Annotated in this window: 44 protein-coding genes and 1 pseudogene (1 of these 45 running past the window's edge); 15 read left to right on the top strand and 30 right to left on the bottom strand. The window is 35.5% G+C overall.

What is annotated here, in order from left to right:
• Positions 1–394 precede the first annotated feature (394 nt).
• Positions 395–751, top strand: coding sequence for a YgzB family protein (locus AC1Q8L_RS25855; protein ID WP_000025055.1), 357 nt, complete (start codon positions 395–397; stop codon positions 749–751).
• Positions 752–857: 106 nt separating this feature from the next.
• Here the strand turns inward: AC1Q8L_RS25855 and AC1Q8L_RS25850 are convergent, their stop codons facing one another.
• From AC1Q8L_RS25850 to AC1Q8L_RS25820, 7 genes are all read right to left on the bottom strand, one after another.
• Entirely contained in the window at positions 858–1,277 is a 420-nt protein-coding gene (locus AC1Q8L_RS25850; RefSeq protein WP_000759744.1) for a GNAT family N-acetyltransferase, read from the bottom strand.
• 170 nt (positions 1,278–1,447) lie between these two features.
• On the bottom strand, positions 1,448–1,876 hold the full coding sequence (perR, locus tag AC1Q8L_RS25845; RefSeq protein ID WP_000237829.1) for a peroxide-responsive transcriptional repressor PerR: 429 nt from the start codon (positions 1,874–1,876) through the stop codon (positions 1,448–1,450).
• Between the two features lie 299 nt (positions 1,877–2,175).
• A complete protein-coding gene (gene bcp, locus AC1Q8L_RS25840; protein WP_000633711.1) occupies positions 2,176–2,631 on the bottom strand; it encodes a thioredoxin-dependent thiol peroxidase in 456 nt (151 codons plus the stop codon).
• Positions 2,632–2,675: 44 nt separating this feature from the next.
• Positions 2,676–3,080, bottom strand: coding sequence for a potassium channel family protein (locus AC1Q8L_RS25835; protein WP_000964343.1), 405 nt, complete (start codon positions 3,078–3,080; stop codon positions 2,676–2,678).
• A gap of 72 nt (positions 3,081–3,152) precedes the next feature.
• A complete protein-coding gene (locus AC1Q8L_RS25830) occupies positions 3,153–3,938 on the bottom strand; it encodes an ABC transporter permease (protein WP_000965774.1) in 786 nt (261 codons plus the stop codon).
• 4 nt (positions 3,939–3,942) lie between these two features.
• Positions 3,943–4,734 carry an ABC transporter permease gene (locus AC1Q8L_RS25825; RefSeq protein WP_000521519.1) on the bottom strand — a complete coding sequence of 264 codons (792 nt, stop codon included), beginning with the start codon at positions 4,732–4,734 and terminating at the stop codon, positions 3,943–3,945.
• The gene (locus tag AC1Q8L_RS25820) at positions 4,727–5,740 is read right to left on the bottom strand and encodes an ABC transporter ATP-binding protein (protein ID WP_000843653.1); all 1,014 of its coding nucleotides are present in this window, start codon (positions 5,738–5,740) and stop codon (positions 4,727–4,729) included. The genes AC1Q8L_RS25825 and AC1Q8L_RS25820 overlap by 8 nt, the downstream gene beginning before the upstream one ends.
• 127 nt (positions 5,741–5,867) lie before the next feature.
• On the opposite strand from AC1Q8L_RS25820, the gene hemL reads away from it, so the two are divergent.
• From hemL to AC1Q8L_RS25805, 3 genes are all read left to right on the top strand, one after another.
• The gene (hemL, locus tag AC1Q8L_RS25815) at positions 5,868–7,166 is read left to right on the top strand and encodes a glutamate-1-semialdehyde-2,1-aminomutase (RefSeq protein WP_000673247.1); all 1,299 of its coding nucleotides are present in this window, start codon (positions 5,868–5,870) and stop codon (positions 7,164–7,166) included.
• A 198-nt stretch (positions 7,167–7,364) separates the two neighbouring features.
• Entirely contained in the window at positions 7,365–11,801 is a 4,437-nt protein-coding gene (locus AC1Q8L_RS25810) for a glutamate synthase-related protein (protein WP_000935318.1), read from the top strand.
• 356 nt (positions 11,802–12,157) lie between these two features.
• Positions 12,158–13,246, top strand: coding sequence for an aromatic acid exporter family protein (locus tag AC1Q8L_RS25805; RefSeq protein ID WP_000765787.1), 1,089 nt, complete (start codon positions 12,158–12,160; stop codon positions 13,244–13,246).
• A gap of 14 nt (positions 13,247–13,260) precedes the next feature.
• Here AC1Q8L_RS25805 and AC1Q8L_RS25800 read toward each other — a convergent pair whose 3' ends face one another.
• The 4 genes from AC1Q8L_RS25800 to AC1Q8L_RS25785 all read right to left on the bottom strand — a co-directional run bounded on the left by AC1Q8L_RS25800 (position 13,261) and on the right by AC1Q8L_RS25785 (position 16,601).
• On the bottom strand, positions 13,261–15,021 hold the full coding sequence (locus tag AC1Q8L_RS25800; protein ID WP_001161604.1) for an ABC transporter ATP-binding protein: 1,761 nt from the start codon (positions 15,019–15,021) through the stop codon (positions 13,261–13,263).
• Positions 15,022–15,075: 54 nt separating this feature from the next.
• Positions 15,076–15,606: a nucleoside tri-diphosphate phosphatase gene (ntdP, locus tag AC1Q8L_RS25795; RefSeq protein ID WP_000506627.1), complete on the bottom strand. Its 531-nt coding sequence runs from the start codon at positions 15,604–15,606 to the stop codon at positions 15,076–15,078.
• 264 nt (positions 15,607–15,870) lie between these two features.
• Positions 15,871–16,131, bottom strand: coding sequence for a YgaB family protein (locus AC1Q8L_RS25790; RefSeq protein ID WP_000997586.1), 261 nt, complete (start codon positions 16,129–16,131; stop codon positions 15,871–15,873).
• Between the two features lie 188 nt (positions 16,132–16,319).
• Entirely contained in the window at positions 16,320–16,601 is a 282-nt protein-coding gene (locus AC1Q8L_RS25785) for a gamma-type small acid-soluble spore protein (RefSeq protein WP_000039034.1), read from the bottom strand.
• 125 nt (positions 16,602–16,726) lie between these two features.
• Between AC1Q8L_RS25785 and yfhS the strand changes: the two genes are divergently transcribed.
• On the top strand, positions 16,727–16,951 hold the full coding sequence (yfhS, locus tag AC1Q8L_RS25780) for a mother cell protein YfhS (RefSeq protein ID WP_000275439.1): 225 nt from the start codon (positions 16,727–16,729) through the stop codon (positions 16,949–16,951).
• A gap of 34 nt (positions 16,952–16,985) precedes the next feature.
• On the opposite strand, the gene mutY is transcribed toward yfhS, so the two are convergent.
• Positions 16,986–18,083: an A/G-specific adenine glycosylase gene (gene mutY, locus AC1Q8L_RS25775; protein ID WP_000171381.1), complete on the bottom strand. Its 1,098-nt coding sequence runs from the start codon at positions 18,081–18,083 to the stop codon at positions 16,986–16,988.
• Between the two features lie 149 nt (positions 18,084–18,232).
• Between mutY and AC1Q8L_RS25770 the strand changes: the two genes are divergently transcribed.
• Positions 18,233–19,213 carry a metal-dependent hydrolase gene (locus tag AC1Q8L_RS25770; protein WP_000379115.1) on the top strand — a complete coding sequence of 327 codons (981 nt, stop codon included), beginning with the start codon at positions 18,233–18,235 and terminating at the stop codon, positions 19,211–19,213.
• Positions 19,214–19,237: 24 nt separating this feature from the next.
• On the opposite strand, the gene AC1Q8L_RS25765 is transcribed toward AC1Q8L_RS25770, so the two are convergent.
• A complete protein-coding gene (locus tag AC1Q8L_RS25765) occupies positions 19,238–19,504 on the bottom strand; it encodes a YfhJ family protein (RefSeq protein WP_000998159.1) in 267 nt (88 codons plus the stop codon).
• A 122-nt stretch (positions 19,505–19,626) separates the two neighbouring features.
• Here AC1Q8L_RS25765 and AC1Q8L_RS25760 point away from each other — a divergent pair, with 122 nt between their 5' ends.
• A complete protein-coding gene (locus AC1Q8L_RS25760; protein ID WP_000517891.1) occupies positions 19,627–19,785 on the top strand; it encodes a small, acid-soluble spore protein K in 159 nt (52 codons plus the stop codon).
• Positions 19,786–19,822: 37 nt separating this feature from the next.
• Positions 19,823–19,975, top strand: coding sequence for a YpzG family protein (locus tag AC1Q8L_RS25755; RefSeq protein ID WP_000122093.1), 153 nt, complete (start codon positions 19,823–19,825; stop codon positions 19,973–19,975).
• A gap of 64 nt (positions 19,976–20,039) precedes the next feature.
• Here AC1Q8L_RS25755 and AC1Q8L_RS25750 read toward each other — a convergent pair whose 3' ends face one another.
• Both AC1Q8L_RS25750 and recX read right to left on the bottom strand, forming a co-directional pair.
• On the bottom strand, positions 20,040–20,357 hold the full coding sequence (locus AC1Q8L_RS25750; RefSeq protein WP_001057023.1) for a YfhH family protein: 318 nt from the start codon (positions 20,355–20,357) through the stop codon (positions 20,040–20,042).
• A gap of 10 nt (positions 20,358–20,367) precedes the next feature.
• On the bottom strand, positions 20,368–21,180 hold the full coding sequence (recX, locus tag AC1Q8L_RS25745) for a recombination regulator RecX (RefSeq protein WP_000268513.1): 813 nt from the start codon (positions 21,178–21,180) through the stop codon (positions 20,368–20,370).
• Between the two features lie 81 nt (positions 21,181–21,261).
• Here recX and AC1Q8L_RS25740 point away from each other — a divergent pair, with 81 nt between their 5' ends.
• From AC1Q8L_RS25740 to AC1Q8L_RS25725, 4 genes are all read left to right on the top strand, one after another.
• Positions 21,262–22,167, top strand: coding sequence for a TIGR01777 family oxidoreductase (locus tag AC1Q8L_RS25740; protein WP_098311792.1), 906 nt, complete (start codon positions 21,262–21,264; stop codon positions 22,165–22,167).
• 139 nt (positions 22,168–22,306) lie between these two features.
• Positions 22,307–23,437 (top strand): amidohydrolase, encoded by a 1,131-nt coding sequence (locus tag AC1Q8L_RS25735; protein WP_000698297.1) that lies wholly within the window; start codon positions 22,307–22,309, stop codon positions 23,435–23,437.
• A gap of 241 nt (positions 23,438–23,678) precedes the next feature.
• On the top strand, positions 23,679–24,236 hold the full coding sequence (locus AC1Q8L_RS25730) for a GNAT family N-acetyltransferase (RefSeq protein ID WP_000914737.1): 558 nt from the start codon (positions 23,679–23,681) through the stop codon (positions 24,234–24,236).
• 109 nt (positions 24,237–24,345) lie between these two features.
• Positions 24,346–24,465 carry a YfhE family protein gene (locus tag AC1Q8L_RS25725; RefSeq protein ID WP_000358489.1) on the top strand — a complete coding sequence of 40 codons (120 nt, stop codon included), beginning with the start codon at positions 24,346–24,348 and terminating at the stop codon, positions 24,463–24,465.
• 374 nt (positions 24,466–24,839) lie between these two features.
• Here the strand turns inward: AC1Q8L_RS25725 and AC1Q8L_RS25720 are convergent, their stop codons facing one another.
• From AC1Q8L_RS25720 to AC1Q8L_RS25660, 13 genes and pseudogenes are all read right to left on the bottom strand, one after another.
• On the bottom strand, positions 24,840–26,006 hold the full coding sequence (locus AC1Q8L_RS25720) for a diglucosyl diacylglycerol synthase (protein ID WP_000594694.1): 1,167 nt from the start codon (positions 26,004–26,006) through the stop codon (positions 24,840–24,842).
• A 413-nt stretch (positions 26,007–26,419) separates the two neighbouring features.
• Positions 26,420–27,151, bottom strand: coding sequence for a pyruvate formate-lyase-activating protein (pflA, locus tag AC1Q8L_RS25715; RefSeq protein WP_000238463.1), 732 nt, complete (start codon positions 27,149–27,151; stop codon positions 26,420–26,422).
• Between the two features lie 69 nt (positions 27,152–27,220).
• On the bottom strand, positions 27,221–29,470 hold the full coding sequence (pflB, locus tag AC1Q8L_RS25710; RefSeq protein WP_000195468.1) for a formate C-acetyltransferase: 2,250 nt from the start codon (positions 29,468–29,470) through the stop codon (positions 27,221–27,223).
• Between the two features lie 152 nt (positions 29,471–29,622).
• The gene (locus AC1Q8L_RS25705) at positions 29,623–29,844 is read right to left on the bottom strand and encodes a hypothetical protein (RefSeq protein WP_002094217.1); all 222 of its coding nucleotides are present in this window, start codon (positions 29,842–29,844) and stop codon (positions 29,623–29,625) included.
• Entirely contained in the window at positions 29,813–31,357 is a 1,545-nt protein-coding gene (locus AC1Q8L_RS25700; protein WP_001130009.1) for a glycosyltransferase family 2 protein, read from the bottom strand. The genes AC1Q8L_RS25705 and AC1Q8L_RS25700 overlap by 32 nt, the downstream gene beginning before the upstream one ends.
• Complete coding sequence (locus AC1Q8L_RS25695) at positions 31,350–32,315, bottom strand: UDP-N-acetyl-alpha-D-glucosaminuronate decarboxylase (RefSeq protein ID WP_098311791.1); 966 nt, start codon at positions 32,313–32,315, stop codon at positions 31,350–31,352. The genes AC1Q8L_RS25700 and AC1Q8L_RS25695 overlap by 8 nt, the downstream gene beginning before the upstream one ends.
• Positions 32,312–33,556, bottom strand: a complete 1,245-nt coding sequence (locus AC1Q8L_RS25690) for a nucleotide sugar dehydrogenase (protein WP_000994262.1) — start codon at positions 33,554–33,556, stop codon at positions 32,312–32,314. The genes AC1Q8L_RS25695 and AC1Q8L_RS25690 overlap by 4 nt, the downstream gene beginning before the upstream one ends.
• Positions 33,546–35,093 carry a glycosyltransferase family 2 protein gene (locus AC1Q8L_RS25685; protein WP_025118422.1) on the bottom strand — a complete coding sequence of 516 codons (1,548 nt, stop codon included), beginning with the start codon at positions 35,091–35,093 and terminating at the stop codon, positions 33,546–33,548. Before AC1Q8L_RS25685 ends, AC1Q8L_RS25690 begins: the two co-directional genes overlap by 11 nt.
• Before the next feature lie 13 nt (positions 35,094–35,106).
• Positions 35,107–35,301, bottom strand: coding sequence for an LSm family protein (locus tag AC1Q8L_RS25680; RefSeq protein WP_000899476.1), 195 nt, complete (start codon positions 35,299–35,301; stop codon positions 35,107–35,109).
• A gap of 16 nt (positions 35,302–35,317) precedes the next feature.
• The gene (locus AC1Q8L_RS25675) at positions 35,318–35,719 is read right to left on the bottom strand and encodes an LSm family protein (protein ID WP_000335542.1); all 402 of its coding nucleotides are present in this window, start codon (positions 35,717–35,719) and stop codon (positions 35,318–35,320) included.
• 154 nt (positions 35,720–35,873) lie between these two features.
• Positions 35,874–37,121 carry a serine hydrolase domain-containing protein gene (locus AC1Q8L_RS25670; protein ID WP_000371817.1) on the bottom strand — a complete coding sequence of 416 codons (1,248 nt, stop codon included), beginning with the start codon at positions 37,119–37,121 and terminating at the stop codon, positions 35,874–35,876.
• Between the two features lie 252 nt (positions 37,122–37,373).
• A complete protein-coding gene (gene nagE / locus AC1Q8L_RS25665) occupies positions 37,374–38,876 on the bottom strand; it encodes an N-acetylglucosamine-specific PTS transporter subunit IIBC (RefSeq protein ID WP_000938908.1) in 1,503 nt (500 codons plus the stop codon).
• Between the two features lie 141 nt (positions 38,877–39,017).
• Positions 39,018–39,130 (bottom strand): annotated as a pseudogene (locus AC1Q8L_RS25660) (transcriptional regulator).
• A 69-nt stretch (positions 39,131–39,199) separates the two neighbouring features.
• Here AC1Q8L_RS25660 and glsA point away from each other — a divergent pair.
• Together glsA and AC1Q8L_RS25650 are read left to right on the top strand one after the other, a co-directional pair.
• Entirely contained in the window at positions 39,200–40,129 is a 930-nt protein-coding gene (glsA, locus tag AC1Q8L_RS25655; RefSeq protein WP_001149850.1) for a glutaminase A, read from the top strand.
• A 174-nt stretch (positions 40,130–40,303) separates the two neighbouring features.
• On the top strand, positions 40,304–40,645 hold the full coding sequence (locus AC1Q8L_RS25650; RefSeq protein WP_000766603.1) for a DUF3969 family protein: 342 nt from the start codon (positions 40,304–40,306) through the stop codon (positions 40,643–40,645).
• Positions 40,646–40,763: 118 nt separating this feature from the next.
• Here the strand turns inward: AC1Q8L_RS25650 and ytaF are convergent, their stop codons facing one another.
• A complete protein-coding gene (gene ytaF / locus AC1Q8L_RS25645) occupies positions 40,764–41,375 on the bottom strand; it encodes a sporulation membrane protein YtaF (RefSeq protein ID WP_000100747.1) in 612 nt (203 codons plus the stop codon).
• Between the two features lie 130 nt (positions 41,376–41,505).
• On the opposite strand from ytaF, the gene AC1Q8L_RS25640 reads away from it, so the two are divergent.
• A complete protein-coding gene (locus AC1Q8L_RS25640) occupies positions 41,506–42,159 on the top strand; it encodes a DUF1232 domain-containing protein (RefSeq protein ID WP_001262773.1) in 654 nt (217 codons plus the stop codon).
• A 99-nt stretch (positions 42,160–42,258) separates the two neighbouring features.
• On the opposite strand, the gene AC1Q8L_RS25635 is transcribed toward AC1Q8L_RS25640, so the two are convergent.
• A protein-coding gene (locus tag AC1Q8L_RS25635; RefSeq protein WP_098311790.1) for an acetylornithine deacetylase crosses the window boundary here: on the bottom strand, positions 42,259–42,869 show its 3' end. The gene runs 664 nt beyond the window's last position; the window shows 611 of its 1,275 coding nt (coding positions 665–1,275); the start codon falls outside the window, past its right edge; its stop codon occupies positions 42,259–42,261.

The following is a 42,869-nucleotide window of genomic DNA, read 5'->3' as shown; positions in this document are numbered from 1 at the left end:
AAAGTTAGTTTGTCTAGCATCTAAAAATAAAAATTGACGTTTCACGTTGTTTGTTTCGTTCAGTTTTCAAAGAACTAATTGGTCGCTCATTTGCGACTTCCTTATGTTAACATCTTCATTTTTCAATGTCAACTAAGTTTTTCAATTTCTTTTTTGTCGTTTTCTGCGTTTCCGCATCAGCGACGGTTATTAATATATCATGCAGTATATACAGGGTCAATACTTTTTACAAAAAAATTTCACATCCCGTTAAAAACTTAAAATTCATTATAGCACCCATTCATTCTTCATGGCTCCTCTCCTATCCATTTCATATCTTATCTCTTTATCAATTTACACGAGAGTGAAAATTCTAAATTTTATGTTATATTATTATTATAGGAGTGTGGTGAGAATGAGCATTAAGTATTCAAACAAAATCAATAAAATCCGGACCTTTGCATTAAGTTTAGTATTTATCGGCCTCTTCATTGCATACTTAGGTGTCTTTTTCCGCGAAAACATTATTATCATGACAACTTTTATGATGGTTGGCTTTTTAGCTGTTATCGCTAGCACTGTCGTTTACTTTTGGATTGGTATGTTATCTACTAAGACTATCCAAATTATTTGTCCAAGCTGTGATAAGCCAACAAAAATACTCGGCCGTGTCGATGCATGTATGCACTGCAATCAACCTTTAACACTAGATCGAGATCTAGAAGGAAAAGAATTTGATGAAAAGTATAATAAGAAGAGTTATAAATCATAAGTATCAAGGGAAATACGAGTTTGCAACACTACAAACGTTTCAACTCATTAAAAAGTTGATTTCTTAAGAAATCAACTTTTTAATTGTTTTATTAAATTTATTACACCTATTTTTTCGAAATAACAGTAAACATCCCTGTCATGTTAGGCGAATAATCTTTAAAATCATATTTTTCGTAGAATGACGTTTTCCCTTGCGACGCAAACAAACCAATGAATGCTTTATCTGGAGCATTCTGATTTAAGTATTCTACTAAAGTATTCATTATTTTCTTTCCAATACCATTCTTTTGATACTCTGGATGAACCACTATATCTTGAATATAGAAATAGATAGCCCCATCACCAACAATTCTGCCCATGCCGATGATTTGATTATTATCCTTGACTGTTATACAGTAAATCGAATTTTGAAGTGATATTTCCACCACCTCAAAGTTCATATAATTAGTCCATCCCACAGAATCACATAAATATTTATATTCTTCCAATGTTGGAATGTCACTTTTAATCTCATATTTCTTCAAAATGTCCCCTCCAAGAATTCATTTCCACCAATACAAAGTAAATTCGACAAACTTTTATCTAACCCTTCTTACTAACTTAGCACTGTAAATCCCGATTAACCTCACGCTAATCCTTATATAATAAAGAAAGAGGCTGACGTATAGCCGTCAGCCTCTTTCTTTATTATATATTACGCCTTATGACACTCTGGACAAACGCCATAAATTTCTAAGCGATGACTATTGATAACGAAGCCTGTCGTTTTCGCAGCTTCCTCTTCCAGCTTTTCCAAGCCTCCATAAGGAAAATCAACAATCTTACCACATTTTTCGCAAATCACATGATAATGTTGACTTGTAACATAATCAAATCTACTTGAAGCGTCTCCATAAGTTAATTCCTTTACAAGTCCAACCTCTTTAAACACACGTAAGTTATTATAGACAGTTGCAACACTCATATTTGGAAACTTACCTTCTAATGCTTTATAAATATCATCCGCTGTTGGGTGCGTCATTGATTCCACAAGGTACTCTAAAATAGCATGACGCTGTGGAGTAATGCGTACACCCGTATTTTTCAGCATTTCTAGCGCTTCTTTTAATTCTTCTTTGACCACCGTCATGCACCCCGATTCTATACGGATTATTATTTTATAATTCTTATAAAGAGTGTACTCCTTTTCTTATAAATCGTCAATATTTCTACTATAAGTATGTGGTTTATTTTTATATTCAGGACTTGTTTTTATGTATCTTTCCCTTTTTCTTCATATATTACATAGAAAAAAGTGCGACATAATCGCACTTGGAATACTATCATCTGAGGAGGTATGCCCTACACTTCCACTTTATGTAAGGCAGTAAAATATGTATAGACACTTGCCTTGTTTCTGCATATTTTATCTCCAACGTAGATTTATTTTATATAAGAAAGAACATCCTCAATATGTCCTTTCACTTTCACTTTACGCCACTCTTTTACAAGTTCACCGTCTTTATTAATAAGGAATGTAGAACGCTCGATTCCCATATACTCTTTCCCAAAGTTCTTTTTTAACTTCCAAACATCGTATAACTCTGCTACTTTATGATCTTCATCTACTAAAAGTGTAAATGGCAATTCATGTTTCTCAATGAATTTCAAATGTCTATTCGCTGAATCAGGACTTACTCCAAGAATAACCGTATCCTTCTCTTGAAATACTCCATACGCATCACGAAAATCACATGCTTCAGTTGTACATCCTGGCGTCATATCTTTCGGGTAAAAATAGAGAACTACATTTTTACCGCGAAAATCAGCTAGGCTAACTTCTTCTCCGTTACTTCCCTCTAATGTGAATTCTGGTGCCATTTCTCCTACTGTAATCATTGTTATCACTCCTACTCTTTTCCTTTACTATAACAAATGCTTCCTTATTTTTCATTGTCTATTACAGACCTCATCACAAAAGCAAAAGGGAGTGTATATCCAATTAGCGCTTCTGCAATTGCAATCCATCGCCCAATTCCAATCGGAGATATGTCACCATATCCAACAGACAATAAAGTAACTGCGCTAAAATATAAACAAACTTCAACGAGTTGAAAAGAATGAGCGTTCAAACTTTCTCCGTCCTCTTTCAAAACTGCGAAACCCATTTCCTCTAATACAACGTAACTTAATCCAAACGCGATCAGTACTGTTGTATAGATCAAAAATAATGTGGCCAAATTATACAGCGAAAAAAAACGCGTTGAATCTGAATAGGAACTCCATAATAATTGGACACTTTTCAAAATAGCGATTGCTGCAATTAATAGAATAAATCCCCATAACATGTCCTCCACCTCATTTTATATGTATGAGGTGGAGGACTGATTTATCCCTTAGAAACGAACAAGCTTCTATAATTAATTACCCGCGCCACGGTATCTTTTTACTCCTTGGTTCCAGAGGTTGATTGCAATCGTAAAACAGATAACACCAACAAGTGGCGTCGCGAATGCATAACTATTCCATTCTGTTTTTCTTAAAAAGTACGCTGCTGGATATACTCCAACAAACGCGAACGGTAAAACAAACGTTAAAATGAAACGAATTACACGATTATAAATATTAACAGGATAGCGCCCGTAATTACCTATGTTATACATAAGGGGCATAATTGAACTTTTCGCATCCGACCAAAAACCAAGGCTCGCAAGCGTAACAAATATCCCTCCATATACAAGTGCTCCTCCTCCTACCATCAATATAAATAAGAAGAAATCATACCAGTAAAAAGATAATTGTAACTCCACAGCTGCATATCCCATTACAACAATCCCTGTAATGGCTCCAATTAAAGATTCAAGTTCCATTCTCTCTAATATAATTTGAAATAGGCTATGGATCGGTCGCGTTAATACACGATCCATCTCCCCTTTAATAATGTATCGATCATTAAAATCCCATATATTAAAGAAAGCTGAAAAGATGGCAAATGGTACTAAAAAGAAACCATAAATAAAGATTACCTCTTCTCGACTCCATCCCTTCAATGCTTGTGTATGCCCAAATACAACGAGAATAAATATTAAATTAACTGCTTGAAGCGATAAATCAGAAAGTAAACCAACGATAAAATCGCCTCGATACTCCAATTTCGTTTTTATATATTGACTTGCATATTGTAAAAATAAGTTTATATATAGCATCTCATCATCCCCCTTGTACAATTAGACGTTTTCTCGCCGTTCTCCACATGAGTACAATTGGAATAATAAGTACAATTGCCCAAATCACTTGAAATACTAAAGCCTCATACAACTTACTCCCCTGTATACCTTCAGAAAAAATCATACTTGGAATATAACTAATAGCCTGAAACGGTAAAAACATCATTGCTTTTTGGGCCCATAACGGATAAAAACTAATTGGTAATAATAGACCTGAAAATAAATCAATAACAACGCGTTTTGCATACATAATTCCACTATTATTAAATAGGAAAAACGTAAGCATTCCCGTCATTAAATTAATTTGTGTATTAATAATAAAACTAAATATTAAAGATAAGAAGAAATATAACCACGTTTGAAAATTCGTTGTAATTTGCAATGAAAATAATAGCGTAACGATCACCATGCCCGGGATGGAAAAGAATGCAAAACGGAATATCCCCTCGCCAAGACCTTGCATAACTTTCATACCTAAATAGTTGTAAGGACGAATTAATTCTACAGCCACACGACCTTCTTGAATTTCCATCGCAATTTCTCTATCTATATTATTAAAATAAAACGCACGTGCCATCCACGCGATTGCGATATACGTAGTCATTTGCGAAATAGATAAACTTTCAATATTCTCTTTTCCGCTATAAATTGCTTGCCACAAAAAATAATATGCGCCGATATTAATTGTATAAATTAAAATCCCGCTATAATAGTTTGTGCGATACGCAAGCATCATTAAAAAGCGAATTCGAATCATTTCAATATACTTACCCATGCGTAATACCTTCTTCATAAATGTTACGAATAATTTCCTCTGTAGACACTTCGTTAATTTTTAAATCTTTAATTTGAAATGCTTGTACTACTTTAGAAATAAGCATTGAAATAACAACTTCTTCATTCGGAATTTTTGCAACCCATGCGTTTTCCTCTTTCGCTTTCGACCAAACGACATGATTATCTGGCATAACCATTGATAAAGCCTGATAGGAAACTGGTGCAACAAACTGAAAGTGTATTTCCTTCTCTGCTCCCCACTGCGTACGAAGATTTTTTAAAGAACCGTCATACATAATATTTCCTTCATCCAGCATGATAACACGCTCACATAAAGCTTCAATATCCGTAATATCATGAGTAGTTAATAAAATTGTTGTTTTATAACGTTCGTTCATTTCTTTTAAAAATTCACGTATTTTCAATTTCACAAGTACATCTAACCCAATTGTTGGCTCATCTAAAAATAATAACGGTGGATTATGAATTAAGGCTGCTGCTAATTCACAACGCATTCTTTGACCAAGAGATAATTTTCGAACTGGTTTATCTAATAAAGGCCCTATATCTAACGTTTCAATTACGTGCTCCATATGCTCCTTATACTGAGCGTCTGATACACCATACACTTTCTTTAATAAACGAAACGATTCTTGTACTGCAATATCCCACCAAAGTTGCGAGCGCTGTCCAAAGACAACACCAATTGTTCTTACAAATTCTTCTCTTTGTTTATGTGGATTCATTCCATTTACTGTGATTTGCCCTGATGTCGGAGTTAAAATCCCCGTAAGCATTTTAATTGTTGTTGATTTACCAGCACCGTTCTCACCGATATAACCAACCATTTCACCTTGCTTTACAGTAAAAGATACATCATTTACTGCTGGTACTATTTTATAATTACGATTTAATAAATCGCGAAATGCACCCTTTAAGCCCGGACGACTTGAATAGGCTGTAAACTCTTTACGTAACCCTTGTACCTCAATTACCGATTTCATAATCGGACCCCCCTCCTAAATGTCACAACGAATAGTTTACCCAACTGCCTTCGCTATCACAAACAATACGTCTTTTCGAAAAACATGTTAGAATAATACATAGATTTTTGTAAGGAGATGAATTGTAGTGAAATTCACAAAGTCAGAAGCATTACATAAAGAAGCTTTAGAGCATATCGTTGGCGGTGTTAACAGTCCTTCTCGTTCTTTTAAAGCAGTTGGCGGCGGCGCTCCTGTTGCTATGGAACGCGGGAAAGGCGCTTATTTCTGGGATGTAGACGGAAATAAATATATCGATTATTTAGCAGCATACGGTCCTATTATTACTGGACATGCTCATCCGCATATAACAAAAGCAATTACAACAGCTGCTGAAAATGGGGTACTTTACGGAACACCAACAGCGCTAGAGGTAAAATTCGCAAAAATGTTAAAAGAAGCAATGCCTGCATTAGATAAAGTCCGTTTTGTAAACTCTGGTACAGAAGCAGTGATGACAACGATTCGTGTTGCTCGTGCTTATACAGGTCGCACAAAAATCATGAAATTTGCTGGTTGTTACCACGGTCATTCTGATTTAGTACTTGTGGCAGCTGGATCTGGTCCTTCTACTTTAGGAACTCCTGACTCAGCTGGCGTACCACAAAGTATCGCACAAGAAGTTATTACCGTTCCATTTAATAATGTAGAAACTTTAAAAGAGGCGTTAGATAAATGGGGTCATGAAGTAGCAGCTATCCTTGTAGAACCGATTGTTGGAAACTTCGGTATTGTAGAACCTAAACCAGGATTCCTTGAAAAAGTGAATGAACTTGTTCACGAAGCTGGCGCACTAGTAATTTACGATGAAGTTATTACTGCTTTCCGCTTTATGTACGGTGGTGCTCAAGACTTACTTCGTGTGACACCTGACTTAACAGCGCTTGGTAAAGTTATTGGCGGCGGTTTACCGATCGGTGCTTACGGTGGTAAGAAAGAAATTATGGAACAAGTTGCTCCGCTTGGACCTGCATACCAAGCTGGTACAATGGCAGGAAACCCTGCTTCTATGGCATCAGGTATCGCTTGTCTAGAAGTGCTTCAACAAGAAGGACTTTATGAGAAATTAGATGAACTTGGTGCAATGCTTGAAAAAGGAATTTTAGAGCAAGCAACGAAACATAATATCGACATTACATTAAACCGTCTAAAAGGAGCTTTAACTGTATACTTCACAACAAATACAATTGAAGATTACGATGCCGCACAAGATACAGACGGTGAAATGTTCGGTAAATTCTTCAAGCTTATGCTTCAAGAAGGAGTTAACTTAGCACCTTCTAAATACGAGGCATGGTTCTTAACGACAGAACATACAAAAGAAGATATTGAATATACAATCGAAGCTGTCGGCAGAGCATTTGCTGCCCTAGCAGACAATAAATAATCCCGTCATTAAAAGGAAAAAAGAAAGCTCACCTTTCTTTTTTCCTTTTTTCTATTTCATAAACCCCGTATTAATAGTATAATTATTCATAATTATCTGTTTTATATTCTTTTACAGCATTACTATCTCTGTGTACAAGGTGATTTGCACCTTAAATAGTAAGATTATTCTAACTTTTACAAGAGGGGGGATTGACGGATGCTCAATACAAAAAATACATGGACACCGTCTTTATTTCGAGATTATAGAAATGCAGAACACGATGCGTGTGGAATCGTTTCCGTTATGGAGAAACGAAAAATTGCTACAAAAGAAAACATTGACCTTTGTATTCAATCACTCGTCAAAATGAATCATAGAGCTGGTTTCATTAATGGTGAGGGCGATGGCATCGGCATTCACATTGATGTACCAAAAGCGCTTTGGAATGAAAAACTAAAAAGTAGCGGATATAATCCAACGATTGTGGATCATCCCCACTTTATCGTTGGACATTTTTTTCTAAATAAAAAAGAAAACATTACTATCTTAAAAGATTATATTCGTACGCAATTAAACAACAAAAATTTTACAATCATTTTTGAAAGTGATGATGTAACAAACTCCGATGCACTCGGTCCACTTGGTAAACAAGAAGAACCTTTATTTTGGCAAGTTGCCCTTATCGCAGAAAACGAAATTACAAATATTGAGCAAACATTATTTTCTGTCACAATAAAAATAGAGGAAAACGAAGCAATTCATGTTGCTTCATTAAGTCGTGATCATGTTGTATATAAAGTTCTAGGTGCTGGTGATACACTTGTTGCCTACTATAATGATTTACAACATCCACTTATCGCTTCAACTATGACATTAGGACATAACCGCTACTCTACTAATACATTATCTAATTTTTTTCGTGTACAACCATTTAGCATTCTCGGACATAATGGTGAAATTAACACAATTGCAAAATTACGCGAGCAGGCTGAAATGATTGATGTACCACTTACTGCTGGAGGCAGTGACTCGCAAGATTTAAACCGCACCTTAGAAACCCTACTTGTTCAATACGACTACAGCTTATTTGAAGCAATGGAAATATTGTTCCCTCCAATTATTAATGAAATTAAACTTTATGAAACACCTTTAAAAGATTTATATACGTATATACGTGAAGCATGGGGACATTTTGCACAAGGACCAGCTGGCATCATTTCCCGTTTTAAAGATGAAGCTGTTTTCAGTGTTGATTCCCTTGGATTACGCCCAGTATGGAAAGTAGAGACAGAGAGCTCTTATATTTTCTCTTCTGAACCTGGAGTTGTATCACCAACTAAATATGTAGCAGAACCAAAACCACTCGCCCCTGGAGAAAAGGTTGGATTAAAATGGAATGAACAAGATGAACTTGTTCTTTATGAATATGACAAATATCAAATCCAAGTATATAACCGTTTTAAAAAGCGAATTGATACTACCAATTACCATTTAAATTTATCTATCCCTGAAACGAAAAAAATCCAAGGGCTATGTGATTCTGTTCAAGTTGAAACGAAACAATATGTCGCTTTCGGATGGGACCGAGAACATATTCAGCTCCTTGAACAGATGGCAACAAAAGGCGTTGAGCCAATACGCTCACTTGGGCATGACTCACCACTTGCCGCACTCGATACTGATAGACGAAATATCGCTGACTTTATTAAAGAAAGTGTAGCTGTTGTTACAAACCCTGCAATTGACCGTGACCGTGAAATTGAACACTTCTCTACACGTACTGTACTTGGAGAGCGTCCAAGTTTATTAAGCGGCGCAAAACGGCCATTTGTAGTTGAAATGCTTTCACCAATTATTTTAGAAGGCAGCGTGGCACAACCTATTGCAGAGGAATTACACACAATTACGTACGAACAACTCATAGAGCTATTTAAGACTCATAACTCTATCGCCACAATCTCTGCTACATTCAGCTCGTCAGAAACTCTGCAATGTGCATTAAGCCGCATTAGTTTTGAAGCGATAGCTGCTGTTAACAATGGCGCTTCCCTACTAGTATTAGATGACGCAAAAGCCCATCTAAATGAACGATTGTGGATTGATCCACATTTAGTTACTGCTAAAGTACATCAAGCATTAAGTGAAAATAAATTACGCCGCAATTGTTCTCTCGTTATACGTTCTGGTGCTCTTCGCTCCTTACATGACATTGTCACGCTATATGGATTAGGAGCAGATGGTATTAATCCATATTTATTATTCGCCACTGTAAATGATGGAACAAAAACACCAATTACGAATCTGTATAATGCACTTAATAAAGGATTAGAAAAAGTCATTTCAACAATTGGAATTCATGAGTTACGTGGTTACGGACGTCTCTATTCATCTATTGGGTTACATGAAGAAATCACAAATATATTACAGATTACAAATTTCTTCGGTTCAAATGATTTAGCCTTTTCACTTGAATCACTTACTGAAGATGCAAAAATACGAGCAGAGGATTATAACAATCCTAAAATTAGAATGCGAAAATCATTTCATATATTCCCGCGAATTTGGAAAGCAATTGGCGATGTCGCAAAAGGAAATTCTTATGATGATTACCGTGACAAGTTAAGTGAACTAGAAGAGAATAATCCAATCGCAATCAGACACCTTGTTCAAACGAAACAAACAAAACATGTCGTTCCAACTGAAGAAGTATCTATCGGCATTCAAAATCATAATTTACCATTTATTATTAGTTCTATGTCATTTGGTTCTCAAAACGAAATCGCCTTTCGCGCATATGCAGAAGCGGCCGATCAGCTAAATATGATTAGCTTGAACGGTGAAGGCGGCGAAATTAAAGATATGATTGGGAAATACCCACATACACGTGGACAACAAGTGGCATCTGGACGATTTGGAGTAAATGCCGAACTACTAAACTCATCAAACTTAATTGAAATCAAGATCGGTCAAGGCGCAAAGCCTGGGGAAGGTGGACATTTACCTGGTTCAAAAGTGACAGCCAAAATAGCTGAAGCACGTAATGCGACAATCGGCTCAGATTTAATTTCACCTTCTAATAACCATGATATTTATTCAATTGAAGATTTAGCTCAAATGATTACAGAAATTAAAACAGCTAATCAACTTGCCAAAGTAGCCGTGAAAGTCCCTGTCGTTCCTAATATCGGAACAATTGCTGTCGGTATCGCCAAAGCTGGCGCTGATTTTATTAACATTAGCGGATTCGATGGCGGAACAGGTGCTGCACGTATTCACGCATTGCAGCATGTAGGTCTCCCTGTAGAAATTGGTGTTAAAGCCGCTCACAACGCTTTATTAGAAGCAAGCATGAGACATAAAGTAGAGATTTGGGCAGATGGTGGTATTCGAAGTGTAAATGATGCCTTGAAAATCATGCTCCTCGGAGCAAACCGTATTGGATTTGGCACACTATCAATGATTGCAATCGGCTGTACTACTTGCCGTGGGTGCCATCTAGATACTTGCCATGTTGGAATTGCGACACAAATCGAGTCTGAAGCACAAGCAAAAGAACACGGATTACGCCGCTTCGTCCCGCGCGAATTAGAAAGCGCAGTTGCCGGCCTGTTAAATTTATTCACCTCTTTCGGTGTAGAACTACAACGATTAACAGGACAGCTTGGGTATACAAATTTACAAACAATTGTTGGGCGTTCTGATTTATTAGAGCAAGTTCGAGGCGAAAATTTATTAAACTTATGTAATTTACTACAAATAATAGAACATCCATCTGTTACAACAACAGAAGACGTGCCGGAAAAACAATTTAAAACCGTTCATTCCGCTGACTCAAAAGAATTAGTAGGCGTTGGTGTAGAGCAACGCGTTATGGGTGGTCTAGAATCATGTTATCGCGTTCGCAGTAAACTATATGAAGCTACTCAACTTGAACCACTTACATTAAAGTATACGAATGGTTCTATTCCCGGAAATGGGTTAGGTGCTTACAATAGTGAAAATTTATTTATACACGTAAATGGCGGCGCACAAGATGGCATTGGTAAAACTTCCTTTGGTGGTGGTATTTATATAACGAAATCAAAAGGAGAAGATGGAGTATATTATAACGGTTCTGTCGGAAAAGGATTTGGATATGGTGCACAAAAAGGGGCACTATACGTGCAAGGGAACGCTGATGCTCGCGCTGGCATTCGCCTTTCTGGGGCAGACATGATAATTGGAGGTAGAATAACAAAACCACTCCGTGAAAAAGAGCACGGGAATATAGGGGCATACTCCAATATTAAAGGGTTTGCTTTTGAATATATGACAAATGGGCGAGCGCTTGTTTTAGGTGACCCTGGTCCATGGATTTGCGCCGGCATGACTGGCGGTGTTGTTTATTTACGTCATGATTCAAACTTAGGCTTAACAGAACAAGCCTTAAAAAGAAGAATCGCAAAAGGAGCAAATGTTACATTACAACCAATTAGTAAAAACGGTTTGAAAGATGTAACTGAATTATTGTTAGACTATATTCGTGTACTAAACGAGCATGAGCAATATGAGGAAGTTGCTTTGTTAACCCCGTTATTAGATGATATACAGAACCAGTTTTTTGAAATTATCCCGAAAAAAGAACAGGCAGATCCATCTATCTCAACAGAGTAACATGAGTAATTTTCATTATTAAGAAAAAATTGACGAAGTACACTTCTCATAGTAATCTATAGTAACAATTTGAGACCTGCTGAAATTCAGCAGGTCTTTTTACTAAAAACTGATGTTTAAAAGAAATTAGGAAAAATTATAAAGTGAAACTTTAATTAGCCTACAGCAATTGAGCGTTTACCGGCATCCAGCTACTGAATTTAGAGGCGGGAATCTTACTGTTCACAATTAGCGCGATAAAATGAATACTAATTTCTTTTAACGTCACTAAAATATCACTTGCTAACATATTGTAATGAATGTATAGTATCATGTTGTACATTCATTATGACAAGAGAAAGGATCTTATTAAGGGTATGAAACTTGGTGCTCGCATTTTAAAAACGGGTATTGCCATCACGTTAGCTTTATTTGCTTGTATTTTACTTCAATTACCGAGTCCGGTATTTGCGGGAATTTCAGCTATCTTTGCTGTTCAACCGTCTGTATACCGTTCTTATTTAACCGCACTTGAACAAATTCAAGCAAATGTAATCGGTGCGATATTTGCTATCGCATTTGCTACTGCTTTTGGACATAATCCTTTTATTATTGGATTAACATGTATATTAGTAATTGCTCTTACACTGCAATTACGATTAGAAAACACAATATCAATTGCTTTAGTAACAGTTATCGCCATTATGGAGTATCAAGGCGAAGATTTCTTTAGTTTTGCCTTACTTCGCTTTGCGACGATTATGATTGGTATTATTGCGGCTTCACTTGTAAATTTAGTATTTATGCCGCCGAAATATGAAACAAAACTTTATCATCGTATCGTTGATAATACAGAAGAAATTGTAAAATGGATTCGAATGAATAGCAGGCAAGCTTCTGATTTTACAACGCTAAAAACTGATATTGATCGTATGAAAGAAAAAATGATCAAATTAAACCATTACTATTTGCTGTATAAAGAAGAAAGAAGCTACACGAAAAAAGTAAAGTTCGCAAAAATTCGTAAGCTCGTTTTATTCAGACAAATGTTAGCGACAACAAGCCGTGCTTTAAGTACGTTAAAATCATTACACCGTACTGAAAACGAACTGCGTTACATGCCGGAAGAGTTTCAGGAATCTATACAAAACGAACTTGACTCATTAACGCATTATCATGAACAAGTTTTATTAAAATTTATTGGTAAAGCAAAAAAACAACAATCTGTTGAGATGCTTGATGAAGTTGAAACAGGTAAACAAGAATTAATTGATATCTTTATGGAATATCAAAATAAGGACGATGAAGAAGCATATAAAACATGGCTACATCTCTTCCCTCTTATTTCTTCCATTATTAACTATAGTGAAGAAGTAGAGCATTTAGATTTACTTGTAGATAGCTTCTACACATACCATAAACCAGAAAAAGAACTCCAAATCGATGATAAAAAAGAAGACGAATAAAAAAACAGCTCCTTTTATGCTAAAGGAGCTGTTTCTGTTATATGTTGAAGTTGATATAAATTGTAATAAAATCCTTTTTTTCGCATTAACTCTTCATGAGAACCAGTCTCTTTAATCTCACCGTCTTCAATGTAAATAATCGTATCAACATGCGTAATCGTCGCTAATCGATGTGCGATTATAATCGTCGTCCTGTCAGCAGCTAACGTCTGAAGCGCCTCTTGAATATACCTTTCATTTTCTAAATCCAATGCCGAAGTTGCTTCATCTAATATAAGTACCGACGGATTCTTTAGAAACACTCGTGCAATTGCCACACGTTGTCTTTGCCCGCCCGATAGCTTTACACCACGTTCTCCAACGACAGTATTATAACCATCTGGTAAGTCTATAATAAAATCATGAATTTGCGCAGCTTTGGCAGCTGCAATCACTTCTTGCTCTGTAGCTTTCGGATTTCCATATAATATATTTGCTCCAATTGTATCGCTAAACAATAAATTATCTTGCAGTACAATTCCAATATTACTACGTAAATTTCTCATATTATACTTTCTTACATCTATCCCATCTACATAAACCGCTCCCTCAGAAACATCATAGAAACGCGGGATCAAACTAGCAAGAGATGACTTTCCTCCCCCACTCGCTCCTACAAGCGCTACTTTCTCTCCAGGCTGCATAGTTAATGACAAGTTGTGTAATATCTCTTTTTCATCTGCATTATAACGAAAAGAAACATTATCAAATACAATTTCTCCATTTAATTTTTTCGTTTGTACCGCATTTGGCACATTAACAATATCGTATTTTTCATCTAACAGTTCAAACACACGGTCCATCGATGCAAAAGATTGTGTTAATGTTGTAGATGAATTAACAAGGCGGCGAAGCGGACTATATAAACTATCCATATATCCAACAAAAGCTACCATCGTCCCTAGCGTTAACTGCCCTTGAATTACTTCATATGCTGCAAAACCAATCACAAGTAATGGACCTAAATCTGTTAACGTATTTACTGCCGAGAATGTTCTCGCCGTCCAACTTGTATGGGTTAATGCTTTCGTTAAAAATTCATTATTTCTTTTTTCAAACTGCTTCCCCTCATACTCTTCTAACGCAAAGCTACGTGTCACTTGCATTCCTTGAATACGTTCATGCAAATATCCTTGCATCGTCGCTAACGCTTGTGAACGCTCTTTCGTCAATTTCCGAAGACGTCCGAAAAAATATTTCACTGCAATTACATAAATAGGTAAAATCAATAACGCAACAAATGTTAATTTTATATTCATAGAAAACATAACAATGATGGCAATAGCAATTGTTGCAGTATCTAACCAGACGTTCATCAAACCAGTAATTACAAAATCCTTCGTTTGTTCTACATCATGGATGACACGCGAAATAATCTCTCCTGTTTTTGTATTGGAGTAATAACGTAAACTTAATTTTTGTAAGTGACCAAAAATATACTTCCGCAAATCATACAGTATTGTATTTGCGATACGCTGCGCGAAATATTGACGATAATATTCAATCGGTGGTCTTAATACCGCAAAAATAAAAAAAGCAATTCCAATCGCTGTTATTAATTGAGATGTTTTATCTTGAAGTGAACCTCCGCCTTGAATTACATCATCGATAATATACTTTAATAACCACGGCATAATAAGTGGGATACCAAACTTAACTAGTCCAATAATAATTGTAATAGCGATAAGCCATCGATATGGTTTAACAAATTGTAAATATCTTTTTATGCCCTGCACATAATCCCCCCTCTAATAGGACAAACCTGCCGGGAAGCCCCCTGCAGGTTTGTTTTAATTTCTGTACATTAAATATCGTTCATACCACATATCTACGAAGTCTGGTGCGAACGGACCTTTTCTTTGATGAATCCACTGTGTTAAATGTGCTACATTTCGTTTTAAAATTGTATCGATAACAGGTGGATACTGCATAATTTGACTATGTTTTTCATACTCATCTTCATCTAGAAGCGTATATGTCATATCTGGATACACTTTAATATCTAAATCATAATCAATATACTTTAATGCTTCAGAATCATACGCAAAAGGGGAGCTTAAATTACAATAATAATATACGCCCTCTTCCCTAAGCATCCCAATCACATTAAACCAATAGTTGGCATGAAAATAACAAATTGCTGGTTCACGCGTAATCCATGTTCGGCCATCCGATTCTGTAACTACTGTACGATCATTCGCTCCGATCACAAGACTCTGTGTCCCTTTTAAAATTGTTGTTTCTTCCCACATTCTATGAATGGAGCCATTATGTTTATAACTATGTATTTGTACTTTTTCTCCTTCTTTGGGAAATCCCATATATGCTCCCTTCTTTCAACTGCAAATGCCCTTTGAACGGCATTCACTTTTCTTCTATTATAACTTTTTTGTCAAAATTTTAAAACTAAAGGGATAAGACTCTATTTTCCACACTGAATATGCAGGAGGTTTATCGTTGAATACAATAATACCCAATCTTCTCAGAACACAAGGATTGTACTGTATTATTTATAAACGAGGACATGTAATAGAAAAAGCCCCTCTCTATTTGAAGGACTTTTCACCTGAAGGCAATAATATATCTTATCCTAAATTTGAAATCATTTTTTCAGTTGTAAAAGATTGGATTACACTATTCGTTTGTTCTTCAAATTTCTCATGTAACATCTTCAACGCTACTTCTGTTCTATATATTTCCTGACGGATAAAATGCAGTTCTTTTTTATCGCACGTATCTTTTTCATTCATTTCAATTTGTTGATACTTCTCTAAGTGTGATTGCAATTTTAACAGCTCATCCATCGTTTCCAATTGTTCTCCCACCAACTTATCAAAATCGTTCATTACTTACCCCCTTTTGGATTTCTTCATCAGTTATTATTCCTAATTACATATTTCTAATCTTTAACTTCCTTCTCCTTTGACAACATTTGTTGACTTATTAGAAGTTATGTCGTTCACTTTCTTTTCATTACAATGACCCGCACACAAAGAAAACACTTCTCTCGAATTGGAGAAGTGTTTTTCTTTCATTACTCGTTTGAACTAGAAGATTGTGATTGTTTTGCAGCTGACTTAGCATTTTGTTTTTTCACAGCATGCACGTCTGTTTCAGTTGCAAATTCTGTACCATAACTAGCGTTTGCACTTTGTGCACCAGAAGCTTGTGCTTTCTTTGCTTCTGATTGTGCGTTTGCTTGTTTTACTGCTTGTACATTTGTTTCAGTTGCAAACTCTGTACCATAACTAGCATTTGTACTTTGAATGCTAGCACCAGAAGTTGCCTTGTTATAACCTTGTTGTTTTTTACTCATCTTTCTCACCTCCACAATCAATAATGTAACCAATTCAACTAGAAGCTATCCGTAATTTTCTTTTAAAAAAATTCCGCATATATCTCTTGTTACTCATTCAAACTATAGAAAATGGAGGTGGAAATATGTATATAGGACGCGATATGACTGAACTAACGATGCTTTCAAAAAACGAATGGAAAGAAGATGAATTAGCTTATTTTCATCATTCATTACAACAGATTTTGCCCTATTTAAATGCGGAAGGGCAAAGTATTTATAAAGAAATTGTAATAGAGATCGAATCAAGGGGCGGCTTACAAGAAGGTGATGCCAGTTGGACTCATGGGACAAAAATTTCTTACGATTAAAAAAGTGTTCCCAATTTAGGGAACACTTTTTTGTTTATTGCATTGTAATTTTCTCAACACAACTCTCATAAATCGTACGATGCGATTTAGAGAAAGGTAACTGCTCAAATGCTTCTTTCGATACAAGTTTCAATGTATCTGTTTCAACAATATCACCGGTTACTTTTCCGTAAAATACAAATATATCCCAAGTACGATGAGTAAATGTATGTTGTACATTCATTGCGTACTCATCAATAGAAATCGAAAGCTCAAACTTTTCTTTCATATAATCTATAAGCTGTTCTTTCTGACTTCGAATCCCTTCGCCAAGTTCAATATTCGGAAACTCCCACATATTAGCTAATAATCCGCTACTTGGACGTTTATTAATAACGTAACGACCATCTTCAGTTTGAAGTACTCCTGCAACAAGCGGTACCATTGTAGGAGCTTTCGCTTTACTTTTTACTGGTAGTTCTTTTTGAACACCTTCAGCATATCCTCTGCAATGCTCACGTACAGGACAAAGTAAGCAAGATGGATTTTTTGGAATGCAAATCAATGCACCTAACTCCATCAAACCTTGATTAAAATAAGATGGATTTTCTTTCGAAATAATTTCACGCACAATCTCTTCAAACACTTTTCTAGTCTTTGGTTTTGCAATGTCATCCCATACTGATAAAATGCGAGATAATACACGCATAACATTTCCGTCAACTGCTGGCTCTGGTATACCATATGCGATACTTAAAATAGCACCTTTTGTATATGGTCCTACTCCTTTTAACTTTTCAATTTTCTTTACATCACTCGGTACTATTCCGCCATATACTTCTTTTACCTCTTTTACAGCCGCGTGTAAATTACGTGCTCTAGAATAATACCCTAAACCTTCCCATGCTTTTAATACTTCTTCATCATCTGCGTTCGCTAACGCTTCAAGTGTAGGAAACTTCCCCATAAAATTTGCGTAATATGGTTTTACAGCTTCTACTCTTGTTTGCTGTAACATAATTTCAGAAACCCAAACGCGGTATGGATCTTTATTCTTTCTCCACGGTAAGTCGCGCTGTTCTTCTTCAAACCAACCAATTAAATCATTTTGAAACTGCTCTATATTAAAATTTTTTAGTATTTCAAGTGTCAAACTTGATCCCCCTCATTTTTTTGCATATAAGTACTATTATAAAGATTTTAGGAAAAAATTTAAGTAAGATGACATAGGAAATTGAAGGCAAAGGACTTGAGGTATCGAATAAAAAGAGTTACATTAATAAAAAACGGAGGTGGATTTCTATGGACACAGCCACTCACCTTGTTATGGGTATCACTTTAGGTAGCTTAGCAACATTAGACCCAGCCATAGCACAAAGTGATATTGGCCCACAAGCTGTTATGCTTGCTACAATTGCTGGTTCCAACATTCCTGACATTGACACAGTTTTAAAATTGCGTAATAACGCTAAATATATAAGAAATCATCGCGGAGTTACTCATTCCATTCCCGCGGTAATTCTTTGGTCATTCCTTATAAGTGGCATCTCTTTCGCCTTCTTTTCAGACGCTCCATATCTTCATCTACTACTTTGGTCATTTATTGCAGTCTTCCTTCACGTCTTTGTAGATATTTTCAACGCCTATGGTACACAAGCATTACGGCCTTTCACAAAAAAATGGGTCGCACTCGGCGTGATTAATACATTCGATACCGTAATTTTCTTTATCCATATACTTGCAATTGCTTGCATGCTCGTCGGTTCTCATAAAGGATACACTGCCTTAGCAGCATATATATTAATGATTGTTTACTATATCGGACGAATTATGATGCACAGAAATATAAGAAGCGTTGTACACAAACGTTTCAAAAATGTCGAAAAGATTATCATTTCTCCTTCTTACCGATTTTATCATTATCATTTAGCAGTCGTTACAGCTGATTATTACTACGTTGCGAGATGGCACCGTGGTAACATCATGATATATGACAAGTTCGATCGGGTACCGTTCCCAGACAATGATATTATGCGAGCAGCTAAACAAGATGAAAACATCTCAGCCTTCCTATCTTTCTCTCCTGTATATCGCTGGGATATTTTTGATCATGATCATTATTACGAAGTACGATTCATTGATTTACGGTATCGAAGTAAAGATTATTATCCATTTGTCGCGATTGTTCAGCTCGACCATAATTTAAATATTATTAGTTCCTATACAGGATGGATTTTTAGTGAAGAAAAACTTCGAAAAAAACTGGAATTACTTCCACATTAAAAAAAGCGACTCAAGTCGCTTTTTTTAATGTTTCAAATGATCTTCTTGATTAATTAAATGACTATACTTCGGATTGTTTGTACGCATTTCATGAAGGCGTACACCATGATTATTAATCCATGATCGTACCACTTGCTCAGTCATTTCCTCACCTTGATAACGCCCTGATTTTGCATAAGTTGTTTGAAAATCTTCCCAAAGTAATTCAACCCATGCACGAGCTTGTCCGTAAGAAAGCTTGTCATTCTTGTCTAATAATTCTTTCGTTAATGCTTCATAAATATCATTCATGTTCTAATCTCCTTTTACCTATTTATCCCTTCATTTCTAAAGGATAGTTTCTTCTGTTTTGCACATTCTATAAGTGATACTTCTTAAAGAGGTATCAACTGATGAGGAGGAGGGCGTTCGCAATGGGTAAACAAGCCGAATTTTGGTCTGAGTCAAAAAACAACAGCAAAATCGACGGTCAGCCGAAAGCGAAATCACGCTTCGCTTCAAAGCGACCTAACGGCACAATTAACACGCACCCACAAGAACGTATGCGTGCTGCAAATCAGCAGGAAGAGTAGTACAAATTAAATTAACTTCCTACACGAGGTGATAAAGATGAGCTACCGTGATCGCTTAGATAGTCGTTCTGAATTATTTAACCATACGTGGACTCGTCCAAAACATGCGAAAGCGCAAGTTAACGGACAGACGCAACAAACCCAGTCTCTCATTATATTGGCAAATGAATGTAAAAAACGCCAATTTTAGAATCTCCTATCTCCTTTAACGCCTACCAAAGATGAAAACCAGAGAGATATGTGCTCTCTGGTTTTTATTTTTCTTGCAATAAGGAAATTGGTATGCCAATCTCTTCATTATCATTTTGCTTATATCCCCAAGCAAATACCCCATTGAAATACGTAATTTTAAATAATACACCAGGTTCTTCTACTAATTCATATATTTCACCAATACGGAACTTGTTTATATCCGTCATATAAGCACGAGCCATTGCCATTTTTCTCATTAATACATCAAATTCATTGACAATCCCAAGCTGCTCAGCTTTTACTGCTTGCTCCTTCAAAGCGCCAATTTCTTCCCTTAGCTCATGCGGTGTCATTTCACTGTAGCGTTTTGGCATATTCATCTTATTCTCCTCATTCCTCTTCGCGTTTCATTTGCAAAAATATCTCAATTTCATCAATAGAGAATCCTTTTCTATATAACGCTTGCTTCATCTTGTTTTCAAATGTCCATCCATCATGCTTCTTATATTTCTCATAATATTTATTCCCATGATAGTGTAACGCTTCTTGTTGCTTTTCGTCATCTCTTTCGTCTTTCAATTCTTCCAAACAAATTTGAATTACTTCTCTAGAATATCCTTTTCGAACAAGCATCTCATCTAACTTTAGCTTCATTTGTAAAAAAGAATGCTTTTGATAAGATTTTTTCTTCTTTTCTATGAGAAACAAGGCATTCTCAATTTGCTTTTCCTTCGGATATTCTTGTAAACTGTGCATAATAAGTAAATCTTGAACACCTTTATTTAACAACTCTCTTTTAATAACAGTTGGACCTTTTCGATTCACATTACTTTGCGTTCGCGTATATAAAACAGCGTACTCTTTATCATTAATATATCGGTCATGTAATAATTTCGAAACGACTTCAGAGATGATGGCCTGTCCCACTTCTTTTTTTCGTAAAAAATCTTCTATTTCTTGTTTTGTTCTCATTTGATAGGATAAATAGGAGATTGCTTGTAAATATGCTTTTTGTACCTCTTCATTGTACAAAATATTTCCTAACTCTATTTCATCAATTTCTAAGCCTTTTTGTAATCCATGTTTCATTAAGATTACTTGATCCACACTAAACCCGTACTCTTCACCTTGGCCTTTATCAATATAAATATTAAATCGTTCTTTCGATCGTTTTTGTACTTCTATTTTTGTAATGACAGCCATACTCTCACCTCTCTATTATTTTAACATAGTCGAGGAACATTTTTTCTTTTCAAGAATATATATAATGAGGAGGAAATACTTGTGAAAATCGCAATTTCTGGTGGTACAGGCTTTATCGGTAAATATCTTTCTACTTTTTTTGTTCAAAAAGGATATACTGTTTACATCCTCACACGAAAAAAAACTACTGAAACTTCCGACCCTAAACTTCAGTATGTTCAATGGACACCAGATTTACAAACCTTCCCCCTCTCTTCTATTGATGTAGTTATTAATCTAGCCGGAGAGTCTATTAATAGTAGATGGACAAAGAAACAAAAGAAAGCCATTTTAAACAGTAGAATTCAAACAACAAAAGGACTCATTAAACAATTGCAGGCACTCCATAAAAAACCACATACATTTATTAATGCAAGTGCTATTGGATACTACGGAACATCTGAAGTAAAGTCTTTTACTGAGCAACAAGAAACGCCTGGAAATGACTTTTTAGCAGAAACAGTATTTTTATGGGAACAAGAAGCAGCTAAAGCATGTTCTCTCGGAATAAGAACAATTTACACAAGATTTGGCGTTGTATTAGGTGCAGATGGCGGAGCCTTGCCAAAAATGTTACTTCCCTATCAATTCTATATCGGCGGCACCATTGGTTCTGGGAAACAATGGTTATCATGGATTCATATAGACGATGTCGTTCGTATGATGGATTTCATCATACACAAAAAAGAAATTGATGGTCCTCTTAATATGACAGCACCAACACCTATAAGAATGAAGGAATTTGGAAAGACCATCGCTGCTGCAACGAGAAAACCACATTGGCTGCCTGTCCCTTCATTTATGCTTCACGCCTTATTAGGTGAGATGAGCATACTTGTACTAGAAGGGCAACATGTATTACCTAGTAAAGCAATTAAACATGGATACCAATACACATTTCCGGCAATAGACCATGCATTACAAAATATACTTTCGCATACAATGTAGTACTTCTAAAACACAATTTTACATGGGCCCTTTTAAAACTTTCATTTTCTAGGATCCGAAGCATTACCATACAAATAACCTTTCAGTTACTTTCCCTTAACTTCCATTAGCATTATAAAGTAACAGAAATGAGGTACCTATGAAAATATTGCTCAAACAAGCCATTGTATACCCTATTACATCTCCAAAGTTTCAAGGTGATGTACTCGTTACAGGAGAGCGAATTACCGAGGTCAAACCTTTTATTCAACCTACTCAAGATATGACCGTTATAGATGCACGAGCACTCCATCTCTTACCTGGCTTTATTGATGTCCATACTCACCTTGGTCTCTATGATGAAGGTACTGGTTGGGCTGGAAATGATGCCAATGAAACATCTGAAGTTTCAACACCACATATTCGTTCTTTAGATGGAATCCATCCTCTCGATATCGCCTTTCAAGACGCTGTACAAAATGGAATTACAACCGTTCACGTTATGCCTGGCAGTCAAAATATTATCGGGGGTACTACTTGTGTAATAAAAACAGCTGGAACTTGTATTGATCATATGATTATTCAAGAACCTGCTGGTTTAAAGATTGCCTTTGGAGAAAACCCTAAAAAAGTCCATAGTAATGGAACAAAAGAATCCATAACACGTATGGGGATTATGGGGTTACTTCGGGAATCATTCTATGAAGCACAACACTACGGGCACGAAGCTGATTTTCGAATGCTTCCTATTTTAAAAGCATTACGTCGTGAAATACCCGTACGTATCCACGCCCATCGAGCAGATGATATTAGTTCTGCGCTACGCTTTGCAACGGAATTCAACCTCGATCTACGTATTGAACATTGTACAGAAGGACACTTTCTTGTTGAAGAGCTTTCGAAACACAATTTGAAAGTTTCAGTTGGTCCCACTCTGACACGCCGTTCTAAAATCGAACTAAAAAACAAGACATGGGATACTTACCATATATTATCCAAAAATGGTGTGGAAGTTTCTATAACAACAGACCATCCTTATACACCCATTCAGTATTTAAATATTTGTGCTGCTGTCGCAGTAAGAGAAGGGTTAGACGAGAAAACAGCACTAGAAGGAATCACCATATTCCCAGCGCGAAATTTGCGGTTAGAGGATAGAATTGGAAGCATCGAGGTTGGAAAAGACGCCGATCTCGTGTTATGGACTCATCATCCTTTCCATTATTTAGCCAAGCCTGTACTAACTATGATTGATGGAAAAATAATTTACAAAAAAAATAAAAAAAACTAGTTTATTTTTTTGACTAGATAAAGTATTATACGATTATAAACTGAATGAAACCATAATCAATTTGTGTCGTGATTATCATTTTCAAATTGATGAATGGGGAAGGCAAATGGTGCGCCACCAGCGTTAGAAACTGGTTCTAGTGGGTTCGATTCCCACCCCGAAATTTTTTAAAGATTGATATAAAAATTTCGAGGGTGGGGTGTTTTTTCGTCATGCTACCCTCGTGTGAGGAGGAGTTAGTATGTTGAAAAAACGCGACTTACACGACAGCCACGTTCTATACGAGTTAATGGTGGATCCAGCTGTCTTCCCTTTTGTGCGTCAAAAGGCTTATTCTTATGAAGAATATTTATTCTTAACGAAACAAACGATTGAAGCTGAAGAGCGTGGTGAATTAATTTCACGCACAATTTTAGATGAATGGGGTAACCCTATCGGAACAATTACTTTATTTGATGTGCAAGAAAAAGCTGGATTTCTCGGGACATGGCTTGGCAAACCATATCATGGAAAAGGCTATAATAAATTGGCAAAAGATTCATTTTTTAGTGAACTTTTCTACGAATTAGATATTGAAACAATTTTCATGCGTATTCGTAAAATAAATATTCGTTCTATTAAAGCTGCAGAAAAACTGCAATATGTGAATCTAGCAAACGAAACAAGAAAAGCCGTATATGATGAAATTAACGCAAACGAAGAAGTATATAACTTATATGAAATTCCAAAAGATCAATACACACTTGCTACAATGCGAGATACAACCTTCCAAGATGCTCATCAATTAAAAGAAGCATAATCTAAATTTTCTGAAATGATAATCAATCATTAACATTTTCCATATGCGTATATCCCCTCATGTCTTTGGAAACGATAAATAGTAACTTTAAGACACGAGGTGATTTGTAATGGATAAAAAGAAACGTGATAAAGTAAAAAACACATTATCTAGTACACAAGAAGTTCTCTATCAACGCGAATTTCAAAAAGCAGATCGTGCAGCAGGATATCGCTCGAAAAGCATTTAAAGTGAAAATGAATAATTAGAAGTTTCCCCCCTAATTATTCATTTTCATTACATAATTTTCTCGACTGATAGAAGTAAGCAAAAAGACCCCTTATGCTTATGCATAAGGGGCCTTTTTGCTGTGGACAACTTTATCCACAAAACTGATGCAATTGTTAGTAATTTTCAAAAACACTTAATATTTTTCTATATTAAAGCATATATCAGCTGTTTTAATTGTGGATATTTTTCTAAAAATTGTGGACAATGTGGATATAGTTGTTAATATTCCGACTTTACTGTTTAATGAAAGCGCAATTACTTTGTGGATAACTGGCTAAATTTTCTTTAAAAATAATAAAGAACCCTCTTTACATATACAAAGAGGGTTTCATATTAAGTAAAAGATTGTGCAAGAGCAGGTGATTTAATAGGTATATGACGCGGTTCTGCATGATTTTCTGCCAAAATTGCATCTACAATATGACCAGCTGGCTCTGGAAGATAGATGCTTTTCATTGCTTCTTTCATTTGAAGAAGCTTCACATCATCTTGTAATAATGCCTCTGTTTTTGCGAAAACCTCACTATCATCGCGAATGACAACTGCTGCTCCTTTTTTTTCAAAGTACATCGCATTTTCATTTTCTTGTCCTGGAACAGGCTTATATAAAATGACAGGTACTTGCAACGCTGCTGCTTCACTTAATGTTATTCCGCCTGGCTTCGTAATCATACAAGAAGTAACTCGGAATAATTCATCAATATTTTCAACATACCCAAACACTTTTAATGCATCGGAATTTTGCTTCTGTAAACTTAATAAATCATGTTTTAAAGCTTCATTTTTTCCACAAACGACAACTACTTGTAAATTAGGCACTGACATAAATGATTGGCATAGTTCTTTTACATTTCCTAATACCCCATGAGCACCTGCTACAATTAGTAAAATCTTTTTATTCTTACATAACTGATATTTATTATATATGATGTCTGAATTTACCTTTAACTCAAAACTACTCCGAATTGGAATTCCTGTTTCAACAATTTGTTCCGCAGGTACACCGATATCAACCATCAATTCTTTCACGTGATCCGTTGCAACAAAATAACGATCTACTTCTCGATGAATCCATATTTTGTGCACGCAAAAATCCGTTAATACGTTATAGACAGGAATTGAAATCCCCGTTTGTTTTTTCAATTCTGGTACAGCAATAATTGGAAATGTATTAATTACAATATCAGGTTTCTCCACCTGTAACAGTGTTTTCAAACGTTTTCTTCCAAAGTTCGCATACCAAGATGCTATTTTCTTATCATAAATTTTTTCTACCCCGTAATAAAACAAACGATATAATTCTTTTCCTATTGTATAACTTTTTAAATATAGATATTTTGTAATGTCAGTTATAAATGGATGTGATTCTCCAAACAAGTCGCATACAATAACATCTTCAATTCCTTTTTGGCGAAATGTTTGTTCTAATGTTTTTGCTACTTGCACATGACCATTACCGTAATGTGCAGTTAATATTAAAACCTTGGGGTTTTTTATCAAACAAATCCACTCCTAGCTTTTTGTTTCTCCATATTGCATATACGACAATAGGAAAAACATTTTCCTTAAAAATTACATAAACAGATTCTAATAATTCCCTTTTCAGCTATGTACCTGTCGTGGATATGCAAAGCATATAAGATTGACCCCTTAATCCTATCTGTGCTCATATCTTTACATTATACTTTCCTATAAGAGCTTTCGCAATAACTTACAAATCTTCTCTATTCCATGATACTCACTCTTTTACTTCTTAATTCTTTTTACTATTTTGATTTCCCTTTACAATTATGTAAATTTATCCACTTAGTCCGTACAAAATTATGGATATTCTACTTTCAGTATACTCTTTTATCAATATATACTCTAGATTTTATTGTAAAGAAAGCAAAAAGCCTAATCCAATATTTGGATTAGACCGCTTGTAAAATATGTTTAGCATGTTCTACATTTTTCTCAGTAGGTGGTTCTACATTTGCGAGTGGGTACTTGTGTCCAAGCGCCTCCCATTTATATACACCAAGCTTATGATATGGTAACACTTCAACTTTTTGAACATTAGACAGACTTTGAATAAAGCTAGATAGTTTTTGTAGATCCTCTTCATTATCCGTAACACCAGGAACTAATACGTGTCGTACCCAAATCGCTTTATTCTTATCCGATAAATAACGAGCAAATTGTAAAATATGTTCATTTGGTTTCCCTGTTAATTTACGATGCTTTTTGGAATCGATATGTTTCAAATCCAATAAAACTAAATCTGTATAATCCATTAAAATATCTAGCTTATTTTGGAATTCTGGTTCCTCAGAATAACACCCACCAGAAGAGTCGATTGTTGTATGGATACCAGCCTCTTTACACTTTTTAAACAACTCAATTAAAAAGTCTAGCTGTAATAATGGCTCTCCACCGCTAACTGTTATACCGCCTCCGGAGGCTTCAATAAATGGAAGGTAACATGTCACATCCTGCATCACTTCTTCAACTGTTATTTCTTTACCTTTACCGATTTCCCACGTATCAGCATTATGACAATATTGGCAACGTAATAAACACCCTTGTGTAAATATGACATAACGAATCCCTGGGCCATCAACAGTACCACAAGACTCTACAGAATGTATTCTTCCTTTTACCATGTTACTTCCTCCTTTATTGAAACAGCCTCCCTTCGCTATGTATTAAAAGCGAAGGGACACTTTTTTCATTTACATGCTTTCATGCATTGTACGGTTAATTACATCAATTTGTTGTTCACGAGTTAATTTAATAAAGTTTACAGCGTAACCAGATACGCGAATTGTTAATTGTGGATATTTCTCAGGATGTTCCATTGCATCCATTAATGTTTCACGATTAAATACGTTAATATTTAAGTGATGGCCTTCTTTTACTGCATAGCCATCAAGCATAGATACTAAGTTACGTACTTGTACATCATCTTCTTTACCAAGTGCTTTTGGAATAATAGAGAATGTATTAGAAATACCATCTTGTGCATCTTCATATGGTAATTTAGCTACAGATAATAATGAAGCTAATGCACCTTTTGTATCACGTCCATGCATTGGATTTGCACCTGGTGCAAATGGTTCTCCAGTACGGCGTCCATCTGGAGTGTTACCAGTTTTCTTACCGTATACAACGTTAGATGTAATAGTTAAAATTGACATTGTATGAACGGAATTACGATATGTTTTATGTTTACGCAGTTTATTCATAAATGTTTTCACGAGATTTACAGCGATCTCATCTACACGATCATCATTGTTACCGTATTTAGGGAAGTCCCCTTCAATTTCGAAGTCGACTGCAATACCATTTTCATCACGGATTGGTTTTACTTGTGCGTATTTAATTGCACTTAATGAGTCTGCTACTACAGATAGACCCGCGATACCTGTTGCCATTGTACGAAGAACATTTGTATCATGAAGTGCCATTTCAATACGTTCATAACTATATTTATCATGCATATAATGGATAACATTTAATGTGTTTAAATATAGACCCGCTAACCATTCCATTGTCATATCAAACTTATGCATAACTTCTTCGTAATTTAGTACTTCAGAAGTAATTGGTGCGTACTCCGGACCAACTTGTGCTTTTGATTTTTCATCTTTACCACCGTTAATTGCATATAATAATGCTTTCGCTAAGTTTGCACGAGCTCCGAAGAACTGCATTTGCTTACCGATTCTCATTGCAGATACACAACAAGCAATTCCGTAATCATCGCCGTAATCAGCACGCATAATGTCATCATTTTCATATTGAATTGCTGATGTTTTGATGGACATTTTCGCACAGTAGTTTTTAAAGTTCTCTGGTAATTGTTTAGACCAAAGAACTGTCAAATTCGGTTCTGGAGCTGGTCCTAAATTATCTAATGTATGCAAGAAACGGAATGAGTTCTTTGTTACTAATGGACGACCATCTAATGCCATACCACCGATAGATTCAGTTACCCAAGTTGGGTCACCAGAGAATAATTCATTATAATCAGGTGTTCTTGCGAATTTCACAAGACGTAATTTCATAATGAAGTGATCTACAATTTCTTGTACTTCTTCTTCTGTTAAAGTACCATTTGCTAAATCTCTTTCAATGTAAATATCTAAGAATGTAGAAGTACGTCCAAGACTCATTGCAGCTCCGTTTTGCTCTTTAATCGCTGCAAGATATGCGAAGTATAACCACTGGAATGCTTCTTGTGCATTTGTTGCTGGTTTAGAAATATCGAAACCATGAGAAGCAGCCATTTGTTTTAGTTCTTGAAGTGCACGCATTTGCTCAGATAACTCTTCGCGTAAACGCATTGTATCTTCGCTCATTACACCACCAGTTAAATTCAAATCAGCTTTTTTCGCTTCAATTAAATGATCAATACCATATAATGCTACGCGTCGATAGTCACCGATAATGCGTCCACGACCGTATGCATCTGGAAGACCAGTAATAACACCTGATTTACGTGCATTTCTCATTTCTGGTGTATAAGCATCAAATACACCTTGGTTATGAGTCTTTCTCCAATCTCTAAAAATACGACTAAGTTCTTTGTCCATTTCGTATCCATAAGATTCACAAGCTTGTTCTGCCATACGAATACCACCATATGGTTGTAAAGAACGTTTAAATGGTTTATCAGTTTGGAAACCGACTACTTTTTCAATATCTTTATTTAAGTATCCTGGGTCATGTGATGTAATAGAAGAAACAATTTTTGTATCCATATCAAGAACGCCACCGTTTTCACGTTCTTTTGTTGTTAAATCCATTACTTGATCCCAAAGTTGTTTCGTTGCTTCAGTTGCTTCTGCTAAGAAAGATTCGTCTCCTTCGAAAACGTTTACATTATTTAAAATGAAATCGCGAACATCAATCTCTGCTTTCCATTTTTCACCTTTAAAGTTTTCCCATGCGTTTTTAACATTTTCTAATACTTGAGTCATCCTAATCTCCTCCATTTTTGATTAGTACAGGACTAAGATTTTTTATATAACAGCTTACACACTTAGAATACTACTTTTTTACGAAAGTGAACGAAATAGTTGTGACATGTTTGTGAAATGTTGAGCAAACTACTATATATATAGTGTTAACTTCATTTAAAAGTCTTTAAAATTAACCCTTTCCTTAATTGTATTTTTTTGGTATCCTTATATACGAGTCCTATTTTGTAATATAAGAACAATACCCATTGTAGAGCTGTAATACTCTTATCTCCTAATCTGTTATAGTTTTTATAACAGAACAAAAAAGTGTACACATGTTGTACACTTTTTTTGTTACTTCTATAAAACATCTCTTTTTCTATTGCCATCATAGAATCCGCCACGATTGTCTGTTGATGCAATTATTTGCTCTAGTCCTTCTATATGATCACCTATAATTCGAAGTACAGCTGGAGGATGACCTATTTTTGCAAAATGTTCACTGGGACGAATACGGTTCATCTTATCAACCTCAACACGACATACACATGCAATTTCAAATCCAGAAAGAAGAGCCTTCACCTGTGCTACACAAGGTGACAATAAAGATTTGTATCCAATTGCTTTCAAACACTTGTGGCTAAATGCATTAGGTACCGCAATAAGTGAGCCTACCCCTAAATCCTTTCTATCACAAGCTAAATTTAGTGCATACTTAAATGCAGTTACAAGATGAAGTGGTACTCTTAAATCTAAATAATGATTTAAATCATTTAATGCGACGTCCTTTCCATCTGCAATAGCTTTTGCAAAAGGATATAGTTCACTAGCTGGAATAACAAAATCACCATCTATAAATAACACAATTTCTCCTTTTGCAAAATAAGTTCCAAGTGAACGCCCTACATCGTTTCCAAGGGCTTCTTTATATACAATGGTTGTTGCGCCTTTGTCTTTTGCAATCGTTGCTGTTTTATCTGACGAACCATTTACGACAACGATGATTTCAAAAGGTTCAATTTTACGAAGCTCTTCTATAACCTTTCCAATTGTTTTCTCTTCATTTTGTACAGGAATAACAACCGATAGTTGCTTTTCTCTATACAAATTGGATGTAACGCCCCATCCTTGATAAAAATCTTCGAAATTTAAAGTATGATAGACGCTATCCCTTTTCCTATTTCCATCATAATATCCCCCGCGTATATCACTGCTTACTATTCGTTCTGCAACTGCTTCTATATGATCACCTATCATTCGTCTTTCAGATTGAGAAAGGTTCGTTCCATATGCAGCATGTTCAATCGGTCGAAATTTATTCGGCGTAATAACATCAATAGCACAATGACGGTTAATTCTCCATTTACTTTGTGCTATACGTAAATGAGCTACAATAGGATTAACTAAACATTCATATCCAATACTTTGGACGACTTCTTTCGTCAACGCATGAGGTACAGATAATAAAGAATCTATCTTTAATTCTTCACGCTCTAACATTGCATTTAATATTTGACGCCACACTGTAACGGAATGGGGTTTTTGTTTCTTTAAAAACAATGCGTCCAAATTATTTAAAACGATGTCAGTCTGATCATGTAAAATTGGATTAAGAAACAATTGTAATTTGGAAGTTGGAATAGCAAAGTCCCCATCTATAAATAGTAATACATCACCTATCGCATGTTTTGCGCCAACTGCACGCCCAACATCGTTTCCTAATAGTTCTGTATACCTGATTACTTTACAACCTAACCGATTAGCAACCTCTTCTGTACCATCATTACAACCATTTGCTATGACAATAATCTCTACTGGATTTAACGGTTTGACCGATTGAATAACGTCTGAAATCGTATCTACTTCATTACTTGCAGGAATAATAACTGATAGCGACTTAGCCATTGTTTTCTTCACGAAACCATTTAATAGTTTCTTTCAATCCTTGTTCCCACGTTACTGTCGCTTGAAATTGAACAAGTTCTCTTAACTTCTTTACGTTCGGCCTTCTATTCGGAATTTCTTCAAAGCCATGTGGATATACTTCCTCAAAAGGAACTTGTACAATTTTCGAAGAAGATTTCGTTAGTTTTTTAATTGTTTCTGCTACTTCTTTTATACTCTGTTCGTTCTCAGAACCTATATTAATAATCTCACCATTTACCTTCTCATTCATTGCCCGAATTGTTGCTTCTACCGCATCACTCACATACGTAAAGCAACGTGTCTGCTTTCCATCTCCATATACGAGAATGTCTTCTCCTTGCAAAGCTGCACGGATAAATCGCGGGATTACCCCTGCATATGGACCATCTTTCGCTCTTGGACCATAAATATTAAAATAACGAACAATCGTTACAGGTAAGCCTTCTAATGCGTATCCTAAACATAATGTTTCTTCTAACGTTTTACAAACTGCATAACTCCAACGAATTTTAGAAGTTGCCCCATACAATCGATCTCCTTCTTCAGAGAAAGGCGGTTTGCCTTTACCATACACTTCTGAAGTAGATGCAAAAACTACTTTCTTCTTTCCTTTTAATGCTGCTTGTAAAATATTTCTCGTTCCGTCAAAATTCGTTTCAATGAGCTCTATACTTTTTTCCATTGTCGTTTTAACACCTAAAATTGCTGCTAAATGAAACACTACATCATGTTGATTTACTAATTCATAAATAGAATTTTTATCTAAAACACTTATTGGAATAACTCGAATCTCTCTCATTAGCTCATTATGATACTTATTTTTCCCTTTATAGAAGTTATCCACAATTGTGACTTTATAACCCCTTCTCACCAACTCTTCAGCTAAATGAGATCCAATAAATCCGGCCCCACCTGTAATTAAACATTTCTTACTCATACACTCACCTTCTTTATAATTCCCCTTGTATCTATTACTCGGTTCATTCCTTTAAAAAGCTTCCAATCGATATTAGAGTGGTCAGTTAAAATTAAAATACAACCTGCCTCTTTAACTGTTTGTTCATCCAAAGCAACAGATTGATACACCTTATCTCCAATTTCCGCGGAAGAAATATATGAATCATGGTATTTTATCTCGTATCCTTCTTTTATTAGTAATTGAATAATTGGCAAAGCCGGTGATTCTCTCAAATCATTTACATCTTTCTTATATGCGATTCCTACAATTAAAACTAGTCCGGGTGATTGCACCATACCCTTTACTTTCCGGACTATTTTCTCTGGCATTTCTTCATTAATTACATGTGCCGCCTCAATTAATTGACTAATTGCCCCATTCTTTTTTATTCTCCATTGAAAATATAAGGGGTCTACGGGAATACAGTGCCCCCCTATCCCTGGTCCTGGCCAATACGGAGTAAATCCAAAAGGTTTTGTAGATGCCGCTTCAATGGCCTCATAAAAATCAATCCCTAAACTTTCACATAATGTGTTTAACTCATTTACTAAAGAGATGTTAACTAAGCGCTGAATATTTTCAAATAGCTTACACATCTCTGCTACTTTCGGCGAACTAACAGGTACAACTACGTCAAAAATGGTACTATATAAATCCTGTACTTTTTGTTTACACTTTTCTGTTTGTCCACTAATAACTTTTGGAATAGATTGAACTGAATATTGACTATTTGCTGGATCAATTCTCTCAGGGGAATATCCGATATAGAAATCTTCTCCTACCTTTTGGCCAGCTTGAGAAATAATAGGAATAATAACTTCCTCAAGTGTGCCTGGATATGTGGAACTTTCAAAAATGAAGGTTTGTCCTTTTTGGAGATTTTGTTGTATATAATGCGAAGCTGAAATGAGGGCACTTAAATCTGGTTCTCTTCGTTCATTAATTGGAGTTGGAACAGTAACAATAACATAATCACTACTTTGGAAATCAGTAATACCTTTATCTGGTGTATTTACTATTAATTTATTTTTAGTCAATAAACTTTGCAACACTTTAGAAGAAACATCTGGAATATAACTTTCTCCTTTTATAATCGATTCTATTTTTCTAGTATCTTTATCTAATCCAAGTACGGTATGTCCTCTTTCTGCAAAATGGACTGCCAAAGGAAGACCAACATACCCTAATCCAATAATAGCTACTTTACTACTAGCATTCATCTGTATTCTTTTCTTCCTTTCTCAATTGTTGAATAGTGTCTCTATCGCGATCTCCATCTGTAAAACTCCCACGTTCGTCTGTATATTGTAATAGATAAGCAATCGCCTCAAGTTGATCACCGAAAATACGGTCAAATGCCGGAATACGTCCATTTACAAATCCATGTTGCTCCGGGCGTACCCGATTGGTTTTTATAACATCTACAAATTCTACTGCTGTAATAGAAAAAACCTCCAAAATAGCTTTCATTTGAGCTAATGGCGGAATAACAAGCGAGTCATATCCTATTTTCTCTATTACCCTTTTATGCATAGCATGTGGTACTGCCGTTAATGAGTTATTCCATAAATCCGGTCTTTTCGCTACTAAATTCACAAAATATTTCCCCATACTAATTGGATCTGCAGGATGAAACATATCTAATAAGCATTGTAAATCATTTAAAACCACGTCACTTCCATCTTCAACAGCTTGCAAAAATGGAGTGAGCTTTTTTGCTGGAATAACAAAATCACCATCAACGAATAAACAAATATCTGCCGTAGCATGCATGGCACCTATCGCTCGTGCTACATTATGTCCAAGCGCCTCCCCGAATTCAACAACAATAACATTCTCTAGCTTTGCCTGTTTAACAGTCTCAAAATCTGCTCCATTCGCGACAACAATAATTTCATCTACCCCTGCTTTTTTTACTTCTTGTATAACAAATCTTATCGTCATTTTTTCTTCTGACACTGGTATAATCGCACTATATTTCGCTTTTTCCTTCTTTAATACAACTGGTTTATAGTTCCCTATAAACTCCCTATCCCTGTTTCCCTCCGAAAAACCGCCGCGTTTACCATATGTTTCGATTACATATTGCAAAGCACGTAAATGATCACCCATAATACGGCTAGTCGCTTTCGGATAAGGAGAACCAGGTGATGTTCCTGTATGCACAGGACGAACCTTATTTGTGTGAATTACATCGACCGAAGCCGTATCAACAATATCTACTCCTCTAGACATCGCTATCGCTTGAAATAGTGCTGGATCTGCTAAATTCCACCACCCAAGTTTCTCGATAACTTCCCTGCTCATCGCATGTGGAATTGCAATTAAAGATCCAACAACAAGCTCCTTTTTATTCAAATAACGATTCAACATGAACTTTCCAACTGTCGTATAATGTGGTCTCATCTTTAAATAAACCGACCATGTTAAATTATTCACAACAATTTGATGCCCTTGTCGAATTCCTTTCACGAAACGTTGTAACTCTTTACTATCAATAACAATATCACCATCTAAAAACAAAACAATTTCACCTTTTGCTTCTCTAGCTCCAATAGCCCGTCCAACATCATTGCCAAGAGAATGTTTATAATAAATCACGTGACAATGATGTTGTAACGCTATGTCTTTCGTTCCATCTGTCGAGCCATTATCTACTACAATAATTTCGTAAGGCTTGAGCTTCTCCACTTCTACTAAAACTTGTGATAAAGTACTCGCTTCATTGTGCGCTGGAATAACAACTGATACTCTCATACTTGTATCACGCTTACCCTTCCAAGCGAACATAAGCAATAATAGGAGTACGCACAATTACATCTTCCGGTGGTCCATAAGAAGGAGAAGTACGAACACTTACCGCCCCATCTGTCACAGATAAAAGAATGCCTGTAACAATTTCCACAGCTGTCACAACTTGCACTAATTCACCAACATGGTTACGTAATTCATCAGTAAATAACATATATAGCTCTCCTTTCTTACACTTCTTTAATTGATATAATACTTGTAAATGGTAATAAAACTTCAGTTCCTATACCTTCTTGCAATGTTAAGAAATCATCACCGACTGCTACAATAACGCCTGTTAATTGTCCAACTGTCACCGTAATTTCAACATTTTTACCTAAATACTGCTTTGCAATTTCTTTAAAAGGTGATGTATTGCATTCTTTTAAAATGTTGCAAATAATAGATTGAAATTGGCTTGATTTTATAAATTCTTCCGTAGCTTGCTTAGAGTTTCTTTGAATAAACCTTGCAAAGTTTTGCGAAAATAAAAGTCGTTCCACAGCAGGCAATAATTTATCATCTAAAAAATAGCTTAATTGTCTATTAAACAATCTTGATAATTTATGCCAATATTTTCTGAACAGACACATACACTTCTCCTCCTATTATTTTTAGATTATAAAATTTTACATCCATACATCTTAATGTATACAAAATAGATATTTTTGTGATAGGTAAGGCATACATTTTCTAAAAGAAATATTTGTTTCAGGGCAAAAAAAAACTATCCAAAAGGATAGTTTCTTACACTTCAATATTTCGCAACATCGTATAAATGTCATTATTCACTTTACCAAATGATTTAATGTTGTTTTGAATGTTAGATAATAAAACAACATACACACTACCATTTTTACTAAATCCATTTAAACAATTCCAACCTGGCATTACACCGTGATTCGAATAGCTTCCTGGGTCTACGTACCAGCCAAATCCGTAATCTTTTTTCACGGCTGTAAACATTTGATCATAACTCGCTTTTGAAATTAACTTTCCAGAGTATAACGCTTCGTTAAATAAATATAAATCATGTGCACTCGTATATATATCACCACAACCATATAGTTGTGACATGCTCGGAATATTAGGTGTTGTCATATTATTATTTACTATTTTATAACCCGTTGATGGGAATCTTGTTTGTTCTAACGCTGTGCCAAAACCAGAATGTTTCATACCGGCAGTAGCAAAAATATGTTGTTTAATATATTCTTCAAGCGACTGTCCACTTACCTTCTCGGCAATGTATGCAAGTATAGAGTAGTTCGAATCGGAATACTTCCACTTCTCTCCTGGACCACCAATACGCTTTTGATTTCCTATCCGCTTTATCAGTTCTTCATGGGAAATATCTTCTTTTCCTTGCTCATATTCTGGAATCCCTGATGTATGTGTTAATAGATGTTTTAGCTGAATACTATTACCTTGTGGAAAATCTGGAATATACTTCGCAACAGTATCTTCAACTTGTAATTTATTTTGATCTTTCAATTGCATAATAGCAGTTGCTACAAACGCCTTTGAAATAGAACCAATATAAAAAGTCGTCTCTGAATTATTCGGTACTTGCTGCTCTTTATTTGCCATACCGTACCCTTTATTCAGAAGAACTTTTCCGTTCTTCACAATAACAGCTGTCCCGCTAAATCCTGCGTTTTGTAAATACTGGTCCAATTGAGCGTTTTCATTAATTTCTTGAGGTGGTCCTTCAACAGGCTGTTCCGCAGCTTGCGCTTGCTTCACTTGTTCTTCCTGCTCTTTTTGTTTTTGCTTTTGTACTTCTTGTTTCTTTTTTTCTTCTTTCTTTTTTAGCTCTTCTTGTTTCTTCATTTCTGCTGCCGCTTTTAAAGTTTCTTCTTTCTTATTATGCGCAACAATTTTTGTATACATGAAATATACAAGTGATAATAGTAAGACGAAAATGATTGTCCTTTTTATGTATACAATCGGCCGATTTGCTTTCCCATTCGCATTATTTTTTTCCTGATCCATAATTGCTTTTTTCCCCTTACTCACCAATAATTTAATTCCTCTACTAAAGATTTATTTTAGTAGATTATGGATAATCCATTCTATATCATCCCTACTTTATCACGCACTACACATATTACCAACCCATATGTACAAAAAAGAAAAAGAAAATTTACAAAAGTAAGATTCCCGTTAAATTGTTAACAAAAAAAGAGGATATCCTGTAAAAAATTGATGTTATCAATCTTTTTGGACATCCTCTTATCTCATTATTTATACGTGTTTTTTCATATCATCGGCAACAGATTCAACATTTGTACCTACGATAACTTGTACACTTGTATTACTTAATTTCATAACACCTTTTGCACCAGCACGTTTTAATGCTGCTTCATTTACTTGACCAGCATCTTTTACTTGTAAGCGTAGACGTGTTGCACAGTTATCAATAACTGTTAAGTTTTCTTTTCCACCTAAAGCTGCTACGTAAGTTTCACCAATTGAACCTGCAACTGGAGCTTCTTCACCTTCAGCTACTTCCTCTTCGTCTTCACGACCAGGAGTTTTTAAATCGAACTTCTTAATTAAGAAGTAGAATACAACGAAATAAATTACTGCGTAAATTAAACCGACTCCCGCAAGTAATACTGGTTTTGTTGCAATACCAAAGTTTAAGAAGTAATCGATTGCACCGGCACTAAATGTGAAACCATCGTGAATGCCAAGTGTTGTTGTAATGAATAGAGACAGACCTGTTAATACAGCATGAATACCATATAATACTGGTGATAAGAACATGAATGAGAATTCAATTGGTTCTGTAATACCAGTTAAGAATGAAGTTAATGCTAGACCACCTAACATACCTGTAACCATTTTACGTTTTTCTGGTTTAGCAGCCGCAATCATTGCGAAACATGCTGCTGGTAAACCGAACATCATAACTGGGAAGAAACCAGTCATAAACATACCCGCTGTTTTATCTCCGGCAAGGAAGCGAGCAATATCACCGTTTACAACATTACCTGCTGCATTTGTAAAGTCACCAAGTACGAACCAGAAGTATGTGTTCATTACATGATGTAAACCGATTGGAATTAATAGACGGTTTAATAAACCAAATAGACCTGAACCAACTGCCCCTAAATTAACAATTCCATGAGCTAATGCATCGATAGCATTTTGAATTGCTGGCCAAATTTGTGCGAATAGAATTCCTAATATTAACATCACAACCGATGTAACAATTGGGACGAAACGTTTTCCAGCAAAGAACCCTAACCATTCTGGAAGTTTAATCTTATGGAATTTATTATAAAGAAGTCCCGCTATAACACCAACAATAATACCACCTAAAACTTTCATATCCACTTTAGTCGATAATTCGGCTGCCTTAGATACTTGTGTCATTGTATCTGCAAGCTTAGATGGATCAACATTAGCGCTATTACCTATTAAATCTTGGACTTTGCCTAATTTATCTTGTAATTCTACAGTAGAATATCCCTTACTAAGTGCATCAATACTGTTTTTCATAACTAGATAACCAATTGCACCTGCAAGACCTGCTGCACCACTACCATCAACTGAAAGACCGATTGCAATACCAATTGCAAAAATGAGTGCTAAATTATCAAAAACTGCTGCACCGGCCTGTGCCATAACAGGAATATCAAATACATCTGGTTGCCCTAAACGAAGCAATAATCCTGCTGCTGGTAGTACGGCGATTGGAAGCATTAACGCTTTACCAATACGTTGTAAAAACTGCAACATTTTAATTCCCCCTATCAAATTTATGAAATCGTTATCATTATAAGTACGCCTTAGAAAACGCTTTCTATTTACATAACCATAATAACATATAGTTGTATAGATGTGTAGTTTTTATTTTCGAATTTTTTATGGATAAATCTCCTATTTCCAAACTGTTATATAAAAGGGAAATTCTCCTTTTTTAATACAAAGGACTTGAAAGAACGACCTACTATAGAACATATAACTTTCGTTTTATCATTCCACTTTTTCATGTTATTATTTATTTCCGAGCATATCGGGAAAAGTAAACTTAGTTAATTCGAAATAGGAGCGTTGGTACTATGCAGTGCATTGAAACAAACAACTTACAACAGTTGTTAGAACAAGTAAAACCATATACGAAAAAAGGAAAACTTGCTACTTATATCCCCGAACTAGGAAATGCAAATCCAGACGATTTAGGGATTGCCATTTTCCATAAAGAAACAGAATATATCCATGCAGGCAACTCACAAACACTATTTACTCTTCAAAGTATTTCCAAAGTAATTACACTTGCCCTTGCCCTTTTAGACCGTGGTGAAGAATATGTATTTTCTAAAGTTGGAATGGAACCAACGGGTGACCCATTTAATTCTATTATTAAGTTAGAAACGACAAGTCCATCCAAACCCCTTAATCCAATGATAAATGCAGGAGCATTAGCTATTACAAGCATGTTAGCAGGAAAAGATAACGAGGAAAAAATGGAACGTATTCTTCATTTTGTACGTGAAATAACAGATAACCCTACTATTAATTATTCCTCTAAAGTTGCCGATTCAGAATTAGAGACAGCTTATCTAAATCGTTCGCTTTGCTATTATATGAAACAAAACGGTATTATCGATTGTGATATTGAAGAACTTATGGATTTATATACTCGTCAATGCGCAGTTGAAGTAAACTGCATTGATTTAGCACGTATCGGCTTAATTTTTGCAATGGATGGATATGATCCATATAAAAAGAAACAAATCATCCCTAAACATATTACAAAAATTTGCAAAACATTTATGGTCACATGTGGTATGTATAACGAATCTGGTGAATTTGCAATACGCGTTGGTATCCCTGCAAAAAGTGGTGTAGCGGGTGGTATTTTCGGCTGCGTAAAAGGCGATATGGGAATCGGCATTTTCGGACCAGCTTTAGATGCAAACGGAAATAGTATTGCTGGTTTTAAAATTCTTGAACTTCTTTCTGCTCAAGAAGGCTGGAGTATTTTTTAATCGCAAGTTATCCTGCTATACTAGCAGGATTTTTTATTTCACCAAAACCTCACTTTTGTCAGTTATCAATCCTCTTACAAAAACAGTGCTGAAAGTTTCTCTATATCATGCATATTTGTTCCCCCCTCCTGAATAATATAGTACAACCTAGCGCTATATGTGGAGGTGTGAAAGATGAAACTAATATTTCAAATGGGAAAACAACCTGTTCTTGAAAAAACAATCCTTCTTTTTATATTGAGTATTGTAGAAAGCTTGAAGTTAAAAGTTGTTTCACTCGACGAAGCTCACCGATACATATTCAATTTAGAAGTACTTGAATTATTAATGGATCGGAATATCGATGATCAAGTACTTGAACTTATTCATTTCGGGATGGGACTTGAAGACATTCATCATGTGCTTCCTGAAGAACTTGAGCATACTATCGAGGAATTAAAATGGCTTTGCATCCAAGTGTTAAGTGAATACAGTATGCATGAAGAATCAGAGCAATTAATTGAAGACATACGCTAAAAAGCACCTATGTAGTATGTAGGTGCTTTTTATTTATTAAGAAGTAAATATCCGATGTCGATATATGCAATTTATTCAAGTATTTCCGAGGAAATGCTCGAACATTGCTTTTCTATTTTCACAACAACTGATCAATCCCAATAAGTATTAATAACACTCCTGCAATAACCGTCGCCCATTTCCCTAAGTATGCTGCTAAATATCGTTTCCCTACATATGCAAAACCACTTATGCAAATAAAACTAAACACCCCAGAAATAGTCGCTGTAAGCCAAAGATTTAAATTTGTTACCCCAGCATCAAACCCACCTGCAATATTATTAATAGATAATGCAACTCCTAAAACAAGTGCTTCAGAAAAACTAATTGTTTTAGAGCCATCAAAATCTGCTTTTTCTGGATCACGTAAAATTCCCATAAGTACATTATCACCTTTAGAACCTACAGTATTTTTTTGACTCAAGAAAGGCTGACATAAAATAAACACCCCGATTATCCCTAAAACGATTGCTCCAATCAGGTTTGCTGTAAACTCTGAAATAAATAACGCAATCCAGTTCCCAAAAAATCCAGCTAGTAAAGTAAATAAAAACCCGAAGAATGCGATGATAAAATTGTTAAACCACGAAATACGAATTTTACGAATGCCATACGCAATTCCAACACCTGCATTATCTAAATTAGAAGCGATCCCGATTAAAAGAATTGAAAATAAGCCTGCCGTACTCATAAATAGTCACCCCTTTTTCTCACTTTTCAATGCATATTATGAAAATGTTGAGCAACTGTGCCTGTCTGTTTCATATACTTGTAATAAATGCTCAACATTTTTTCAACACTAAAAAAGGAGTGCCTGCACTATGGCTAATGAAAACCCGAATGATCGGCTTGGTAAATTAATAAAAAAACTTTTAAAAGAACGCGCCTTATCTATGCGCCAACTAGGAATACTTACAAATATTGATCCTGCAACAGTCTCAAGAATTATTAATGGCAAACAACCACCAAAACAAAAACATCTACAAAAATTTGCAGAATGTCTTCAAGTTCCACCCCAATTGTTATTTGATGAAATGTACCCTGATTCTCCTCACATTAATAAAGAAAAAACGGATATGTACACATCTCTTGATACCATTCAACAAACTTTACAATCCTCTAACTTATTCGATTTCGATTACACTACAACTCGCGTAAAACAAGAACTCGAAAATTACGAACGCTATGCCCAGACAACAGAAGGCGAAAAACGTATTCATGACAGTTTTGCAAGCAAATTAGAGCAAATTGATAGTGCTGGTCCTTTTATTGAACAATTAACAGATATGTATCAACAATTTTGTAATGAAACCATTTCAAAAGAAGAACGTGCAGTTCTTGGGAGCGCATTACTTTATTTCATTTTATCGACAGATATTATTCCCGACTATCTCTTTCCAATTGGCTATTTAGATGATGCGATTGCCGTTGAATTAGCAAAAGAGAAATTACTTGAAATGAAACGAAAGACATAGCAAAATAAAGAACTATTTCAGTTGTTTATATTCAACTCTGAAATAGTTCACTAAAAAATCGTACAAGTATACATACTCGTACGATTTTACTATACAAATCTATTTTTTCGTGTGGCACCATTCATATATAAATGTTATTATCACTTTTGTAAATTCAATTAACTGTTCAATTTCAACTTTCTCATTTACAGAATGTGCTTCTTCTAATGTACCTGGTCCATATATAATCGCTGGAATGTGAAACTCACTAAACCAACCACCATCAGTTACCGTTGCAGACATATCTAAAATTACATTTTTTGATAGAATAGACTCGTGTACTGAGCTAAGTTTTTTTACAGCTTTATGTTCACTATCTACTTCTAATGAAGGGAAAATTTCCCCACGATCTACAATCATTGATTCTCCGCCCCACTTAAATTGTGGCGGATTTTCACTTAACCATGGATCGGCAGCTGCCACCTTTCCAATATACTCTTCAATTTCGTTTATTATTTGTTCATGTGTTTCATTCGGATAGAAGTGCACTGTTATCCACAATCGGCACTCATCCGCAATAAACGCCGCATGCCTTCCTCCCTCAATAACAGCTGGATTAATTGTTGTTGTTCCAGATGGATAGCCTTCATATGTTTTCATAACTGCCCAGTGGCGCTCTAATTCTTGTAAGCTTTGTACAATTTTCATCATTTTTTCAATCGCACTCGCTC

The sequence above is a fragment of the Bacillus sp. GW823-FHT06A11 genome, assembly GCF_058795355.1.
This window is presented reverse-complemented; position numbering and strand designations above follow the sequence as displayed.

Excerpts from the sequence above, each read along its gene's own strand:
- AC1Q8L_RS25855 (WP_000025055.1), top strand. The coding sequence starts at position 395 with ATGAGCATTAAGTATTCAAACAAAATCAATAAAATCCGGACCTTTGCA.
- bcp (WP_000633711.1), bottom strand. The coding sequence starts at position 2,631 with ATGATTACAGTAGGAGAAATGGCACCAGAATTCACATTAGAGGGAAGT.
- AC1Q8L_RS25835 (WP_000964343.1), bottom strand. The coding sequence starts at position 3,080 with ATGTTATGGGGATTTATTCTATTAATTGCAGCAATCGCTATTTTGAAA.
- AC1Q8L_RS25830 (WP_000965774.1), bottom strand. The coding sequence starts at position 3,938 with ATGCTATATATAAACTTATTTTTACAATATGCAAGTCAATATATAAAA.
- AC1Q8L_RS25825 (WP_000521519.1), bottom strand. The coding sequence starts at position 4,734 with ATGGGTAAGTATATTGAAATGATTCGAATTCGCTTTTTAATGATGCTT.
- AC1Q8L_RS25820 (WP_000843653.1), bottom strand. The coding sequence starts at position 5,740 with ATGAAATCGGTAATTGAGGTACAAGGGTTACGTAAAGAGTTTACAGCC.
- AC1Q8L_RS25810 (WP_000935318.1), top strand. The coding sequence starts at position 7,365 with ATGCTCAATACAAAAAATACATGGACACCGTCTTTATTTCGAGATTAT.
- AC1Q8L_RS25805 (WP_000765787.1), top strand. The coding sequence starts at position 12,158 with ATGAAACTTGGTGCTCGCATTTTAAAAACGGGTATTGCCATCACGTTA.
- ntdP (WP_000506627.1), bottom strand. The coding sequence starts at position 15,606 with ATGGGATTTCCCAAAGAAGGAGAAAAAGTACAAATACATAGTTATAAA.
- AC1Q8L_RS25790 (WP_000997586.1), bottom strand. The coding sequence starts at position 16,131 with ATGAACGATTTTGATAAGTTGGTGGGAGAACAATTGGAAACGATGGAT.
- AC1Q8L_RS25785 (WP_000039034.1), bottom strand. The coding sequence starts at position 16,601 with ATGAGTAAAAAACAACAAGGTTATAACAAGGCAACTTCTGGTGCTAGC.
- yfhS (WP_000275439.1), top strand. The coding sequence starts at position 16,727 with ATGTATATAGGACGCGATATGACTGAACTAACGATGCTTTCAAAAAAC.
- AC1Q8L_RS25770 (WP_000379115.1), top strand. The coding sequence starts at position 18,233 with ATGGACACAGCCACTCACCTTGTTATGGGTATCACTTTAGGTAGCTTA.
- AC1Q8L_RS25765 (WP_000998159.1), bottom strand. The coding sequence starts at position 19,504 with ATGAATGATATTTATGAAGCATTAACGAAAGAATTATTAGACAAGAAT.
- AC1Q8L_RS25760 (WP_000517891.1), top strand. The coding sequence starts at position 19,627 with ATGGGTAAACAAGCCGAATTTTGGTCTGAGTCAAAAAACAACAGCAAA.
- AC1Q8L_RS25755 (WP_000122093.1), top strand. The coding sequence starts at position 19,823 with ATGAGCTACCGTGATCGCTTAGATAGTCGTTCTGAATTATTTAACCAT.
- AC1Q8L_RS25750 (WP_001057023.1), bottom strand. The coding sequence starts at position 20,357 with ATGAATATGCCAAAACGCTACAGTGAAATGACACCGCATGAGCTAAGG.
- recX (WP_000268513.1), bottom strand. The coding sequence starts at position 21,180 with ATGGCTGTCATTACAAAAATAGAAGTACAAAAACGATCGAAAGAACGA.
- AC1Q8L_RS25735 (WP_000698297.1), top strand. The coding sequence starts at position 22,307 with ATGAAAATATTGCTCAAACAAGCCATTGTATACCCTATTACATCTCCA.
- AC1Q8L_RS25730 (WP_000914737.1), top strand. The coding sequence starts at position 23,679 with ATGTTGAAAAAACGCGACTTACACGACAGCCACGTTCTATACGAGTTA.
- AC1Q8L_RS25725 (WP_000358489.1), top strand. The coding sequence starts at position 24,346 with ATGGATAAAAAGAAACGTGATAAAGTAAAAAACACATTATCTAGTACA.
- pflA (WP_000238463.1), bottom strand. The coding sequence starts at position 27,151 with ATGGTAAAAGGAAGAATACATTCTGTAGAGTCTTGTGGTACTGTTGAT.
- pflB (WP_000195468.1), bottom strand. The coding sequence starts at position 29,470 with ATGACTCAAGTATTAGAAAATGTTAAAAACGCATGGGAAAACTTTAAA.
- AC1Q8L_RS25705 (WP_002094217.1), bottom strand. The coding sequence starts at position 29,844 with ATGATGGCAATAGAAAAAGAGATGTTTTATAGAAGTAACAAAAAAAGT.
- AC1Q8L_RS25700 (WP_001130009.1), bottom strand. The coding sequence starts at position 31,357 with ATGGCTAAGTCGCTATCAGTTATTATTCCTGCAAGTAATGAAGTAGAT.
- AC1Q8L_RS25695 (WP_098311791.1), bottom strand. The coding sequence starts at position 32,315 with ATGAGTAAGAAATGTTTAATTACAGGTGGGGCCGGATTTATTGGATCT.
- AC1Q8L_RS25690 (WP_000994262.1), bottom strand. The coding sequence starts at position 33,556 with ATGAATGCTAGTAGTAAAGTAGCTATTATTGGATTAGGGTATGTTGGT.
- AC1Q8L_RS25685 (WP_025118422.1), bottom strand. The coding sequence starts at position 35,093 with ATGAGAGTATCAGTTGTTATTCCAGCGCACAATGAAGCGAGTACTTTA.
- AC1Q8L_RS25680 (WP_000899476.1), bottom strand. The coding sequence starts at position 35,301 with ATGTTATTTACTGATGAATTACGTAACCATGTTGGTGAATTAGTGCAA.
- AC1Q8L_RS25675 (WP_000335542.1), bottom strand. The coding sequence starts at position 35,719 with ATGTGTCTGTTCAGAAAATATTGGCATAAATTATCAAGATTGTTTAAT.
- AC1Q8L_RS25670 (WP_000371817.1), bottom strand. The coding sequence starts at position 37,121 with ATGGATCAGGAAAAAAATAATGCGAATGGGAAAGCAAATCGGCCGATT.
- nagE (WP_000938908.1), bottom strand. The coding sequence starts at position 38,876 with ATGTTGCAGTTTTTACAACGTATTGGTAAAGCGTTAATGCTTCCAATC.
- glsA (WP_001149850.1), top strand. The coding sequence starts at position 39,200 with ATGCAGTGCATTGAAACAAACAACTTACAACAGTTGTTAGAACAAGTA.
- AC1Q8L_RS25650 (WP_000766603.1), top strand. The coding sequence starts at position 40,304 with ATGAAACTAATATTTCAAATGGGAAAACAACCTGTTCTTGAAAAAACA.
- ytaF (WP_000100747.1), bottom strand. The coding sequence starts at position 41,375 with ATGAGTACGGCAGGCTTATTTTCAATTCTTTTAATCGGGATCGCTTCT.
- AC1Q8L_RS25640 (WP_001262773.1), top strand. The coding sequence starts at position 41,506 with ATGGCTAATGAAAACCCGAATGATCGGCTTGGTAAATTAATAAAAAAA.